Raw genomic sequence first — 57,671 nt, 5'->3', positions numbered from 1 at the left:
AGAGCACCGGGTAGCGCTTGTCCGTCAGCTCGTAGTCGTTAGGCGTATAAATCCGGACCGTCCGCTCGCGCTCGAACGGGGTAATCGTCACTTGTCTCGTCTCAATCATAATTATCCTCCTCTAATGTTCTTCTTCAATACCATACCCAACTTTGAGCCCGATTATGACGATACCCAAAAAAACGAGCATATGGTACGATGGGGTTGTTGATTTTTAGACATTCAGAGGGGGTTTCAACATGGTAAACACGACGAAGTTGAAAGTGCAGGATGCGGAATTGTTTGAAGCGATGCAACACGAGCTCGCCCGTCAACGGGAGAACATCGAACTAATCGCCTCGGAGAACTTTGTCTCAGAAGCGGTCATGGAAGCGCAAGGCGGGGTTCTCACGAACAAATACGCCGAAGGTTACCCAGGTCGCCGTTACTACGGTGGTTGTGAGTTCGTCGACGTGGCCGAAAACTTGGCACGCGACCGGGCGAAGGAACTGTTCGGTGCAGAACACGCCAACGTCCAGCCGCATTCGGGTGCGCAAGCGAACATGGCCGTCTACTTCACGGTGCTTGAAGCGGGCGACACGGTGCTCGGCATGAACTTGTCGCACGGTGGCCATTTGACGCACGGAAGTCCGGTCAACTTCTCGGGCGTCCAGTACAACTTCGTCGAGTACGGTGTGGACAAAGACACAGAACACATCGACTATGACGTCGTCGCAGCCCTCGCGAAAGAACATAAACCAAAACTGATCGTCGCCGGAGCGTCAGCATACCCGCGGACGATCGATTTCGCCAAGTTCCGTGAAATCGCCGACAGCGTCGACGCCTATCTCATGGTCGATATGGCCCACATCGCCGGACTCGTCGCGGCCGGACTCCATCCGAACCCAGTCGAGCACGCGCACTTCGTGACGACGACGACGCACAAGACGCTTCGCGGCCCGCGCGGCGGGATGATCCTTTGTAAAGAAGAGTTCGCCAAAGCAATCGATAAGTCAATTTTCCCTGGTATTCAAGGCGGCCCGCTCATGCACGTCATCGCCGCGAAAGCGGTGGCGTTCGGAGAGGCGCTCCAACCGGAGTTTAAAGACTATCAGGCGCAAGTCATCAAAAACGCACAAGTGCTCGCGCAAGGTTTAGAAGAAGAAGGGCTCCGCATCGTATCGGGCGGTACGGACAACCATCTCCTCCTCGTCGACCTCCGTGGCATCGATATTACCGGTAAAGCGGCCGAGCATGCGCTCGATGCAGCCGGTATCACGGTCAACAAGAACACGATCCCGTTCGACCCGGCATCACCGTTCGTCACGAGCGGGATCCGTCTCGGGACGGCAGCGATGACGACACGCGGTTTGAAAGAAGACGACATGCGTGAAGTCGCTCGTCTGATCGGTCGTGTCCTGACAAACCATGAAGATGAAGCAGTGCTCGCCGAGGCGCACGAAGACGTACGTGCCTTGACGGCGAAATTCTCGCTCTATCCTGAACGAGGCTGACGAATGGACGCACGGACACTAGCAGAACGGGAACTTGCAGAACTGCCGCTCATCGATATGACGGAATGGCTCATCCGAAAAGGAGAGCATGACCCGACGTTCCGTCTCGTCGCGAACGAGTTTGGCGTCGTGATGACGCTCCTTGACCACGGCTATTACGTCGAGGCGAGCGAACGGATTGTGCCGCTTCTCGGGATGAAAGTGCCGGCAGCGTTCCATCGGCTCGGACTCGCGCTCGAAATGAAAGCGAACGGAAAGAAGGCGGCCAAGCGCCGCTTTCGTTCGTTGTCGCCAGCCGTCATGCAGCATGCGGACCTCTCGCCATGGCGTACCGCCTTTAAATGGGACAAGAAGTGGCTCGGACTACCGGCTGTCGTCGCGTTGGCGCTTGTCGCCCTCGCATTTTGGCCTGAAGCGACTCCACCCGCCGTACCGGTGACTGAAGACGCGCCACGGGTCGAGACGGTGACCGAGGACGAGGCGCTCGCCAAACGGCTAGAAGAGCTCGAGCAAGAAGTCGCCCGTCTCGAGGAAGCGAACGAGGCGTTGCAGACGGAAGAAGCGCCGGTCGAAGAGGAAGCGCCGGCGACACCGGCACAACAAGTCATTCCGCTTGCGGATGTCGAGACGCTCGTCCAAGACAAGCGCTATAAAGAGGCGGACGCCCTCCTCGAAGGCACGCCGAAAGCCGGGCAAGAACAGGCCGTCGGCTTCTATCGCCTCCTCGTAGACAACAAGCTCGGAGAAGCAGAAGTGTCGGACTATGCGGCGTACGTCGAAACGTACCCGGAATCGGGCTACAAGACAGACGTCCTGTGGATGAAGGGCATCGCTGAGAAGAAGGCCGGGGACGAAGCGTACCGGACGACGCTCGCCGAAGTCGCCGCGATGGAAGGCACATATTGGGCACCGATTGCGAAATCGGTACTAGAAGACGAATGAGGTTGCGGCCATGCCGCAACCTTTTTCTCATCAAATTCTAATCTGGTTCACCAACGTTTCTCAACCCGCTCCCGTACAGTAAAGAAAAAGAAGTAGGGGGAGAGGCACATGCAACGCAGTACAACAGGTAAAGTCGCCCGATTCATGAAAGGCGCAATCATCGGGGCGCTCGCGCTCACATTGATGGCAGCAGGAGTGGCAGGATTTTTAATTTTCACGCTGACCGGGAACGCCTGGCTCGATCAAATCGTTCAATTCGGGACTGACGTGTCGTTCCAAGCGGAGGGAATCGAATCCTCGTTTGAACGCTTCAGCGACTCGATCGAGCTTCGCGTCGAACAAGCGATTCCAGAAGCGGTTCGTCCGTTTTTCGACTGATGAATCCGGGAACAGAATAAGGATGCGTCGGGCGGACTGCTCGGCGCTTTTTTTCAAGAAAGGATGAACTATATGCCGACAATCCTCGTCGTAGAAGACGATGCTAAAATTGCCAGACTGCTTGAACTTGAACTGATGCACGCCGGCTATCAAGTCGAGGTCACCCACGACGGACGCAGCGGGCTTGAACGAGCGCTCGCCGGGGGGATCGACTTGATGCTTTTAGACGTGATGCTTCCGCAAATGAGCGGGCTCGAGGTCGTCCGTCGGGTGAAGGAAGAACAACCGTTGCTCCCGGTCTTGATGGTGACGGCGCGGGGCGACCGGTACGATAAAGTGAGCGGGCTCGACCTTGGGGCGGATGATTACATCACAAAGCCGTTCGAGATGGAGGAACTGCTTGCCCGGATCCGTGCATTTTTGCGGATGCGCCAGCACGTCCATGTCGATGCGACTGAACGTGTTTTGTCCTATGAGGGACTCACGGTCGACGTTAACCGGCATGAGGTGACGTGCGAGGGACAGAAAGTCGAGTTGACTCGTCGTGAATTCGATTTGATCGTCTATTTGCTCGAGCATCCGGAACGCGTGCTCACGCGCGACCAACTCGTCGAGCACGTCTGGGGTTTCGACTATTATGGGGACACGAACGTCGTCGACGTATACGTGCGTTACTTACGGAAGAAACTCGGAGGTTCTTGGATTCAGACTGTACGAGGCGTCGGCTACATGCTGAAGCGTGGTGAGTGAGTATGAAATTACGGACGAAAATCGCCCTCGGGATGGCCGGGTTCATGCTGTTTTTACTCATCACCTCGTTCGGGGTCGCCTGGGTCGTCTCGCGTCAGCAAATCGTCGACGCCCGCTATGACGTGCTCCGTCAAGCGCTCAGTCTGCTCGAAGAGGATGAGCGGAACCGTCAGGCCGTGCTGTCGCTGCATGAGGACAGTGTCGTTCTCGAGCGACAGAGCAATGGCGATTGGGGCATCACCGGCGGGCAGGCAGCAGAAGGTTTGAGTTTTCCCATCAATTTTGGGGAGCCGGCACTGATTGATGACTGGTTCGTCATCGCCACGTCGAACGGTCTCGGTTTCGCCTTTCAAGACGCGGCGGTAAGTGAGACGCTACAGACGCTCGCGACGATTTTCCTCGTCATTTTCTTGATTGCGGTGGCGATGACGTTCGTCGGAAGTTTATGGATTGTGCGCCAAGGACTCGATCCGCTCCGGCGGCTCGAGTCGACGATGGGCCGGATCACAGAATCAGGGACGCTCGAGACGATTGACGTCGGGCCGAATCAAGATGAGGTGTCGACGCTCGCGACAGGGTTCAATCAGATGATTGCCCGTGTCGAAGGGTCGATGGAGCAACAACGCCGTTTCGTCGCGGATGTTTCACATGAACTCAAAACCCCGCTCACCGTTATTGAAGGGTACGCCAAGTTGCTCAGACGTTGGGGTCAACATGACCCCGTCGTACGCGACGAGGCGATTGATCATATTTTGACCGAGTCGAGACAGATGCGGGAGGACTTGATTGAACCGATGCTTGAACTGAGTCGCTTCGCCGCTTTAGAGGACATCGAAGTCGAACAGATCGATTTGAGCGATTTCGCGCTCCAACTTGAAGAACGGTTCGAACGGTCGCACGGAAAACACGTCCCGATCGACGCGGCAGGGAGTTGGGCTGGACATCGTGACTCGTTGCAGCGATTGATTGTCATCTTCATTGATAACAGCTTGAAGTACGCGACCGACACGAGCGTAACGATGACATCAAATCGGATTGAGGTGCGTGACCATGGGACAACTCTGACCGAGGAGGCGCGTGCGCGGTTGTTCGACCGGTTCTATCGGCTTGATGAAGCGCGCGACCGGAGCGGCAGCGGTCTCGGGCTTGCCATCGCCAAAGAAGTCGCCGACTTGAACGGTTGGAAGGTTGGGAGTTACGCGAACGCGCCGGACGGGAGCATTTTCTTCGTCACCAAATGAGGAAAGTTTCTCAGGCACTCATCATTTTCTAATGAAATCCTCGTGGTGCTCTAACGTCAACGTTCTATGATGAAGGTGTAGAGAAGGAACAGCACATGGAACGAGGAGGAAACATCATGAAATTACTTGGGTGGATTTTAGGGGTCGGCCTGGCCGTACTCGCTGTCGCAGGGATCGGATTGTATGTCGCGAACGACAAGACGGATACGGTCATCATCCCACGCGCCATCGATAGTGCCAATAGTGGAACCGACGACGCGAAAGACGACGCTGCGAAGGAAGCTGCCGCTACTTCCGAATCGAACGCATCTTCAAGTGACGTGCCCGTCCGTTCGGTCGACGATGACGACTATGAACTATACGGGACGCTCGTCAGCTTGTCAGATCAGGACGTGACGATCAGCTTTAGCGGAAAAGAATCGACGTACCCACTTGCTTCTCGCCACGAGATCGATGACGACACCCCGAAAGCCGGTGACCGTGTCAAACTCGAGTTCAATCAAAACAATGAAGTGAAAGAAGTCGACCGGGAGAGCGACGACTTCGACATTTACGGTAGTTTCGTCAGCCTCTCGGATCGAGACGTCGTCATTGAGCGTGACGGGAAGCAAGTGACGTACCCACTCGCCGCTCGCTATGAAATCGATGATGAGATGCCAACAGCCGGTGATCGCGTCAAACTTGAATTGAACATGCAAGAGCAAGTCAAAGAGATCGAACGTGATGATGACCGTAGCAGCGCAGATGATCGCGATGACGCTAGCGATGATAGTGATGACGGTCGGGATGACGATCAAGATGATCAAGATGACGACCAAGATGATGACAATTGATGAACAAACGGGTGCCCGCTGAAGGCACCCGTTTTTGATTCGTAATATTTCTGCAAACATAATCGATTCGTATCTTATGATATGATGGAGAGGGAATTTATGCCAACATAACATAATACATATAACGACGATGTAGGGAGAGGGGAGACGAGTGATGAGACTGAGTTGGACTGCCCTGCTCGCCCTCTGTTGCCTCAGCGGTTGTGGTTCGAAAGAAGAGATTAACGCCCTCGCGTTACGCCCGCTCGAAGCGTACGTGACGAATCAGGATGAGCAGGAACATATTTTACCGGAAACAGAGAAGCGACTGCTCGCTTATTGTCGACAACAAACTACGGAACGGCTCCCGTCACGCCGGGGCGAGGTGGCTGAAGTGACGTTTCGCCATCCGCTGTATGCAGAGCTCGGCAGTCAGACGATTAAGTATTGGGTGAGCGGTGACGACCGTTATTTGTCTTGTGCGAACAGCCACGAACAAATCGAGCGGACGTTCCGGATTGACCCCGTCAACGAATTCGAGTCGCTCATCTCGAGTGAACTAGTCGAGACCGACGTCGGAGAGGCGGTCTCGTTTTATCCGGAACCCGATGTCGCAAAAATCGTCAACTTGTTCCGGGTGAATCAAGCGCATGAAACAATCGTCCCGGGATCGACATTCCGCTACCAGACGCCGGACAGCGGTTCGTTGTACGTGACGTATGAGGTGATGCGGAACGGCCGGACGCTCGACCGGACGATTGAACCGGAGCTGTTCGTATTCAAGAGCGGAAAGAATGACGGATACGCTTTCCTCACGAAGTTAGCGGATGGCAGGGTAGCGCTACAGATGGGTACGGAATCGTCGTGGGAACGCACCGTTCTTCCAAGCGCCTTCACCGGAAAGTATGTATATACCGATTCGACAACTGATGTGTTCACGCTCGATCATTCAAAACGCCAACTGTTGAAACGAGTCGTGCTTGCTGAACAGCCGATTGGAGACGTAAGCGACGCCACCTCGCTCACATTGTCTAAACAATATGATGCGGTCATCGAAGTTTGGGGCAGTGTCAGACGGCCGATGACCACGAAGCTGATGAGTTCGTCCGCTCGTTCGGTGAAGACGAAGCTCGCCACGTACGAGACGAAGGGGAAGACGTCATATCTAGATGGACCGAATACGCAAGAGCTGTTCGAACTCCTGACGCATGTGACAGGCGGAGACAAGTCAGAAGCAGCCGTCCAACACGGGATACTCTCCTTGTACGAACACTTACAAGAGCAACATTTCGAGGTTTGGGTCGAACCTGGGGATCAACGGGTCTACCTCATCGACCTGACGACGAAACAAACGTACGCAATCGACCTGATGCGGCTCGAGGAATTGTTGAATCGATCGATTCGATATAATAGCTGAACTAGATATATTACCCGCTTTATGACAAGACTATGTCATGAAGCGGTTTTTTTGTCGTTAAATTGACACTATATTTTGCTGGAAAACTATCCTATAATTTTTTTTGCGAAGGTTCAACATTACATACATGAATCCGATACAACTATAAAACACACAGCACTAACCTTCTCGTCATCAATTTATGAAGAAAAGGGGGAACGGAGAGACACATCTCAATTCAACCATCATTGTCCGTCACCAAGTTTTGTCAGTCATCAGGAGAGGAATAGGTATTGAAATTGAAAAAGATTATTATGTCTCTAACGGTAGTGTTGTTAATTGTTAGTCTGAACATGTCAAAAACGGGAGCGCAAACGATGAACCCACTCGACGGTGTGAAGAACTATCAAGTGTATTATGGTCATCCGACCGAAAGGATCATCAAAGATATGCAAAACTATGATCTCGTCATCATCGAGCCGCTTCATTATACAAAAGCTCAAGTTGAACAGATCAAGTCACGCGGTACGAAAGTACTCGGTTATATTAGTGTCATGGAAGTCGCGACGTGGAACACCGGTCTCATGTCAAAACTTCAGTCAGGTGATTTCTTCACGCGTAACGGACAACGTGTCCACTACCCGGAATGGGATTCTTACTTGACGAACATCGCTTCACCGCACTTCCAAGGGCTCTTGCTCACGGAAATCCAAAACCAAGTCATCGCTAAAGGGATCGATGGCGTGTTCATGGATACGGTCGGCGATATCGACAACGAACATTTGAACAACCCGACCGTGCTCAAGCAGCAACGTGACGGTCTCGTCAACTTCTTGAAAGAAGCGCGTGCCCGTTACGGCAACATCGCTATGGTCCAAAACTGGGGCTTTGACACACTCGAAACGTCGACAGCACCTTACGTCGATGGCATCATGTGGGAGAGCTTCAACGCCGACACGATCAAAAGCGACGCCTGGTCACAAAACATGATCAAAAAACTTCAAGCAGTCGACACGAAACATTCGGTCAAAACGCTCACGATCTCGACGCGTCAAAGTGCGGAGAGCCACAAGCTTGCCGCTGACTCGAAGTTTATCCACTTCCACGAAGCAGACGCTTATGTGAACTGGAACGCAGGTCTTGTGACACGGACGAAAGATATGGCACCGACTCCGGCACCTGTCGTGGTAGCACCAACGACAGAGACGTCAACAGCAACAAAACCGGAAGCGACGAAGCCAGCGACGGAAACATCGACTGCACCAAAACCGGAAGCAACGAAGCCAGCGACGGAAACATCGACTGCACCAAAGCCGGAAGCGACGAAACCAGCGACGGAAACATCGACTGCACCAAAACCGGAAGCAACGAAGCCAGCGACGGAAACGTCAACAGCAACAAAGCCGGTAGCGACGAAACCGACGACGGAAACATCGACTGCGCCAAAACCGGTAGCAACAAAACCGGCGACAGAGACGTCGACTGCGTCAAAACCGACAACAGCGCCGACGAAGCCTACTGCATCGACGAGCACGACAACGAAGCCAGTCGAGCAAAAAGATTCGAAGCAAGCTGAGCCGAAGCAGAAAACAGAAAAAGAACTGAAAAAAGACAAAAAGAAAGCGAAGAAGCACGCGAAAAAACATGCTGCTAAGCATGCCAAGTTCGTGGAGCACGAAAAAGCCAAAGGCAACATGTGTGCAAAAGCCAAGCACAAGACAGCCGGCTTTTTAAACTTCTTCAAATTCTAATCTAGAAGGTAGATCAACCCCAAGGTGTCAAACTGGCCCTTGGGGTTTCGTCTGACCTCTTCAAAAACGGAAGTTGACCCTACCTTTCTAAGAGAAGTTGGGGTACAATGCTCGAGAGAGATTTAGAGAGGAGTGAAGCAAAATGGGAAAAGTACACGTTTATGATCACCCATTGATTCAGCACAAGATGACGATTATGCGCAAAGTAGAGACGGGGACGAAGCAGTTCCGCGAACTCGTAGAAGAGGTTTCTTCACTCATGGCATATGAAATTACACGCGACCTTCCGCTTACTGATGTGGAGATTGAGACACCGGTCTCGGTATCGACACAAAAGATGATTGCCGGCAAGAAATTGGGAATCGTCCCAATTTTACGGGCAGGCCTCGGCATGGTGGATGGCTTCCTCAAAATGATGCCGAACGTCAAAGTCGGTCACATCGGTCTTTACCGTGACCCGGAGACGCTCGAGCCGCACGAATACTATCTCAAGTTGCCGACAGATATTACCGAGCGTGACTTCATCGTCGTCGACCCGATGCTTGCGACCGGCGGATCTGCAGCTGATGCGATCGCAGCCCTTAAAAAACACGGCGCGAAGTCGATCAAGCTTGCTTGTCTCTGCGCAGCGCCAGAAGGCGTCGAACGCGTTCAAGCCGAGCACCCAGACGTTGAAATCTATCTCGCCGCACTCGACGAGAAGTTGAACGAACATGGCTACATCGTGCCAGGACTCGGTGACGCAGGTGACCGTTTGTTCGGAACAAAATAAGCAAAACGAAAGGAGGCTCCAGTCGGATCCTCCTTTTTTGTGCACTCAATCTGTCAAAACCAATCCATAATAGTTGAGAAAACCGAAGCAACAACCGATAGTGAAGACAGAAGCGAATGTCATCTGTTGAAATGAGGAAGAGAACGACCATGAGGCCAAAACTGTCACTTTTGCAAGCCTATCTGTTGATTGCGTTATTAGCGCTGTTTTTGACGAGTCTATGGAGCTACAGCGCCTTCCAAAACATCGAACGGCAGAACGAGCGTATCGTCGAAGAGGCGATTCCGATCGCGAACGCGGCGTCTGAACTGTTCGCGCTCCTGCTCGATCAAGAGTTATCGGTCCGTGGCTATACATATAATCAAGATATGTTGTCGCTCCGACAATATAATGAGACGAAGTATGCTCTTGCTGAGACGATTCAAGTCATCCACGAGCTTGACCATCGCCATCCGATTATGCAGGAAATCATTCAAGGAGAGGCGCTTCCGCTCATCAATGAGATGGAGCTGTTTTATGAGTCACAGCTTGCCCTCGTCGATGCGGGCAAAATTGTGGAAGCGAATGCGCGGCGCTATAGTGGGATTGATTACATCAATCAATTTCGAGACGTTGACGCCGACATCCGGGAGGACATCGACAAAATCATTCAAGAGGCGTCACAGCGAAGTGTCAGTGCCTCGAATTCGGCGACGTGGGTGATCGTCATCGTCGTCGCGATCGCCATCCTCTTGTTGCTCGCATTCGTGCACACGTTCCGGCTCGAGCGCAGCAAGCAGGCGCTGATCCATCGGTCGCTTCATGACGCTTTGACCGGCGTTTGGAATCGTCGTGCCTTCGATGAAAAGCTCGAGCGACTTTGGGATGAGACGGAAGAAACAAGTACGGATGTCGCGCTCCTCCTGCTCGACATCGATGCGTTCAAACTGTATAACGATACGTACGGTCATTTGGCGGGGGACGCCTGTCTCGAACGGGTCGCACACGCCGTTTATAAAGCGGTCGGGGAAGATGGCATGGTCGCCCGCTATGGCGGCGAGGAGTTCGCGGTGTTACTTCGGCCGCACCATGCCCGTCAGTCAAAAGAAGTCGCTGAACGGATTCGCCAAGCGGTTCTTAAGCTGAACATTTTGCATGAAGCGTATCAGCCGCTCCGCAAAGTGAGCGTCAGCATCGGTGTCGCAGAACACATCCCCGGACTAGACGTCGAGAAGTCTGATTTGATCGAAGCGGCTGACCGAGCGCTCTATCAGGCGAAGCAAAGCGGACGCAACCGCGTTTCGATGGGGAAAGCGATGTAGGTCGTTCGATTCGAGGCGCCGAAAACGACCAACGTGGTCAACAAGCGGACAGACAAAATCCCGCCCTTTTCAAGGGGCGGGATTTCTGTCTTTATTCTTCGATCAAACCTTCAGAGACGAGGAAGTCGTGAGCCACTTTCTCGGGACGTTGTTTTTCGACGTCGGCGAGGTAGTTCAACTCTTGCATGATTTCGTCCGTGATTTTGCCGTTGAGCAAGTTCAACACGTCTGCGAGCTCGGGATGCTCGGTGAGTGTCTCTTCATTGACGATCGGGACGGCGTAGTAAGGCGGGAAGAACTGTTGATCGTCTTCGAGGACGACGAGTTCGAACCGCTTCAATAGGCCATCGGTTGAGAAACCATCGATTGCCTGGCTCTCGCCGTTCATGAGCGCCGTGTAACGAAGGCCGCCATCGACCGGTTTCACGTCTGCGAAGTTGAACGGATACACTTCTTTCAAGCCGAGATAGCCGTCTTCCCGGTTCGAGAATTCGATTGTCGGGCCGAAGACGAGCTCGTCACTCACCGCGGCAAGGTCAGAGACGGTCTTCAAGTTATACTTGTCGGCGTCTTCTTGTTTGACGGCGATAGCGAACGTATTGTTAAATCCAATCGGGTCGAGTGTCCGGATATCGAACCGCTCTTGCATTTGCGACCGGACCTGTTCGTAGACAGCGTCCGGGTCGTTATCGACTTCTTGCTTCAAGACGTCGACGAAGAGTGTTCCGGTGTACTCGACATAGGCATCGATTTCACCGGTCCGGAGTGCGCTGAACGCGACTTGCGTACCGCCGAGGTTAAGTTGACGCTTCACCTCGAGGTCGGTCTTGTCTTCGATCAAATCGGCAACCATGTTCCCGAGGATCGCCTGCTCCGTATAGTTTTTCGAGCCGATGACAATCGTATCGTCTTCACGGGTGAAGGCGTAGATCGAACCGGCGAGGAGCAAGGCGAACGCTGTCGCGATCACGATGAGCGGTTTCGCCACTTTTCTAGCGGGACGGTGTTTTTTCTTCTTCATCCGTCCGTCGGCGAGGACAATCCCGTTCGGAGCGACTTTATACTCGATACGGCTGACGATGAAGTCGATCAAGAGTGCGAGTAGACCGGCCGGAATCGCACCTGCTAAGATCTGGTTGTTGTCGACTGTCTGGATACCGGCGAAGACGAGGTAACCGAGACCACCTGCTCCGACGAACGCTGAAATCGTCATGAGACCGACAGCTGTGACGGCTGATATGCGAATCCCGGCCATGATGATCGGCAAGGCGAGCGGCAATTGGATCTTGCTTAAAATTTGGCGATCGGTGAGGCCGATCCCTTTAGCGGATTCAAGCGTGTCACCTGGAATGCTCGACAGACCCGTGTACGTGTTCTTCACGATCGGAAGCAGTGAATACAGGACGACCATGATGATGGCCGGTGTCGAACCGATCCCGATGAACGGGATGAGGAAACCGAGCAAGGCAAGACTTGGCACAGCCTGAACGACGCTCGTCAGACCGAGGATCGGTTTGGCGAGGCGTGGCATCCGGAGAATCAAAATACCGAGCGGGACACCGATCAGTACTGCGAGCGAGACGGCGAAGACGGTCAGTTGCAAGTGTTCAAGCAAGAGCGTACCGATTTGGTCGGTGTTGCCCGCGACGTAATTGAAAAAAGATTGAATCGTATTCATATTGTTTCCTCCTCTTGCATGAATTGCTCACTGAGGACGGAAAGCAAACTGCTGCGTGTGATGAGTCCGTTAAGGATAGGTCCGGTCACGACCGGCAGATAGCCTTGGTCGCTCGTGTTCATGACGTCTAAAATATCGAGGAGCGAGTCCTCGCTCGAGACGAAAGCGTAGTTCACGTTCATGACTTCCTCGAGTCGTCTCGTCTTATCTTGGATCCCGTGGACGTCTTTCAATTTGATGAGTCCTTGAAGAACGCGATCGCGGTCCGTGATCAGGAGACTGTCGACTTTGCGTGAACGCATGATTTCAATCGCTTGCAACACCGTGCGTTTGCCGCTGATCGAGACAGGGTCCGTGATCATGATATCTTTCGCTTTAATGTATTCAGGGCTGTTCCAAATTCGATTTTTACCGATGAACGCTTCGACGTACTCGTCTTTCGGGTTACGGAGAATCTGTTCCGGTGTATCGAACTGAACGATTTCCCCGTCACGCATGATACAAATACGATCAGCCAGCTTGATCGCCTCATCCATATCGTGGGTGACGAATACAATCGTTTTCTTGACTTCCTCTTGCAGGTTGAACAGTTCTTCTTGGAGGTCGTTCCGTGTCACAGGATCAAGGGCGCTGAACGGCTCGTCCATCAAGATGACTTCCGGGTCGTTCATGAGGGCGCGGGCGAAGCCGATGCGCTGCTGTTGACCGCCGCTCAGTTCACTCGGATAGCGATCGATGAATTGATCCGGATCGAGGCCGACCATGCGGAGCAAGTGCTCGGTCCGGGCGTCCATATCCTGTTCGGCGTGTCCTTCGAGACCGGCGATCAATTGGATATTCTCGCGGATCGTCATATGAGGGAAGAGGCCAGTCTGTTGAATGACGTAACCCATTTGGCGTCTCAGTTCGATTGGATCCATCTTACGTGTGTCTTGACCGTTGACGATGATCGTCCCGGACGTCGGTTCGATCAAACGGTTGATCATTTTAAGCGACGTCGTCTTACCGCAGCCGGACGGGCCGATAAAGACGACGAGTTCGCCTTTGTTAATCGTCAAGTTCATTTCCTTCAGTACAGTCGTACTTTTGAAGGTCTTCTCTACATTTTTAAACTCAATCATTGACTCAACTCTTTTCAAAAATTATTTTCACATAACCTTATTTGCCCGTTGTCGAAGGATTGTAAACATTATTTTCGAAAAAAGTGTTTAACAGGTTGTAAAAGGGGGGATTATTACTTGCTGTTTAAACAGTGCGAAGAGCCGCTCATGGCAAGAGAGACGCGATTATCAGTTTTGAAGTCACAAAATAGACACAAATATAGATGACGCTTACATCTTAATTGCAGACTTCCGACAAAGGTTGGCATCGGTTCCGGCTTGATGGCGTTGGGTTTTCAGCCGATTCATGCTTAGAAATGATGATGTGAGATTCGTCACTACAAATTTGTCAGAATCGCTCGACACGGCAAAAAGATAATCGGTATACTGATAGAGGATAATGAAAACGATTTCAATGCGAAATCAGCGTCCGTTTTAAAACCTTTTGTGAACGTGGGGAGGTTTACGTTGTATTTTCCAATACGCGGATGTATAACTGAACTATTCCTCATCTGATTCGGTTTGTGAAATATTATAAAGTCAACATTTTTATTTCACCGTTTCTTCACACTTCTTTAAAATTTAGTGATTTTAATTTAGTTTGTGAAGTGCGTAAAAGCCTTGATACGACTTGGTTTAAAGCGCTTTTATAATTGTGAAATCAATTGACTTCTTATGCTATTTCCATTACTCTGAACTTGTGTGACTTTTGATGGTCACGCGAGTGTGAATCGAAGAAGATGAAGAGCTGGCTGCCAGTTAGAAAGGGGGACTAGGATGACGAAAAAAGACAATCGTTACCTATCCTACGCCTCGCTCGCCTCACAAATCTCGACCGCGCTCGCCGGACCGATCGTCATCGGTTATCTCGTCGGCCAATATGGGGCGAGACGTGAATTTTGGGGCACGTTTGGTTGGAATGTGTCGGTGTTTCTCGGAATGTTTATCGGGATCACCGCGCTCGTACTCACCCTTCGAAGTTTAATGACAGGAGAGGACGAATGAAGCTAGAACAAACGGAACTACAACAAGTGCAAGCAGACAGAAAAGCACAACAAGAGTTGATGAAACGCTATACGAAGTGGTTTGTCGGATGGTTCGCCATTCTCCTCGTCGGAGCGCTCATCGTCCCTGTGTACAAACCGGTATTTCTCGGCTTGTTCCTGGGTGGGGTCGCCAGTCTGATCATTCTACATATGCAGAATCGCAGCGTCATTCGGATGTTTGACGTGATCGAACATGGGCGACGCCCGAAATCGCACGGGACTGTTTCAAGAATGGCAGTCGGTGCGTTAGCCGTGATAGTCGGTCTCTTCTATGAAGATCGAGTATCGCTGATTGCGGTGGTAACTGGTCTAATCGCCGGCCACATCATACAATTTGGCGAGTTCACACTTGCCCAGCTCAGCAGGAAAAGAGGTGAATACTAATGGGTCATGAGTTTCCCACATATTCTCTACAACTTGGAGACTATACGTTATATGGGAGCTGGACGAACGTCATTACGGTGCTAATCGCATCACTGCTCGTCTTTGCGTTCGCCGTTTGGGGAACACGACGCTTGGCCATGAAGCCGACAGGTAAGCAGAACTTGATGGAATTCTTCGCGGAATTCGTACGCGGGATCATCTCGAGTGCGATGGATTGGAAGACAGGAGGCCGCTTTATCGGGTTTGGGATGACGTTGATTTTGTTCATTCTGATTTCGAACTTGATGGGTCTGCCGTTCAACGTCATTTCCGGTCACTATCTATGGTTCAACTCACCGACGGCCGATCCTTACGTCACATTGGCGTTGTCGACACTCGTCGTTGCAATGTCACACTATTACGGCGTGAAGCTACACGGTTTCAAGCACTATTCGGCGGAATTCGTGAAGCCGGTCTGGTTCTTATTGCCGATCAAGCTTATCGAGGAGTTCGCGAACACCTTGACGCTCGGTCTGCGTCTTTACGGTAACATCTTTGCCGGTGAAATCATGATTACCATCATCTTGGGACTCGCAATTACCGCACAAGGGGCACTTAACCCGCTTGGTGCTGTGTTCGCAATCCTGCCGATGATTTTATGGCAAGGTTTCTCAATCTTTATCGGGGTTATCCAATCCTACATTTTCCTGACGCTTGCAATGGTGTACATCGGGCATAAAGCTTCAGCCGAGCATTGATTCGGATAAGCTGGCCTCGCCAAAGCGTTGAACAAAAAAACTATTTACTTACTTTTAGGAGGAACATACACAATGGAACAAATGAATCTTCTCGCAACAGCAATCGTTATCGGTCTCGGAGCACTCGCGGCTGGTATCGGTAACGGTCTCATCGTATACGGAACAGTACAAGGACAAGCACGTCAGCCAGAACTTAAAAACGAACTTCGTCAAACGATGTTCATCGGTATCGGTTTGGTTGAGGCCCTCCCGATCATCGGTGTGGCTGTCGGTTTCCTTCTCCTCAACTCTTGATTACGAGTTAACGAGAACAACAAACGAGGGAGCAAGCCTCCCTCACTTATTTAGTCAAGAGGAGGGTATGCATGGATACGATGATGATTGCAGCTGGTGCCGGTGGCGAAGGCCTCCGCATCCTGGATATGATCTTTACACTTTTCACATTCCTCGTACTCTTGGCCCTGTTGAAGAAATTTGCTTGGGGACCACTCCTTGGAATGATGAGACAGCGTGAAGAGTATGTAGCGAACGAAATCGAGCTTGCTGAAAAGAGCCGCAAAGACGCGGAGACATATGTCGTCGAACAACGTGACGCTTTAAGCGCCGCACGTACAGAATCAAAAGAGATGCTTGACTCAAGCCGTCGTCAAGCTGAAGCCGAACAAGCACGCTTGGTGGAGCAGGCGCGTTTGGAAGCCGAAAAAATCAAGATCGAGGCTGGAAAAGCGATCGAGCGTGAGCGCGAGCTCGCGAAACAGTCGCTTCAAACCGAAGTCGTCACACAGGCGCTCTCGGCAGCACGCCACGTCCTTCAGTCAGACCTTAAGGGCGACGAAGTGAAACAACGTGCCCTCGTCACAGACTTCCTGTCTAAAGCGAAAGGTGCTAACTGATGAACACATCGTTAGCAAAACGCTATGCCAAAGCGCTCTTCGACTTAGCGCGGGAACAAGGCACGCTCGACCAAGTCGAAGCGGAAGTGCGTCTGCTCGATGAAGTGCTCCACGCGACGCCTGAATTGATGGACATTTTAACGAATCCAGCAGTCAGCGACAGCGAGCTTGTACAGCTTTTAACACACAGCTTTGGTGATATGACAGATATCGTGCTTAACACACTTCTCGTCATGGTCGAGAACGACCGTGCGAGCGAAGTTCGCGGGCTGCCGCGTTACGTCTTAGATTACATCAACGACTTCCGCGGCATCGCTGAAGGGTTCGTCACAAGTGCTTACCCGTTGTCGGCAGCAGAGTTGAAAGAAGTCGAACTCGTCTTCGGTCAGAAGATGAACAAGACGCTTCAATTGAAGAACGTCGTCGATGAACAGGTTATCGGTGGACTTCGTGTCCAGATCGGTTACACGACGTATGATGACACAATCGAAACTAAACTAACACGCCTTGAGCGTGAATTGTTGAATGCGTAAGAAATAGGGGTGAATTCAATGACGATCAAAGCTGAAGAAATCAGCGCCCTGCTAAAAGAGCGAATCGCTTCGTACGGTTCTGAAATCGAAGTTAGTGAGACAGGTACAGTCATTCAAGTAGGTGACGGTATCGCTCGTGCATTCGGACTCGATAACGTTATGGCAGGAGAACTCGTAGAGTTCTCAAACGGCATAATGGGCTTGGCGCAAAACTTAGAAGAAGGCAACGTCGGGATTATCATCCTCGGCGACTACAAAGGTATCAAAGAAGGCGACTCGGTTAAACGTACGGGCCGCATCATGGAAGTACCAGTCGGTGATGCGCTCCTCGGACGCGTCGTCAACCCGCTCGGACAACCAATCGACGGTCTTGGACCGATCGTGACGGACACATACAACCCGATCGAACGTAAAGCTTACGGCGTTATGGCCCGTAAGTCAGTTCACGAACCGCTCCAAACTGGGATCAAGGCGATTGACGCCCTCGTACCAATCGGTCGCGGTCAGCGTGAGCTCATCATCGGTGACCGTCAAACTGGTAAGACATCGGTCGCAATCGATGCGATCATCAACCAAAAAGAAGAAAACATGGTTTGTATCTACGTCGCAATCGGTCAGAAAGAATCAACTGTCCGTGGCGTAGTTGAGACGCTCCGTAAAAATGGTGCCCTCGATTACACAATCATCGTTTCGGCTTCGGCTTCACAGCCAGCCCCACTTCTTTACCTCGCGCCGTTTGCAGGGGTATCGATGGGTGAGTACTTCATGGACCGCGGACAACACGTCCTCGTCGTGTATGATGATCTCTCGAAACAAGCGGCAGCTTATCGTGAGCTCTCGCTTCTTCTCCGTCGTCCTCCAGGCCGCGAAGCCTACCCAGGTGACGTCTTCTACCTCCACTCACGCCTTCTTGAGCGTGCGGCGAAGTTGAACGACGAACTCGGTGGCGGCTCGCTGACAGCTCTTCCGTTCATCGAGACACAAGCGTCGGATATCTCGGCTTACATCCCGACGAACGTTATCTCGATCACAGACGGTCAAATCTTCCTTCAGTCAGACCTCTTCTTCTCAGGGGTACGTCCCGCGATCAACGCCGGTCTCTCGGTATCGCGTGTAGGTGGTGCGGCTCAAGTGAAAGCGATGAAGAAAGTTGCCGGTACGCTCCGTCTTGACCTCGCGTCATACCGTGAGCTCGAGGCGTTCGCCCAGTTCGGGTCAGACCTCGATAAAGCGACACAAGCGAAGTTGAACCGTGGACAACGGACGGTTGAAGTCTTGAAGCAAGAATTGAACGCACCGCTCTCGGTCGACAAGCAAGTGTTCATCATCTACGCTCTCACGAAAGGTCATCTCGATGACGTCCCAGTCGAAGACATCCGTCGTTTCGAAAAAGACATGAACGCATGGCTCGACCAAAACCGTGCGGACCTTTGCCGTGAAATCCGTCAAACAGGAAACCTTCCTGCTGACGAGGCGATGGTCGATGCAATTGCGGAATTCAAAAAGACATTCTCGCCATCGGTTTAATCCGGTGACGAGCGTCTATTAAGGTGGTGAATCGAAATGGCATCATTACGTGAGATCCAGATGCGGATCACCTCGACCCAAAGCACGAAGCAAATCACGAAAGCGATGAACATGGTGTCGGCCTCGAAGTTGAACCGCGCTCAAGGGAGCAACGCCAACTTCAAGCCGTACATGACCAAGTTGCAAGAAGTCATCTCGTCGATTGCCGGCGGTACTTCAGGCGCAACACACCCGATGCTTCAAGTCCGTCCCGTCAAACGGACCGGCTACATCGTCATCACGTCGGACCGCGGACTTGCTGGTGGATACAACGCCAGCGTCCTTCGCGACGTGTACCGCGAGTTGAAAGCCAAACACGATTCGACAGACGAGTACCGTCTGTACGTGATCGGGAAGGTCGGCGTTCAGTTCTTCAAGACACGTAACATTCCGGTGTACAGTGCGATGACAGGACTTAACGACCAGCCAACATTCGTTGAAGTCGCGGAGATCGTCAAACAGACGGTCGGCGCGTTCAGTGAAGGCGAGATCGATGAATTGAAGCTCTGCTTCAACTCGTTCATCTCTGTCATCAGCCAAGAAGTGAAGATGGATCGATTGCTTCCGCTTGGGGATATCGAACAGACCGCATCTAATGTGATGTATGAATACGAACCAGAAGAAGAAACGATCTTAGCAGCGCTCCTCCCGCGTTACGCGGAAGGGCTCATCTATGGCGCGCTTCTCGATGCGAAAGTATCGGAGCACGCGGCTCGGATGACGGCGATGGCGAACGCGACAGATAATGCGGATGATCTCATCCGCGGACTCAAGCTCAAGTTCAACCGCGCGCGCCAAGCGGCGATCACACAAGAAATCACAGAGATTGTCGGAGGTGCGGCTGCGCTTGAATAAGCGCACGCCCTCTAGATTGTAGGAGGCTAACACGATGAACGAATACGGCATAAAAGGCCGCGTAGTCGCAGTCATGGGCCCAGTTATCGACGTTAAGTTCGAGAACCACTTACCGAACATCTACAACGCCCTCAAAGTCACGTACGTGGCAGAGACGGCGCAAGATGTCAGTGTCGACTTGACGCTCGAGGTGGCGATTCACCTTGGGGATGACACGGTCCGTACGATTGCGATGGACTCAACGGACGGCGTTCGCCGCGGCATGGAAGTACTTGACTTAGGTTCACCGATTTCAGTACCAGTCGGAGAAGAGACGCTCGGTCGTGTCTTCAACGTACTCGGTAACCCAATCGACGATAAAGAAGTTTCACCGACTGTACGTCGGGCACCGATTCACCGTCTCGCACCTACGTTTGATGAATTGTCGACAAATGTTGAGATCTTGGAAACAGGGATCAAAGTCGTCGACCTTCTCGCACCGTACATCAAAGGTGGTAAAATCGGCCTCTTCGGTGGTGCCGGTGTAGGTAAAACTGTCCTCATCCAGGAACTCATCAACAACATCGCGCAAGAGCACAGCGGGATTTCTGTATTCGCAGGAGTCGGCGAGCGTACGCGTGAAGGAAATGACTTGTTCCACGAGATGACGGAATCAGGCGTTATCAAGCAGACAGCGATGGTATTCGGTCAGATGAACGAGCCGCCGGGCGCGCGTCTACGCGTTGCCTTGACGGGTCTCACGATGGCAGAATACTTCCGCGATGAGCAAGGACAAGACGTTCTTCTCTTCGTCGATAACATCTTCCGTTTCACACAGGCAGGTTCTGAAGTATCGGCCCTTCTCGGTCGGATGCCATCTGCCGTAGGTTACCAACCGACACTCGCGACGGAAATGGGTATGCTTCAAGAGCGGATCACGTCGACAGCTAAAGGATCGGTCACATCGATCCAAGCGGTTTACGTACCAGCCGATGACTATACTGACCCGGCTCCAGCGACAACGTTCGCCCACCTTGATGCAACGACCAACCTTGAGCGTCGTCTCTCGGAGATGGGAATCTACCCAGCCGTTGACCCGCTCGCATCGACTTCACGTGCCCTCTCGCCTGACATCGTCGGACCTGAGCACTATGAAATCGCGCGTAACGTCCAGCAGACGCTTCAGCGTTACAAAGAGCTTCAAGATATCATCGCAATCCTCGGTATGGACGAGTTGTCTGAAGACGATAAGCTCACGGTTCACCGTGCCCGTCGGATTCAGTTCTTCTTGTCACAAAACTTCCACGTGGCTGAGCAGTTCACTGGCCAACAAGGTTCGTACGTACCAGTTAAAGAGACAGTCCGTGGCTTTAAAGAGATCCTCGATGGTAAACACGATGATCTCCCAGAAGACGCATTCCGTCTCGTTGGTCCAATCGAAGACGTCATCGAAAAAGCGAAGACGTTGGTCTAAGACCTACACGGAAGGGGGAAACTAGACGATGAATACTCTTCACGTCAACGTCGTCACCCCGGATGGTGCAGCTTACGAGGGCGAGGCACGAATGGTCGTCGCCAAATCGGTGACAGGTGAACTCGGTATCTTACCGAAACACATCCCGATGGTGACGCCACTCGACGTCTCGGTCCTTAAACTGCGCCACGAAGATGGTGGACGCACGCTGATCGCACTCAGCGGCGGTTTCATGGAAGTTCGTCCCGATATGGTGACGATCTTAGCTGAAACGGCCGAAATGGCGGATAAGATCGACTACGACCGCGCCTCTGCGGCGAAATTCCGCGCTGAACGTCGCCTTCAAGATTCGAAGATTTCGGATACTGAATTCCGACGTGCGGAGTTAGCGCTCAAGAAAGCGGTCAACCGCTTGAGCATTCGCGATATTAAAGAATGATGAACATCCTCTCTCACGTTTCGTGAGAGAGGATTTTTTTGTTCCTCCATTTTGAATCAGACGATTGAACCAGCTTCCTTCATTTAAGTGTAGGTCAAAAGAATCAGGTTTTTCGCATTTAAATAGTGGAACGAAAGATCGGGTCGTCCGATAATATAGGTGGGAACTATAGTAAAGGAGCTAAAGGGATGAAAGTTTACGTTGCGCGTCAACCGATCTTTGACCAAAAACTACGTGTCTGCGGCTACGAACTGTTGTATCGCCGCAGCGAGAAAAATATGTTCGAACATGTCGACGATGCGCTTGCGACCGCCGACGTGATCCATAACGCCTACCTCGTCTTTAATTTTCGGGAATTGACCGAAGGGACGCGGGCGTTCATCAACTTTCCACAGAACTTGATCGAAGGGGAAGTGCCTTCATTATTGCCGCGGCAATCTCTCGTCATCGAAGTGCTTGAACACGTCGAACCGACCGAGAAAGTACTTGCCGCCCTGCGATCACTTCGGCGGAAAGGTTATACGATCGCCTTAGACGATTTCGTCTTCGAAGAGAAATACCGCCCGTTGATCGGGCTTGCGGATATTATTAAAATCGATTATCAGGCGACGCCGGTCGACCAACAGAAACGCTTGATCGATGCGCTCGGACACCGGATCGAATTTCTTGCGGAAAAGATAGAGACGAAGCTTGAATATGATATCGCGAAAGAGCTTGGCTATAAAATGTTCCAAGGTTATTTCTTCAGTCGTCCGACAGTCATTCATGGGGCGGAAGTCCATCCGCTCCGTAATACGCTCGTCGAGGTGCTGAAGGAGCTTGATAAACCAGAACCGAACTTCCGCCGCATCGCCGGGCAAATTGAACGAAGTGTCGATCTGTCCTACAAGATGCTCCGGTCGGTGAACACGGTCTATCAAAAGGGCCGTACGACGATTCAATCGATCGAACAAGCCGTTGCCCGCATCGGACTTGACGAGATGCGGCGTTGGTCGTATTTGATGTTGCTTCGGGAGATGCAGACGTCTGAATCGAAAGAATTGATCAAGCAAAGCGTTATCCGTGGGAAGATGATGGAGTTGATTGCCGATGAGACAATTCCGGGGGTAGCTCCGTTTGATGCGTTCATCACCGGGATTTTCTCTTCACTCGACGTCATTTTGGACGAGACGATGCAAACGCTGATCGCCGAGCTCCCAGTCGAACCGGTTGTCAAAGAGGCACTTCTCGGTAAGCCGAACAAGTTGCATGAACTGCTCGAATCGGTGAAGGCATATGAGCAGTTAACTGTGCCAGTCGACGAGACGGCTCTAGATTGGTCTCGTTACTATATCGAAGCGATCCGCTGGGCGCTCGCACAGGACGAAAAAAAGGAATAATGTTTGAAAATTTGGTGGGACGTCAATTACTGTAGTAAAGGCTATGCGTCGATGACGTCCCTTTTATATGCGGTTTATGTAAAGAGAGTGAGCTGATAGGATGAGACGATTCGATTGATCATCATCATGCTAAGTCTTTTTTTCTCTGTCGCAACGTGCTATGATTAAAAATGGTACAAAATTTCGAAAAGAGGGGAATCGAGGATGTTAAACACCGTCTTATCGCTCGTCATCTATGTCGTAGCGATCTACGTCGCTTGGTGGGCACTCATGCCAGTTAAGTGGGAGAGCGTGCTCAACCAAGTGAGAAGTCCGCAAGCCGCTGTCTTGCGTGTCCTCGTGGCCGTCGTCTTCGGTTCTCTGATCGCCCAGTTCTTTTTGGAGTATATCCGATTGGCTCAGGCGCTCGTACCATTACAGTCGATTTTCCAAATCATTAACAAACTGTAATCCTGTTGTAACGACTCCTATATGTATATCATGTAGGATAAACTCGTCTGACATGACGACCAATCATCAGGACAGATTATGATTTTATTTTTATTTTTTTCTGATGAGGCGTCACGTTAAAAAAACATCATAGTAATCGACATAACCACATCCGGAAACGGATATCGACGCATAAAATAAAAAAACAACGAAGCTGGAGGACAAAGAGAGATATGAAGGATTTGATTGTAGTCCGTGGAGGACGTAAATTGTCAGGTATTGTGCGTGTTGAAGGAGCTAAAAACGCCGTACTGAAAACATTGGTTGCCACTCTTTTAGCAGGCGAAGGAAAATCGGTACTTCAAAACGTGCCACGTCTTGCTGATGTTTACACGATTAATAAAGTGCTTCGCCATCTCGGTGCAGAGGTCGCGTTCGATGAAGCAAACAACGAAGTCACTGTCGATGCCTCGGGCACAATCAAAGACGAGGCACCGCTTGAGTACGTTCGCAAAATGCGTGCCTCGATCCTTGTCATGGGTCCTCTCCTTGCTCGTCTTGGCCATGCGCGTGTCGCAATGCCAGGCGGATGTTCGATTGGATCACGTCCGATCGATCTCCATTTAAAAGGATTTGAAGCAATGGGCGCGAAGACAGTGATCGGAAACGGTTTCGTCGAAGCATCAGTTGAAGGTCGCTTGAAAGGTGCGAAGATCTATCTTGACTTCCCATCGGTCGGTGCGACAGAAAACATCATGATGGCGGCGGTTCTCGCTGAAGGAACGACTGTTATCGAGAACGTTGCGAAAGAACCGGAAATCGTCGACCTCGCGAACTTCTTGAACGGTATGGGCGCTCACGTCCGCGGTGCTGGAACGGAAACGATCCGCATCGAAGGCGTAGACAAGTTGCATGGTGCTGAGCATTCGATCATCCCGGACCGTATCGAAGCCGGCACGTTCCTCGTCGCTGCTGCGATCACAGCTAGCGATATTGAAGTCATCGGAGCTGAGCGCGAACATCTACGTCCACTTATCTCGAAGATGGAAGAGATGGGCGTCAAGTTCGAAGAGACGACGGAAGGTATGCGTGTCATTGGACCAGAAGTATTGAAACCAATCGACTTGAAGACGATGCCACACCCTGGCTTCCCGACAGATATGCAAGCGCAAATGATGGCCCTCGTTTTAAAAGCGGGTGGCACGTCAGTTATTACGGAGACTGTGTTTGAAAACCGCTTCATGCATGTCGAAGAATTCCGTCGCATGAACGCGGATATTAAGATTGAAGGTCGTTCAGCAATCATTAAAGGTGGCGTTCGCCTCCAAGGTGCCGAAGTCGTTTCGACAGACCTTCGTGCCGGGGCAGCGCTCGTCCTCGCAGGACTCATCGCCGACGAGGAGACTCGTGTCGGTGACTTATACCATATCGACCGCGGATACGTCGATTTCCACAAGAAACTTAAAGCACTCGGTGCCGACATCGAGCGAATTGAAGGAACTGTCGAAATCGCTGAAGAACTGGTCAACAACTAATTAATAGACTCATAGGAGCGAGGAGATTCTTCTCGCTCTTTTCAATGAAGTAACGAACGGAGGAACCTACACACCATGTTTTCAAAAGATATCGGGATTGATTTAGGAACAGCAAACGTCGTCATCCACGTGAAAGGCCGAGGCATCGTCCTCGACGAGCCTTCAGTCGTGGCCATCAAGCGTTCGACAGGGAAAGTACTCGCCGTTGGTTCGGAAGCGTATCAGATGGTCGGGCGTACGCCTGGCGACATCGTTGCCATCCGTCCACTCCGTGACGGGGTCATCGCCGACTTCGCGACGACAGAAGCGATGCTTCGCCACTTCGTCGAGAAGATTCAAGTCCGTGGCTTCTTCGGTGGCATCCGGATGCTGATCTGTACACCGGCCAACGTGACACCGGTCGAGGCGAAAGCCATTCGTGAGGCCGCTGAGAAAGCTGGCGCCAAAGAAGTCTTCCTCGCCGTGGAACCAAAAGCAGCGGCCGTCGGCTCGGGCATGGACATCTGGAAGCCAGCTGGACATATGATCGTCGATATCGGGGGCGGGACGACCGACGTCGCCATCCTCTCGATGGGCGACATCGTCTGCGGTGAAACGATCAAGATTGCCGGAGACCGGTTCGATACGGACATTCTCCGTGCCATCAAAGACAAGCACAAGCTCATCATCGGTGAGCGTACGGCCGAACAGATCAAAAAAGAGATCGCGACCGTATTCCCGGGTGGGCGCAACGAGACGATGGATATCCGAGGCCGAGACATGGTGCGTGGGCTTCCGCGTACAGTAACGATCACGTCAGAAGAACTCCGTGAAGCGATGGCTGAGTCGGCGAACGAGATCGTCGAAGCGACGAAGCGCGTCCTCGAGCAGACGCCGCCAGAACTCGCGGCCGACATCATCGACCGCGGCATCATCATGACAGGTGGTGGATCGCTCCTTCACGGCATCGACCAGCTCGTTGCTGAACGAGTCGGTTTGCCAGTCATGATCGCCGACGAGCCGACGCTTAGCGTCGCGCACGGTACAGGCATCATGCTTGAGAACTTAGATCGATTGAAATAAGAGGAAAACTCGGTACACGGCGTCTAAGCTTCCTAGAGAAGACGGGACGCCTGGACCGAGTTTTTTTGTTCGTCCTTTTGTTGACTAGCCTTACACTAGTTTTTTGCTCCCCTAAACATCGGACGATAAAAAACTTCTTCCCCGGGCGGGAAGAAGTTTTTTAGTGCCACTTGTAATCTTTGTCGACGAACAGGCGCGTGTTTGCTTCCGTCTGACCGGTATTCAACCAGTCGTGGTAGTCACACGAACAAACGTCGTCTAAGTGAAGCGAATAACCGTTGTTGATCGTTTGGACCGTGATGCTCAAGTCATGATCGGCGAGCGTCTTCTTTAAGCGATAGATGAGGTTGTAGACGTTATGGAGTGCCCGTTGCGGATCATCGATATCGGGATAGAGCGTCTCGGCGATGAGCCATTTATTGACGACCTTGTCACGATGATAGATCAAGTAGGCGAACAGCTCTTCGGTCTTTTGGGTCGGCCATTTGACGAGGTCGCCGTCTTGCGTCTTGACGGAGAAATTGTCGAAACATTGGATCGTACACGTCCGATGATGCTTGGACTGAAGCGATTCTGTATACCGTTTCGAGACGCGCGGGACGAGGTCGTGAATCATTTCTTCGGTAATCGGTTTGAGCAGATAGTGGGTCGCCTGTAACCCGAACGCCTCGACCGCATATTGGCTGTGTGCCGTTGTAAAAACGACTTGTGTCGTCTCAGGGAGGCGCTTAGCGAGGTCAAGTCCGTTCATCTTTGGCATTTCGACGTCAAGAAAGACGAGATCGACTTCTTGCGTCGTTAAAAATTCGAGTGCCTGGACGGGGTCGTGGAACGAGCCCATCCATTTCAAATTCGGCTCTGCTTGGATGAATCGTTCCATCATCCTCAAAATATGGGGCTCGTCTTCAATTAGGATTGTCCGCATGTGTTACTGTCATCCTCTCTCGTTTCGGAAGCCGAATGTGCACGTTCGTGCCGACCCCGTGTTCAGAATTCAATTTAAACGTGGCGTCAGGAAGGTAACCGATTCGGCTTTTGACGTTCGGGATACCGATACCGCTCAATTCGTGAAGCACTGCCTTCGGGTCAAAGCCGACCCCGTTATCCGAGATGCGAATATCAATCATATCGCCGGCGTCTTGGACGGATAACAGGAGCCGTTTGACGCCGTCTTGTTTCATCAACCCATGTTGGACCGCGTTCTCAACAAGCGGTTGGATCAAGAGTGGAGGGATGAGAGCGTCGAGAACGGTCTCGTCAATCTCTTTGATGATGGTGAAGGCGCCGTCGAACCGCGTCTGCTCGATCATCAAATAAGAATCGATCACCCCGAGTTCTTGGCGGAGTGAAATATCTGTCTCCGTGCGTCCGTTCTCGAAGATGAAGCGGACGTACGTGCTCAAATGGCTAAGAAGTCGTGCGGCTTCGTTCGGTGCGGTGTAGCAGAGTGCGATCACGTTCCCGAACGTATTGTACAAGAAATGCGGCTTGATTTGAGAGTTGAAGAATGAGATCTCGCTTTGTGTGGCGAACGTTTGCACTTCTCGCTTTTGCTTTTTGTCGGTCGATAAATGAACCGGCAGCAACATGAACATGAGTAAAAAGTAGATGAGCGATAGGACGCTCGAATACAATACTTGGTTCGGATGCGTGATGAACACGTTGATGAGCTGGCCGATATAGCCGATGACCAACGCGAGCGTAAAGATTAGAAATTCAAACGGATACCCATCGTCTTTTCGTTCGAACAGCCAATGGATATTGAGTCCTGTCCAAAAAAAGGCGATTACGAGTATATAAATCCAGGCAACATAATCAAACGTCGCGTGTACACTATACGGAATGATGAGTGCGATCAAGCTGAACGCGTAAAGTGGGTAAGATGCGATGGAGAGGAAACGGCTGAACGGGACTTGCTCGAGCCGGAGTGCGAATCCGATCAGCATGGTCAGGCTAAGGAATCCTGTGATCAAGCTGAACTTATGGGCAACGACGTAGGTCATGGCCGGGATGAATTCGAATACGATCATTTGATCACGTGTCAACAGCGACAAGCCGATCAAGAAAAAGAAGGCGGCACCGTATAGATAGAGCGACTCTTTTCGGTGGAACATAAAGACGATCGCATAGAATGAAAAAATTAAAAGTGAAATCAAAATAATAATAAAATCGTAGCTGAAAAATTTATTTTGGAGGGCCATGATACTGCTCGTCGGACCGATGAGCAGACTATCTTGGATACCGGGTGAGCGTTCGTCCGATCCGGTCACTTGCATCGTCAAGCGAAAGTTGGGCGTATGCGTATCGAGTAAGACGAGATAGGCGTTCCGTGAATCGGGTGTCGACGAATAGACGGGAGACACCGCTTCACCATCGATTGCGAGACGGATGTGCGGGTGGTTTCTCGGGACGCGTAACGCGTACTGGCCAGGCGGGAGAGAGACGTCGACTTCGTACGTTGCCACTTGATGTGGGGTTACGTGCGGGACGTTGCGATACGTCTGACGATCGACTTGGTCGAGCAAGCTCGATTGAAAACGCCAAGTCCCGTCAAGACGTATGATCGTGTCGGTCACTTCGGAAGCGCTCAAGTCGGCAGTTCCTTGGATGACGGTAGCTGTACTGTCAATCGATTGCCCACGTGTGAACGTGAGTCCACCTGTCAATGCCAGGAGGAGGATTAACAGCGTCAGCCCGATATATTTAGGGGTCATCAGCATGTTCCCTTCGCTATTTGTGAGTTTCTTGTGAGAAGTCATCGCTATACTGTTACTATGTCAGGAAAAAAACTACATTTTTTAGAATAATAGTGACTAACATCTAATTATAGTACACGAATCTGCCTTATGTGAATAGCGAACTTAAATAAATGAAATATAACTGATACGGAAAGAAGGCCATATATGAAACGCTGGATCGCACAACGAATTAGCCGGCAAGTCCTCACGGTGTTCTACGTTCTCATCGCTTTAATTATCGTCACCTCGCTCGGGACTTATTTTTATACGCAACAGGCGATCGGTGAGACGACGGTTGAACTCGAACGAATCAGTGAACAACGCGCGCGCGCGACCGATTTGTTCGAGACGTGGCAATCGATGCAGTATGAGATGCGCGGGCACGTCCTGCTCGGTGAGGAGTCACTGCTAGATGAAGCACGAGCGGCACAAGTCCGGATCGACGAACAGACGACGTGGTTCGAACAAAGCGCCGCGAGCGCAGAGGAAGTGACGTTCGCGACTGACGCCCGTCTCCTGTTCACAATCTATACGTCCCGGGTCATGCCCGGACTCGAGCGTTACGTGATTGCCAAGGCGAGCGGGGAGGTCGATGAGCCATTCTTGCAGATGGCGACCGTTGGCCAACTCATGCCGCAAAACGCGAGCTCGGACCAGACACGATTCAAATTGAAGCCGACTAACGCGGCCGATATGAGCGCGAGCATCGTCGACATGGAATCGGTGTTCACCGATTATCGGTCCGAACTTGACTTCCAAGAGACCGGACTGCGTGAGTCGTTATCTGAACAGCTCGCCAAAGCCCAATGGAGTTGGCTCATCATCTTACTCGGTGCGCTGTTTGCACTCTTTATCAGTCTGCAACCGTATATCGTCCGGTTGACGAACCAGCTCCAGGCACTCATCACGAACAGCGAACGGTTGGCGGTCGATCCGCACGCATTGCTCGTCCCGGTCGATCCGCTTCAAAATGAGGTGGGGCAGCTTTCAAGATCGTTCAATGCGATGTCGAGCTCGCTCATCCAACAGCATGATGAATTGGAGCGGGAACGAGAGAAAACGGCTCGCATCGTGCATACGATGCGGGACGCGATCGTATTCGTCGAGACGGGGACCGAGCAACGGTTCGCCAATGCGGCGTTGTTTGATCTGTACGAACAACCGATCCCGTTTGATGATCGCCAAAGTCTCTATCCGATTGAAGAGTTTTACCGACCGTTCATGGATCAAATCGACGATCAGGAAGGTCTCAACCGGTTCACAAATCGAGCGAAGCATGAAGGGATATTCGATGAGACGTTTACGTACTCGATGCAGGAGGGGACACGTATCATACGGATGTACGCCGAACCGATCGAACTGCAGGACGAACGCGCTGGTGTAATCTTTGTGTCGCGAGACGTGACGAAAGAGATTGAGATCGACCGCTTGAAAACCGAATTGGTCGCGACCGTATCTCACGAACTACGGACGCCTTTGACATCCATCCTCGGCTTCACGGAGCTCCTCGAGCACCGTCACGTCGATGAACTGAAACGCAAGCGTTACCTGGGGATGATCAGCAGCGAGACGAGACGGCTCGAACGGCTCGTCAGCGACCTGCTTGACGTTCAAAAGATGGAAGCGGGAAAAGTCGAGCAAGACTTTAAAGTCGAGAGTCTGTTCGAGCTCCTCTCGGACGTCCTTGAGGTTCATGCGGGGTCGACTGAGCTGCACGCGTTCCATTTCGAGTGTGACGAGGAGATTCGCGTCTCAGGGGACCCGGCCCAACTACGCCAAGTGTTCTCGAACATCTTGAATAACGCCATCAAATATTCACCCGACGGCGGGAATATTGCCGTCAATGTATCGTGTGAAGGGGACGTCATCCGCGTCGCCATCGAAGACGAGGGCATCGGGGTGACGGCAGAAGACGCCGAGCGACTATTCGAAAAGTTTTATCGCGTACAGAATGAACAGAGCCGCAACATTGGAGGCACCGGCCTCGGGCTCGCCATCTGTAAAGAAATCATCGAATCACACGGCGGAACGATTTCAGTCCGTTCTAAACCAGAACAAGGGACGACGATCATCGTCGAATTGCCGATTGTTGAATGATTGCATAGACAAAGCCCACTTCAGTCAAACTGAAGTGGGCTTTGTCTCGTATTGACGACTAAGAAGTTTTTATGCATTTTTTCGAAAAAGGGTGAATGATTCCTTCCTTTGGTACGATATAAGAAGTAGAAACTTTAAGGATGAAGGGAAGACGAACATGTTACGTGGACTTTATACGGCGGCGGGTGCGATGAACGCGCTTCAGCGGCAACAAGAGATATTGAGCAACAACCTTGGAAACGTTCGGACTCCGGGCTTCAAGGCATCAAACGGTGTCGTCCGGTCGTTCCCTGAACTATTGCTCGCCGAGGTGAGCCATCCTGGTAACGACCGTTCGCGCGTCCAAGGCGAGGTCGGCACGCTCTCGACCGGCGTGTATTTGCAGGAAACGATGCCACGCTTCTCTGCTGGCAGCGTCACGGCGACGGATAGCCCGACCGACGTATATTTGAAAGTTCCGGCTGACTTCACAGGCGCCGCCATGTTCGCGGTCGAACAGAACGGGGAGGCGCTCTATACGACGAACGGCCGCTTCTCGGTCGACGATGAGCGGTTCCTCCGCTCGGCAGATGGTGGGTACATCTTGTCGGATACGGGTGAACGCATCCAGTTGCCGTCTAGTGACTTCGAATTGTCAGGCGACGGTCAAATCACGTCGCTCGGTCAGGACGTAGCGACGCTCGGGGCGGTTCAAATCGATGATTTAGCCACGCTCGAACAAGTCGGGAACGACTATCGCGTCAACGGGGGAGCAAATCCCGCTGCGAACGTCCAGTTCCAACAAGGCTATATCGAAGAAGCAAACGTTGACCTCGACCGGACGATGGCTGACCTCATGGTGACGTACCGTCAGTTCGAGGCAAACCAAAAAGTCGTCCAGGCGTATGACAAGAGTGCCGAGCGGGCCATCGAAATCGCTCGGATTCGATAAGGAGGAAACCCATGCAGTCCATTTATAACTCGGTCTCGTCACTAGCCCAGCTTCAACGTCAGCTCGATGTGACCGGCCACAACATCGCGAACGTCGACACGGTCGGCTTTAAACGCCAGCAAGGTCACTTCGCCTCGCTCCTTTCGCAAGCGTATGACAATCAGCCTCGGGCCGAACTTGAAGTCGGCCGCGATACACCGAACGGGATCCGCATCGGTGTCGGCGGTCATGTCGGTGACATCTCCCAACAGTTCAACATCGGCCAAATCAAGAAGACGGACCGAGGTCTTGATGTCTTCTTGCAGGCAAGCCGCCAGTTTTTCGTCGTCGAGACGGAAGACGGGATCGGTGTGACCCGGAGCGGCAACATGCAGCTCTCGGTTGGCAATGACGGGACGACACTTTCTGACGTGAACGGCAACGCACTTCTCGGTGCAGATGGCAATCGCATCGTCACACCGAACGAAGCGACGAATCATCGCGTCCGTCAAGACGGGGTCCTCGTCGCCAGCGTGAACGGCGTCGAAGAAGAGTTCGGGCGCCTCGACATCGTCGAGGTGCGCAACACGTCGGAACTTCGTCCGCTTGGGAACAACGTCTATTCGGCTGATCTTGACATCGAAGTCGACCGTCCAGTCGGGAATCTCTTATTAGAAGGAACGCTCGAATCATCGAATGTCGACTTGATGAAAGAGATGACCGATATGACGATCACACAGCGTGCCTACCAGATGAACTCCCGGGCGCTGTCGATGAGCGACCAGATGATGGGGCTCGTGACGTCACTTCGCCCATAACATTGACCGCTTCTCTTCGGAGGAGCGGTTTTTATTTTATAATGAGGTGAAGGAGGGAACGGTATGAGAATTGTTGTGGCGATGGATTCATTCAAAGGCTCGCTGACGAGTCAGGAAGCGAATCGGGCGGGGCGACGGGCGCTTGCGGAACATGACGTCGTAGAGATCCCCGTATCGGACGGGGGCGAAGGGTTTCTCGACGCCTGGCTGGCGACACATCCGGAAGCGAAGGCGGTCGAACAGGAAGTGACTGCGCTCGACGGACGGGTCCGTCAGGCGCGCTACGGATGGCATGAAGCAACACGAGAAGCGGTCGTCGAAGTGGCGGAAGCGTCCGGATTGACGCTCGTCGATCGGTTCGACCCGTGGCGGTACAGTTCTTACGGGACGGGGATGCAACTCAGACAAGCGATCGAACGCGGAGCGGGGCGCATCACGATCGGTCTCGGCGGCAGTGCGACCGTCGATGGTGGCAAGGGCGTGCTCGAAGCGCTAGGCGTCCGTTTCCTCGATGAGTCCGGACGAGTGCTCGGACCGTTCCCACACGGACTCGAGCGCGTGAAGCGCGTCGACTGGTCCAGTCTGATGCCGGAGGCGAAGCACGTCACGTGGCGAATCGCCTCGGACGTGACGAACCCGCTCCTCGGACATGCGGGCGCGGCGGCCGTGTTCGGTCCACAAAAAGGTCTGGCACCAAGTGACATCGCCCGCTATGACGACTTGATGAGCGCTTACGCTGCTTGTTTCGATCGCGCCGATACGACGGTCGCCGGGGCGGGAGCTGCTGGTGGCATCGGTTTTGCGATGTACCAACTCGGGGCGACGTACGTGAATGGCATCGAGGAAGTGATGCGTTGGTCATCGTTTGACGAGCAACTGCATGGGGCCGATTGGCTGATCACAGGAGAAGGTCGCTTCGATGAACAATCGCTTCATGGGAAAGCCCCGTATGGTTTGGCTCGTTTTGCGCACGAACATGGCGTCCCGACACTCGTCTTCACCGGCCAGACCGACATGACGGTACTCCCGGAAGTCGGGATTGAAGCCATTTTCCCGATCATTTCCCGGGTCATGCCGCTTGAGACGGCGATGTTGGAAGCGGCACCGCTCTTGACGAACGCGGTCAGTCGTGTGTTTCGACTAATTGAAAAAACGTCTAAACCGTGACGGTTCAGACGAATGACTCATAGCGGACGGTTTTTAAGCAGATCGCGAATCTCGGAGAGCAGCTGTTCTTCGCGCGACAACTCTGGCTCTGGCGTCTCTTCGATCGCTTGCTCGCGCTTTAGGCGATTGATCCCTTTGACCATCATGAATAAGGCGAAGGCGATCAGGAAAAACTTGACGATCTCTTGCAAGAAGTTGCCGTATGTAACGCTGACGCCGAGCACGGTGACGGCGAGCGTCGAGAAATCGATGCCGCCAATGAGGATACCGAGGAACGGCATGAAAATATCGTTGACGAGCGACGTGACGATGGCCGTGAAGGCGGCCCCGAGGATGAAGGCGACAGCAAGATCGATAATATTGCCTTTGATGGCAAAGTCTTTGAATTCTTTCCACATGAGTATGATACCTCCTAAAAAATGAATACTCTAACGGTAGCATATATATGGCGGGTGAGTGACGTTTTTTTGCTGAAGGCCTGAATGCTATAGGACGGGGCGCTTGTTCGACATTTCTAGATACGTTACACTTATAAAGAACTTATGAAACGATTTTAATACCTGGTGCTAATATGTTATAATCAGATCAGCTGAAAGGATGAATGGACGTGACGAACGAAGAACAGAAGGGCTCTGAAGAAAAAGAGCCTAAAGAGCGGACGGAGCGAAAGCGCTTGTCGAACAACCGCCGTTTCCCGATCTTGTTACGCATCATCGTTGTCTTGATCTTGGCCGCCGCGATGCTCGCGATCGGTGCCATTATCGGGTACAGCGTGATTGGCGGAGGCGAGTGGAGAGACGTGTTCAACATCGACACGTGGCGCCATATCACCGATTTCTGGCTAACATCATAAGGGTGGTGGAACCATGTACACGATTGAACAGATTAAAGAAGTGATCCCGCATCGGTACCCGTTCTTGCTCATCGACCGGATTCTCGAGGTCGAAGAAGGCGAACGGGCCGTCGGTTTAAAAAATGTGACGGCGAACGAAGAATTCTTCAACGGACATTTCCCAGACTATAACGTCATGCCGGGCGTTTTGATCGTCGAAGCACTGGCCCAAGTCGGTGCGTTCGCGATGCTCAAACAAGAGTCGAACCGAGGTAAGCTCGCGTTCTTCGCCGGCATCGACAACTGTCGCTTCAAACGCCAAGTCGTCCCGGGCGACCAGTTGCGCCTCGAGGTCGAGATCTTGAAGGTGCGTGGTCCGATCGGTAAAGGACGTGCCGTAGCGACGGTCGACGGAGAAGTGGCGTGTGTTGCAGAACTGACTTTCGCCTTGAAGTGAGGGGAAACGAGATGCGTGTATTAGTGATTGCCTTGATGCTTGGATTAGCGACAATCGTCGGATGCCAACAGATGCAGACGAAAGAAGCGACAGAAGAGAACGTCGTCTTTGAACAGACGGCGGGCGATTCGATGATCGACAAGCGGGCCGGACAGTCTGAGTCGATCGCCGTGTCGCTCGAGCGGACGAACAGCTCGACGATGCTGTTCACGATCCGAATGCTCGAAGACCGTCGGCTCGACCCGACGACGGTGATCAGCTACGAAGTCGATGGCACGCGCGTACCGATCCCGTTCGGTGAAATCGTCGCCGAGCGTGAAGGTGACGTGCGGACATACGTCTATCAAGCCGACATGAACCCAGAATTGTTCGTGCCGACGACACTCCCATTGTTCCACATCGGAGAAGAAGGTGAGGCGGAAGTCTCGATGCCGCTCGAAGCCGTTAATTCGACAAATGAATAAAAAAAACGGATGATTTTGTCGAAAATCATCCGTTTTTTGTTTACTCTTTTTTAGTTTCCTCCGATATAAACAATAAGGAACTAGGAGGGGAATTTATGAAACAAAATAAACCACAGTCACTACAGAATCGGATTCTTGCGGCGATGCTTGCCTTTGTGACGCTACTCATCGTCATATTCGGGGTCACTCAATACGTGAGTACGAAACATACGGTGCTCAGTTCGATGCAGGCCGTCTTGCTAGAAGACGCCGCCCGAATCAGTGAGGCGATAGATGCGGACGCGTATGGGGCGTTTTTACAAAATCCGGAGAAGAATGAACAATTCGAGCAGTTTCGGGAACAACTCGATACGTACCGCACGCAAATCGGGGCGATGTACGTCTACACGCTTGCATTGGAGGGTGAGGAGCTACAAATTATTGTAGATGGAATGAGTGGGACAGACGCGTCCGAGATTGGGGAACCGGTGTCTGCAACTTCGCTCGAAGACGCACAGCCGGCGTTTGAAGGCGGGACCGGCACGACACCGATTGTCGAAGACCCGGAGTTTGGGACCTATATGACGGTGCTCGTCCCAATCAAGCAAGGGGATGAAGTCATCGGTGTCATCGGCATCGACAAAAGCGCGGCCGATGTTGCGGCGGTCACGACTGACGTATTACGTGAAAGTCTGCCCCCGGTACTCATCGGACTCGTCATCTTGCTCGGTCTCGCCTCGGTCATCATCTGGCGTTACCTCGGTTGGAAATTACGTCCGCTTCGTGACCTCGAACGCGTCGCAACGCACATCGCCGGTGGCGACTTGGCGACGGCGTCGATTGAGATGGATAACATTCAATTGCGCGCCAACGATGAGATCAAGCGTCTCACCGCGTCGATGGACCAAATGACGAAGATGTTGAAAGGATTGATCTCAAACCTACAGACGTCAGCACAGACGGTCCGGGATGAGAGTGGCAACGTCGCGAGCATCTCAGAGGAAGTGAACGACGCATCGCGACAGATTGCGTTCACAATGGAAGAAATCGCTGGGGGGGTCGAGAATCAGAGTGTGCTCACGATGAAGCTGTACGGACATATGAACGAGTTCTCGGGACTCGTCGAACAGACGGCGACGGACGGGCACGGCGTGAGCACGCAAGCGGAAGTCGTCAGTCGAGTGACAGCAGAAGGGCTGCAACTCATGGAAGACGCGGTCGGGAAGATGACGAACATCCACGCGCAAGTGAATGAGTCGCAAGGCCAAGTGAAAGACTTTGAGCAACAGGCGGACGAAGTGACGGAGCTCGTCACGATCATCCGACAGATCTCGCAACAGACGAACTTGCTCGCCTTGAACGCGGCCATCGAGGCGAGCACGGGAAAGGGTTCGCCGTCGTCGCCTCCGAGATTCGCGGTCTGTCGAACAGCGTCGCCCAATCGGTCAGTGAGATCTCAGAGATCGTCGGCAGCGTTAAACGGAACTCGATCGCGCTCGGCGAGACGTTCACTGACAGTATGCACGCCGCCGAAGACGGCAGACGGACGCTCGAGGCGACGAAGCAGGCGTTCAATGAGATCGAGGCGAGTGTCCGTGAGATGCAGCGGCTGACCGGGTCGATGCAAGGACAGCTCGGTCGCGTCAAGACGAACCAAGAAGACATCAAGCGCGGCCTTTCAGACATTGCCTCGATCTCTGAAGAGAGCACGGCCGGTAACGAGGAAGTGGCCGCCTCGACCGAACAGATGTCGGCGACGAGCGAGACGATGAACCGTCTTGTCAAAGACTTGTCGCTCACCGCGGAAGACATGCAACAGATGAGCCGCCAGTTTAAACTATGAACAGCTTCAAGTCAGACATCCCTCCCGCACGTCCGCTATAATGGGCGCAAGGGAGGTTTTTTCATGCAACGTGTCTCAAGCGAACTTACACAATTCCGCGGCAGTCATTATGACTTTGGCCGCTTTCAAGGTGAATATATCAAGCGCAGCAAGCTGCTCGAGAACCGGACCGATCAGTGGAAGCTGCGCGTCCCCCGGTTTGAGATCGACGAGCGCGAGGCGAAACAAGCGTTCGACCGGTTCGCCCCGAGGATTTGGGAAGAACTGCTCGGCCTGCAGGATGAGCTCGAACTGACGCTCGGCGATACGCTCCTTCATTTCGGTCATTTCCGGGTCAATAACCCGATCAGCGGCTGCTCGATTTTGACAGGGGACAACTTCCTCGTCCGCAACTACGACTATCATCCGATGACATATGACGGGCGCTACAACGTGTTCCAACCGGACGAGGGCTACGCCGTCATCGGACCCGTCTCGCGCGTCACCGGGCGGATGGACGGGATGAACGAACGCGGCCTCGCCATGGGCTACAACTTCATCAACCGCCGCCGTCCCGGGGACGGTTTCGTCTGCCAGATGATCGGACGGATGATCCTCGAGACGTGCGCGACGGTCGAAGAAGCGGTCGATCTGTTGAAAGACATTCCGCACCGCGGCTCGTTCACGTACGTCGTCCATGACAAGTCATCAAATACACGTGTCATCGAAGCGACCCCGCGCGACATCCGCGTCCGCGAGTCGAACATTTGCACGAACCACTTCGAGCTGTTGCAGCACGAGAACCGTTACCATCTCGACGACTCGACGCGGCGGATGATGGAGATCAAGATGTATCAACATATCGTCCAAGACGCCGAGAGCGCGTTCCGGCTCATGAACGACTCGGATAAAGGTGTCTTTTCGGAGCTGTATAAAAGTTGGGCCGGGACGATCCATACGGCCGCCTATTTCCCGGAGACGCTCGAGACGTGGTTCGCCCTCGGCGGCGACCGCGACCCGGTCATCTTTGATTTTCAGACGTGGCTCGACGGGGAGGATTTCGACTTGCACGCCCTCGACGGTGAGATCGCGACCGATATCGAGTTCGCGAACACGGTCCAGCTTTGGCGCTGACTTCGGTCAGTGCTTTTTTGACGAAAACGGGGAATAGGAATACGAGGAGGGATTCAAATGAAACGAATCGGATTATTGGCCATCATGCTCGGGTTGGTTGTCGCCCTCGGCGGCTGCGTACCGGGTGACGGCTCCTACACGACGGACCCGGCCGGCTTCTTTTGGGGTGTCTGGCACGGCTGGATCGCACCGGTGTCACTGATTTTAGGGTTGTTCAATGACACGTATCGCGTCTATGAAGTGAACAACACCGGTTGGTTTTATGATTTAGGATTCTATATCGCGATCATCAGCGGTTTCGGCGGGGTCGCTGTGACACGGAGGAGCCGGGGATAAGACAAACGGGTTGGCCATTTATGGTCAACCTTTTTGTCACGACATCGCCATAACAAAAACATAAAAAACCCGATGGAATATCTAAAAAAAGCATAAACCGTGCTACTCTTTTTTTATAGGTGGTGATAGGAAATGCTACACCGGATTCGGGTGATGCGAGAGACATTTCGAGGAAGACTTTTGTTTGATTTCATATTACTTATACTCGTTTCGGGCCTATTCTCACTTGTGATTTATTTGGCGGACACGGTCCAAAACGTGAAAGATGAATTTACTCAACAAGAAGTTGCGACGAAACAGATGCAATCGATTGTGTTCGATTATATTGAACAAAGCCGTCAAGTCATTCAAACGGCTGCGGTCAATATCCGTTTATCTCGTGCGACTGCTCGATCGGGAGAATGGGAGCAAGCGATGCTCGACAATATTAAACGACACAATCCACGCTTCGAAAATCTCTATATTGCTGATTCGGAAGGGGAGACGACCTCATTTTCGCCGATGAACAATGAGGACGGTGTCTCGAACATCGGATTGGATTTTAGCAGTCGCTTTTACTTTGAACGCATTCAATCGAGTAAAACGACTTACGTGTCACATGTGTTTCAAGGAAGAGGCGGAAGTCGAAAACCACTGATTGTGATTGCGACACCGATTTTCAATGAACGAGAGGACATGGAAGGTTATGTGCTAGGTGCACTCAATTTGGACGGGATTGGCGAAACGCTCATTGCTAACAATTTTAACGAACAGCAATACCCGGTCATCGTCGATGATCGTAATCAAGTCGTGTTTCATCCGGACGAATACCCATCGACTGAAGTGAAAACGATTTCAACGAACCCGAATGAGACGGGTACATTACTGTGGGGAAATGTATGGCGTGTTTATGATGAAGAAAAGAAAGAATCACAGCTCGCTACTTATGCGGAAGTCCCGAAGTATGAGTGGACGGTTTGGATCGCGCGTCCGGTCGGCAGTATTTTAGCTGCAACAGTCAACACGTTACTACCAAATACGATTCTGTTTTTAATCGTCGCGGCAATCATGCTCGTGCTCGGATTGGTCCTATCCCGAAAACTGAATCAATCGCTCGCCGATTTTGTCAATCAGACCGAGTTGATGGTCGAGCGTGCCGAGGCACCGGATGTAGTCGCTCATTTAAAATCAATTCATGCCCCAAAAGAAATCATTGGATTGGCCAGACAGTTTGCTGTGATGGCGGATGATGTCCGGTCCGGACAAGAAAACTTGAGGCAGTTGAACGACGCGCTTGAAGAAAAAGTTAAGTTGCGGACGCATGAACTCGAACAAAACAATCTTGAGTTACAGGCACTCAATCAATTTATGACATCGTTTCGTCATGCGCCAGACACGATTGCGCTCGTGCAGAGTACGTTGCACGAGGTATCAGCAATCTTGCCTTATCCGTTATTTGTATCGTTACCGAACCAAGTCATATCAAAAGACGCGATTTTATCCCAAGAAAGCTTATATGAATTCATCGAAACGCAACAAGACGCCTATCGCTTCCAAGTCAATGCGCTCTACTATGGCGGGCAAGCCAGCGGGATGTTACTCGTTGGATTAACGATGAATCAGACGATTTCGAAACGGGAGGATATTTTTCTGCATACGCTAGCGGATGCTTTCTCCATGTTGTTGGACAATAAGCTCCTCGTGGATGAAACGACGAAACAAAATGCGTTGTGGCATGCGACGTTAAGCAGCATGTCAGAAGGTGTCATCGTATTGAATGAAGACGGTGAGATTGAATATGTGAATCGTTTTATGGAAGTCTATTTCGACCTCCACGCATCGAGCCGGGCTGAAGACTGGGAGAAGCTCATGGACGAGTACAGGATGGAGAGAGAACCCCTGCGGTTATTAGTGGACGAGCAGATCTTTCAAATTCAGCCGTTCTCTGTAGTCGATGCAGCTAACTCGATCGGACAAGGGTATATCGTCCGAAATGTGACGCGTGAAGTCGAGATTGACCAGTTAAAAGATAATCTGATCTCGCTCGCCTCACACGAGTTCAAAACACCGCTCACAAACATCCGTGGCAGTGTCGAGACACTGATGCGAAAAGACGTGACGTGGGAAGCGCCTTTCCGTCATGAATTGCTGCAAGGGATTCAAGAAGATTCTCAACGGATTCGTCAGCTGATTGATGATTGGCTCGACATCACGAAGCTTGAATCGGGCAACTTTCCGGTCGAGATTGAGGCGGTCCTCTTGAAGCCTTACGTGGAAAAAATCATTCATGAGCTACAAATTGATGCGCATACGACTTATGACTGGCAAGGTCCGCCCGTCGTTGAAGTCGATTTTCATCGATTCCGTCAAGTGCTCGTCAACTTGTTGACCAATTCGGTTCGTTATAGTGACGGCCCACCAACCATTCACATCCAATCTTATGAATCAGATACGGATTGGACGCTCGTCATTGAAGATCAAGGGATTGGCATTCGCCATGATCATTTGGAACGGATTTTCGACCGGTTTTATCAAGTCGAAATGAAGTCGACACGGCGAAAAGGAGGAACCGGGCTCGGATTGGCGATATGCCAAGGCATCATTGAAGCCCATGGCGGAAAGATTTGGGCTGAGAGTGAACTCGGGCGGGGGACTCGATTCTTTCTTGAACTACCGAAAGGAGAAGATTGAAGCATGCAGACGATTGCGATTGTAGAGGATGAGAAGAAAATTGCACGATTCGTGGCGGCCAATTTATCGTCGCTCGGGTACTCGGTCTATGACTATCCAGACGGTTCCTCTTTTTTGGAGGATGTCGATCGCCGTCAAGTCGATTTAGTACTGCTCGATATTATGATGCCTAATATGGACGGATTTGAAGTGTTACGCCGTCTCCGGACAGTCTCGGACGTTCCGGTCATTTTGTTGACTGCTCGGAGTCAGGCAAAAGATAAGGTGGATGGACTAAATTTAGGAGCGGATGATTATTTAACAAAACCATTTGCGCTTGACGAGCTGTTCGCCCGGGTGAAAGCCGTATTGAGACGGACGAAGGTGAGTGAGGCGCTAGAGAATACGGTCGAGATAAAAGGCTTGGAAATCGATCGTCTGCGCAACCGAGTGTTTCATCAAGGGCAAGAAGTCAAATTGACCCAAAATGAGTTCTCGCTCCTGTCAGAACTCGTAAAGCATTTAGATCAAGTAGTCCAACATCGTGAGCTACTTCAAGCTGTTTGGGGACCGGAATATGGCGGGGAAGTCGAGTATTTGCGTGTCACGATTGGACGCATCCGAAAGAAATTTAAAGCAGCCGGGGCTCTAGAGGCTGCCGATCAACTAAAAACGTATCCCGGTATCGGATACGCGTTACTCTCTTAAGCGCCTTAGGGTGCTTTTTTTTATGGAATTGTTACGGCAAGACCCGTTCTGTTTATGCGTTTCTTATGGGCTGACACGTAAAGTGGGGTTGTAAGCGATACCAAAATACAGAAAGGAAGTAACCCCATGAGTACATCCCCAGTGTCTCAACCTTCGTTTGAAGCGAAGAAGGAACGAATCCCGTATTGGTGGAAAGTCATCGCGGTATTTTTCTTAGGTTGGATGTTTATGTACGCCGACCGAACAATTTTAAACCCGGTCATGCCGAACCTGGCCCAAGAGTTCGGGTTGAACAACGCCCAGCTCGGATTGGTCAACAGTGTATTCTTCCTCACTTATGCCATCGCCCAAATTCCTTCGGGCTCACTTGGTGATAAGTTTGGACGCAAACGAATTTTAGTTCCTGGATTTATTTTGTTCGGACTATTCACCGGGATCACCGGACTGGCTTCGACATTTCTCTTATTCATGATCGCCCGAGCGATCACAGGACTCGGAGAAGGAACGTATTACGGTCCTCAATACGCGTTGTCGTCTGAGGCGATTCCGAAGCAGTTTCTAACGATCGGGACTGCCATCATCAACAGTGGTATGGCGCTCGGTATCTCACTCGGCTATATCTCATCGAGTTATTTGACACTCGAGCTCGGTATGAGCTGGCGAACGCCATTTTACTTCATGACGATCCCGACGATTTTAACAGGGATTTTGATTTGGTACGTCGTCAAAGAGAAGCGACCAGAACGTGTCGCGAACACGGTCGAAAAATCAGATTTCTCAATCATGAGCCTGTTCAAAAACCGTAACTTGCTCGCGACATTTGTCATGGTGTTCTGCTCACTTTATGGATTCTTCATGATTCTCACTTGGCTCCCGCAATACTTACAAGTAGAGCGTGGCTTCCAAGGCAGTGATGTCGGCTTCATCTCGTCACTCGTCCCATGGGCGTCTATTCCGGGGGCACTATTGATCGGTTATCTATCAGACAAGATGGGCAAGAAAAAACCACTCGTATTCGTTCTCGTCCCATTGTCCATCGCCTCCATCTTGGCGGTCGTCTTCGTTGAGAGCACGCCACTGCTCTTCGCGGCGCTCATCCTGTATGGATTGACTGGAAAGTTAGCGCTTGACCCGGTCCTGCTCTCATTCGTGGCGAACAACGCTCCGAAAAAAGTGTACGGAACCGTCTTCGGTGTCTATAACTTTGTCGGGATGACGTCGTCGATTCTGGCGCCTTATCTTACTGGATATTTAGTCGATCAATCGGGATCGATGCAAACCGGATTTTACTTGGCAGCCGTCTTACTCGTCATCGGAATGATCGCCATGTTATTCACAAAAGAAACCGTCAAACCGGCGGAAGCATAAGGAGAGAAACGTATGTTGACAACAATCATTCAAGCGAACACGTATCAAGACTCCGTCACGTTGATGGTGTTATCGAACCACGTCTCGAGTCTCGAAGGCATCAATAAAGTCTCGATCATGATGGGGACACCGGCCAACCTCGACATCTTTAAAAGTACAGGATTCTATACAGAAGAGTTAGAGGCGGCGACGCCACAAGACATGTGTATCGTCGTCGATGCGGAAACCGATCAGACCGAACCACTTTTGAAAGCAATCCATGACTTCCTGAACAACCAAACGAAACAAGCAGGTGCGGATAAGACAGAAGTCCGGTCGTGGAAAGCGGCGCTCGAAGAACTGCCGGGAGCGAACTTGGCGCTGTTGTCGATTCCTGGACAATACGTCGAATACGAGACACGAAAAGCACTGAACCAAGGCTTGAACGTTCATATCTTTAGTGACAATGTCCCTGTCGAAGTGGAACGTGAACTGAAACAGCTCGCCGATGACAAAGGACTGCTAGTCATGGGTCCTGACTGTGGTACCGCATCACTCGCAGGTATTCCGCTCGCCTTCACCAACGTGGTCCGGGAGGGACGTGTCGGAATCGTCGGAGCCTCAGGGACAGGAATTCAAGAAGTGGCAACGTTGATTGATCGTCTCGGTGGCGGGGTCTCCCATGCGATCGGAACGGGCGGACGTGACTTGTCGACCGAAATCGGCGGGATCTCGATGAAAGCCGGCATTCGGGCACTTGCGGAGGACGTGACAACGGACACGATCGTCGTCATCTCAAAACCACCTGCGAAAGAAGTGCGCGAAGAGATTGAGCAGTTGCTTCAACAAGTCAACAAACCGGTCGTGGCCTTCTTCGTCGGGGACCACGGACTCGCGCCTGTCAACCACGTCGTCTATGCGGACACATCGGAAGAAGCGGCATTGCTTGCGCTTGGAAAGTCGACGCAGGAACGGCACCGGACCGATGTCACCTCGAATGGGGCGTCACGAATCATCGGCCTGTTCTCAGGTGGAACGTTGGCCGCGGAGACGGCTGACTTGATGGGCCTCTCGTTCGGCGTGGAGGCAGACCGTGAGCATCGGGACGGCTTCTCGTTTGACTATGACGGGAACGTCGTCATCGATTTAGGGGATGACGTCTACACGCAAGGGAAGCCGCATCCGATGATCGATCCGTCGACACGAATCGACTTCATCAATCGCTATTGTGACACAGATGATTCAATCGTGCTCCTGTTGGATAACGTCCTCGGATATGGTTCGCATGAGAACATGGCCGGTGCACTGCTCCCGACGTTAACTGAACTACAGGCAACTCGTCCGAACGTAGAGGTGATCGTCAACGTTTGTGGTACCGAACAGGATCCACAGCGTTACAGTGCCCAAAAGCAACTCTTTGAAGCAGCTGGTATCCTCGTCGCCGAGAGTAACGTGGCAGCTGTCGAATATGCACTTCGAATGATTGGGAAAGAAGTTCCACAGTTCAAGCAGAAAACAGTTCCATCTGTAGAACCGAGCACACATAAAATTGAGTCGTCAGAAGCAATCCAGCAGTTGCTGCGCGCACCTAAAGTCGTCAACTTAGGACTTCGTTCGTTCGCAGACGCCGTAATTAGCGAAGGTGGTCACAGCGTTCAGTACAACTGGCAACCGACAGCCGGCGGAAAACCACATCTTCAGCGCTTGTTAGCGCTCATGTCTTGAGGAGGAAATAAAATGAGTATCGGAGCGATGATTCAAGAAGCAAATGACAAGGTGATTCAAACGATTATCGGAGGACAACCGTTTTTGACGGACGTCGTCCCAGCTCACACGGTCATTCCAGAATTGAAAGAAAAAGTACTTCTCCATGCTGGCCCACCGATCGCGTACGAAGACATGACGGGGCCGATGAAAGGAGCGGCCATAGGGGCGATCATCTTTGAGCAGTGGACCGACGATTATGAAGAGGCGGAAGCGATGCTCGAGCGCGGAGACGTGACGTTCATCCCGTGTCATCATGTGAAAGCGGTCGGACCGATGGGCGGGATCACGTCTGGACATATGCCGGTCCTCGTTGTCGAAAACCGAAACGGAAGTGCGAAAGCGTACTGCACGATGAACGAAGGAATCGGAAAAGTGATGCGGTTTGGTGCCAACGATGCAGAAGTCATCGCACGCCTCCACTGGATGAAAGACGTTCTGGGGCCGGTCCTCTCACAAACGTTGAAACAAGCAGGAGACGGGATCAACTTGAACGTCATCATCTCGAAAGCCATTACGATGGGGGATGAGTTCCACCAACGAAATATCGCGGCCTCGGTGTTGCTGCTAAAAGAATTGGCACCTTACCTTATGTTGGCGGACGTCGATGAAACGGAACGACGTGACGTCTTGCAGTTCTTGGCCGATACCGATCAGTTCTTTTTAAACGTCATGATGGCGACCGGAAAAGCAATCCTAGACGAGGCTCGACGGCACGAAGCGGGCACGATCGTGACGGCTATGACCCGGAACGGGAAAGATTTTGGAATTCGAATCAGCGGTATGGGGGACGAATGGTTCACGGCACCCGTCAACATGCCAGAAGGCTTGTTCTTCACAGGCTACAGCCAAGACGATGCGAACCCGGACATCGGTGACAGTGCGATTGCGGAAACGTATGGCGTCGGTGGGATGGCGATGGTCGCTGCGCCAGGTGTTACGCGGTTCCTCGGCCGGGCAGGATCGAGCGAAGCGCTCGCGATCAGTGAAGAGATGAACGAAATTTGCGATCGACATAACCCGAACTTGAGTATTCCATCATGGGATTTCCAAGGTGCCTGCGTCGGTATTGATATCCGGAAAGTCGTCGAGACCGGGATCACACCGATCATCAATACAGGAATCGCACACCGGGAGCCAGGTATCGGCCAAGTCGGTGCGGGAACGGTTCGTGCTCCACTGGCCTGCTTCGAGAAGGCGCTCGAAGCATACGCTGAAAAATTAGGACTGGTGCAACACGCATGAGACAAATCGGGGCGGCGTACAGTACGTATGCTGCCTCTCTCCTTCAAGAATTCCCCCAAGCGTTACAAGTCGAGGCCGTCTTTCGAAACGGTTATAACCTGCGAATGGGGGGACACTTGATTTACATCGGTACGACGAAGAACGGACATACGCCTTTTGGAATTCATGTGAAGACGGTCGATCGATTGGAGTGGAGAGTAGGAGATTGTCTATTGGCGGGTATCGGTGCGACGATTCACCACGTACCGAGCGGGATAACGATCTATCCAGACCAGGTGTTGAAAATGAACATGGAACGTATCGAGCCAAAGCGCTATGAACTGGCCTTAAACCTCAGGCAGATGGAGGCACGATTACGCGAACTCGGTCACGACTGGAGTTACGCCTATGAAGAGAGACGAGAACCGCTGTACGAATATTTGACGAACATCGGTCAAGCAGAAGGGAAACGTCTGATCGGCTACGGCAAAGGACTGACGCCGAGTGGCGATGACGTCTTAATTGGCTATATGGCCGTATGTGAGGTATTGGGACGGCCAATGAAGTGGCAGAACGATTACGTGATGACAGCTAAATATCGAACGACACGAAGTTCTGTCGCTTTTTATGAGGCGGCACTGCGGGGAGAGTATACGAGCGAATTAAAAAGGCTGATTACAGTGCTGTTGACCGAATCGTTCTCAAATTGTGAGGTTGAATGGGAACGTCTCATCACGTTTGGGAGTTCATCAGGACAGGATACTGCGCTCGGAATATATTTGGCATTGAAACAAGAAATGGAGGAACTAGACAGATGAAAAAACGAATTGTCATTGCTCTCGGAGGGAATGCGATTTTAACGGACGATGGGACGGCAGAAGCACAACGACACGCCATCATGGAAACGGCGCGTCACATCGCCGACTTGGTCGAGGCAGGACATGAAGTCGTACTCAGTCATGGGAACGGCCCCCAAATCGGTGCGATTTTGATTCAGCAACAAATGGCGAATTCGGAGAAGACGCCGGCGATGGATTTAGGGACGTGCGGAGCGATGTCGCAAGGCATGATCGGATATTGGTTCCAACAGCTATTGAAGAACGAACTCGCCCGTCGAGGCATGGAGCGACAAGTCGTCGCGATGATCACGCAATCGGAAGTCGCCTTATCAGACCCTGCATTCGATCATCCGACAAAGCCGATTGGCCCGTTTTATACTGAGAAGGAAGCAATCGAGATGCGTATGAAAGGCGATGTGATGGTCGAGGATGCGGGACGCGGATATCGAAAAGTCGTCGCCAGTCCGAAGCCGATCCGTATCGTCGAGGCACCGGTCATTCAAGACTTGCTAGATGCAGGCCATCTCGTCATCGCTGCAGGTGGGGGCGGCGTTCCTGTCGTCCGTGAGCAATACACGCTTCGAGGCGTGGAAGCTGTTATCGACAAGGACTTTGCCGCCGCGCAGCTGGCCCGGTCGATTGAAGCAACGCATTTGATGATCATCACGGGAGTATCTAACGTCTACATCCACTTCAATCAACCGAACCAAGAGAAATTGGAGACCGTCTCGACGTCTCGTCTTGAACAGTTGATTGAGGAGAATCATTTTATGGCCGGCAGTATGTTGCCTAAAGTAGAGGCGGCCCTCCAGTTTGTTGAAGTCGATTCGAATCGAGAAGCCGTAATCACAGACGTCGCTTCGTTAAAAGGGGCGATTGCGGAAACAGAAGGGACGCGGATCCGGTACGACATCGCTTCTGCGGATGTTGTCTATTGACCGATTGTATCTATATACGAACAGCCCCTTTCTTTATAACGAATAAAGAAAGGGACTGTTGTTGTGAGATGGGTTGCTCAATTAGGATTGCGTTTTGCGTCCACTCACCGCGACCGTACGATAATCGCGAGAATCAGGTCCGCGCTGATCAGAGACGTCTGTCATACCGAGCGTCTTGGCGGCCGGGATAAATTGCTCCTGGACAATCGCCGCGATGCCGTCCCAGGTCACGTCACCTTTCCCGTCACAGTACGTGATGACGAACGACCCGCCTGGCGTTAAGACGCGTTCAATCTCGGCAAGTACCTTGGACATGTCGTCCCAGAAGTAGAGCGTATGGATGCTGAAGACGTGATTGAAACTTCCTTCCGGAAACGGGAGTGTCTCGAGGTCGCCTTCGACGACCTCGGCTCGCCCTGCTCGTAAGGCCGCTCGATTTCGTTTTGAGGCCGAGCGTACGATGGTCGGGGAACGGTCGAGCCCGGTCACGTGCACCTCATCAAAGCTACGAAGCATTTGCGCGATCGCGTCACCGGCTCCACAACCGAGGTCGAGGATGCGGTCGCCCGGCTGAACCGCCAACTGTTCAATCGTCCAGTCGACTTCGACCCGGTGTTGGCGAACCATCTTCTCGCCGATGTACGTCCCGACGATACCGCGCGGGTTCTCGTATTGGCTGTCGAACCATGCTTGCAGACGTTTCGGGCGCATCGAACCATTCCTTTCTAAATGAAGCAGATGTAAATTGAGTGTAGCACAATGTAAATTTAGAGAGGGGATGAATCTGTGCGCTCATTTTGGATCTTCGGCAATCAACTATCACACGACCTTGAGATGCTCGACCACGTCAAAGCTGACGACGTCATCGTCATGATCGAAGCGACGTCACGGGCGATGTGGCGGAAGTATCATAAACAAAAACTCGTCCTCATCTTCTCGGCGATGCGACACTTCGCCGCTGAGTTACGCGAGCGCGGCTTCACCGTCGACTATCACGAGGCCGACTCGTTCCAAGACGCGTGGGACGATCACTTCAGCCGCTTCAATCCCGATGCGATTCACTACACGGCCGTCACCGATGAGCCGATGGAGCGGAAGCTGAAGCAGTTCGGAGACCAGCACGAGCTCATCGAACATACGGACGTACCGCTCTTCTATTTAACGAAGCAAGAGGCCTTCGACACGCTCGGCAGCGAGCCGTGGCGGATGGACCGGTTTTACCGTCATATGCGCAAACGGTTTGACGTGTTGCTCGAAGACGGGAAAGCAAAAGGCGGCAAATGGTCGTTCGACGCGGACAATCGCCAGCCGCCAAAGTCCGGGCTCACGTTCCCACCGGCCATCCACTTCCGACCTGACGCCATCACGACAGACGTCATCCGAAAAGTCGAGACGACGTTTTCCGACCACCCCGGACAAATCGAACCGTTCGCTTGGCCGGTGACGCGGGACGAGGCAAGGCGAGCACTCAAGCGTTTCGTCGACGAGCGGCTCGAGACGTTCGGTCCGTATCAGGATGCGATGTTGACCGAAAACCCGGAGATGTCGCACAGTCTGTTGTCGGCGGCGATCAATGTCGGACTGCTGACCCCGCACGAAGTCATCGAGGCGGCATGCGCGACCGACGCGCCCCTTGCTTCAGTCGAAGGGTTCGTCCGCCAAATTCTCGGCTGGCGGGAATACATGCGCGCCGTCTATGTGGCGTTGATGCCCGACTATCGAGACGTGAACACGTTCAACCACGAGCGTGACTTACCTGGCTTGTTTTGGGACGCGGACACGGACCTGAACTGTATGCACGAGAGCTTGAAGCCGGTCGTCGAGCGAGCGCACAACCACCACATCCAGCGGCTGATGGTGCTCGGTAACTATGCGACGCTGTTCGAAATCTCGCCGCAACAGACGAGCGACTGGTTCAACGAGATGTATATCGACGCCTACGACTGGGTCGTGTTGCCGAACGTGCTCGGGATGGCGCTCCATGCGGACGGGGGACGTCTTGCGACGAAGCCGTACATCGCCTCGGGCAAATACATCGACCGGATGAGCGACTATTGCAAAGGCTGCAAATATAACCCAAAACAGACGACCGAGGCTGACGCCTGTCCGTTCAACGCCCTGTACTGGAACTTCATCGACAAGCACGAGGAACGCTTCTCGAACAACCAACGTATGAAGATGATGGTCCGCAACTGGCAAGGGCGTGACGACGACGTCAAAGCCGACATCTTGGCGAAGGCGCGACAAACATTGACCGATTCCCCGTGAATCGGTTTTTTTACGTTTCCTTAATGAAATTTTGCAGAGCGTTCACGGACATTTTACAATCGTTCGGTACGATATGACTTGTGAGACCCCTCAATTCAAAGTGAATAGCATTCGGTAGAACATTCGAGAGACCAACAGAAGCCCATACGTCCGTGACGTCATGTTTCTGTTGGTCCTTTTTTCTTAAGAGAGGATGATTCAAGTGAATCCAACAATTCGCACGATTGGACGAGAGAAGATGATCGCATCGATCAAGTCGCCAAAACAGCTCGAGAAGTTCCTGCAATCGGACGTCACGACGACGTTCCTTATGATGGGCACGCTCAGCACGCTCGACCGTTATGTAACCCATTTAAAGCGGGAGAACCGGACCGTGTTCCTGCACGCGGAACGAATCAACGGCATTAGTCTCGATCGGGAAGGCATCGATTATTTGGCGAAACGGGTCGGCGCTGACGGCATCGTTACGACGAAAGCGTCGGTCATCCAACACGCCAAACGGGCTGGCCTGATGACGGTGCAACGTCTGTTCCTCGTCGATTCGGACGCCGTCACATCAGGCATCAAGATGGCGAACGATCAACAGCCGGACGCACTCGAACTCATGCCCGGTCTCATCCCGAGCGTAATCGAACATGTCGCCGGTAGCGTCTCACTCCCAATCGTGACGGGCGGGATGATTCGCAAACCGATCGAAGTCCACCAAGCGTTGTCACATGGGGCGTTCGCCGTCTCGACAGGGGACGAGCGGCTATGGGCGTCACACGCGACGAAGGAGGAAATGGCATGAAGTCGATCCAACTGCAAGACCTCAAAAAATCATACGGGGACACCGAGGTCATCCGCGGCATCGACGTCACGATTGAGCCGGGCGAATTTTTCGCGCTCGTCGGACCGTCGGGTTGCGGCAAGAGCACGATGCTCCGGATGATCGCCGGTCTCGAGTCGATCACGAGCGGGACGCTCCGGATTGACGGCGTCGCTGCGAACGAGCTGAAGCCAAGCGAGCGGCAACTGTCGATGGTATTCCAAAACTATGCGCTCTATCCGCATATGACGGTCGAGAAAAATATTACGTTCGGACTACATACGAAAGGGCTCACGAAGCTCGAACAGCGCGAACGGTGCGATGCGGCGGCCGAGACACTCGGTCTGACCGACTATTTGAAGCGTAAGCCCCGCCAATTATCAGGTGGTCAGCGGCAACGGGTCGCACTGGCCCGGGCTATCGTCACCGAGGCGCCAATCTGCCTCATGGACGAGCCGCTCTCGAACCTTGACGCCAAGCTCCGGGCCAAAATGCGTTCGGAGATCCGCCAACTGCAACGCAAGCTGAATTTGACGATGATTTACGTGACGCACGACCAAGTCGAGGCGATGACGATGGCCGATCGGATGATGTTATTGAACGACGGGGAAGTTCAGCAAGTCGGCAAGCCGCTCGATTTGTACAACAAACCGGCGAATACGTTCGTCGCCTCGTTCATCGGCTCGCCTCCGATGAACTTGACCGAGGTAAAACGGGCGGAGAAAGGCTGGATTGCCGCGGATGGACGTCTCTTCCATCCGAATACGGTGACGAAACACGATGTGGCAACGCTCGGTATTCGGCCGGAACAAATCACACCGGCCGGGGAGACGGTGACGTTTTATGCCGAACTGAAGAACATCGAGGTGCTCGGCACCGAAACGATTCTTGCGTTCGATATGGGCGGGACCGAATGGCTCGCCAAATGGCCTGGACAGTGGCCGCTCTCGATCGGGGAGAAGATCGCTTGTTACGTCGATCCGAAACAAATGTCGCTGTTTGATACGGCCGGCGATCGCATCGAGCCACGGCAACCGAAACTGTTCGAGGCGCTGGAGGTGTTCCAATGACGGTCGCGTTGCCGAAACAGAGAGTCCGGGCACGCCTCTCGGACGCAGCGGCCGGGATCTTATATTTATCGCCCTCGATTGCGCTGTTTGGCATCTTCCTCGTCTATCCGTTGTTCCGGACGATCTACTTGAGCTTTTTTCGGACCGATACGCAAGGGACGCCGCTCAGCTTCGTCGGGGGTGAGCACTACGCGAAACTGTTCACGAGCGCCTCGTTTTGGCAAAGCATCCAAGCGACGGTCGGCTTCGTTCTGTTGACCGTTCCGCTCACAATCATCATCGCGCTAGGGTTAGCGCTGCTCGCTAATGAGAAACTACGCGGTATCGGTTTCTTCCGGACGGCGTTCTCGGCGACGATGGGGATGAGCGTCGCGGCATCATCGGTCATTTGGATGTTTATGTACAATCCGTCGATCGGCATCTTCAACCGTTTCTTAGAAGCGGTCGGGGCGAGTGGGGTACAGTGGCTACTTGACCCGCAGTATGCACTCCTGTCCGTATCGCTCGCGACCGTCTGGATGAACATCGGTTTCACATTTTTGATCATTCTCGGGGGACTGCAAAATATCGACCGGACGCTGTACGAGAGCGCGGACATCGCTGGGACGAGTTACGGGACGCAGCTTCGGTCAATCACGATTCCGATGCTGTCACCGACGCTCTTCTTCGTCGGTATCATTTCGCTCATCAACGCGTTCCAGACGTTCGGACAGATTGATCTACTGACGAAAGGCGGTCCGACGAATTCGACGAACGTCATCGTCTACGCCATCTACAAGGACGCGTTCATCAACTATAACGTCGGTGGGGCGAGCGCCCAGGCGGTGCTCTTGTTCGTCACGGTGCTGCTCTTGACGTGGCTCCAGTTCAAGCTCGTCGAAAGGAAGGTGCATTACCAATGACGCTTCGGAAAGCAGTCACGTATACGCTCCTCGTCTTGAGTACGCTCGTCATGTTGTTCCCAATCGCCTACGCGTTCTCGATCAGTTTGATGGACGGAAGTGAAGTGCTGAAAGGGAACCTCATCCCGCGCGACGTGACGTTCGACAACTATGTCGCCGCGTTCGAGCGCCTGCCGCTGTTGACGTACTTGTGGAACAGCCTCGTCGTCGCACTCCTCGTCATGGTCGGACAAGTCGCCTTGTCGAGCCTTGCCGCGTTCGCATTCGTCTTCATCGACTTCAAGGGGAAAGGGATTATCTTCATGCTCTTCCTAGCGACGATGATGGTGCCGTGGGAAGCGACGATGGTGCCGAACTTCTTGACTATCCAGTCACTCGGTTGGTTGAACTCGGTATGGGGGCTGTCGGTCCCATTCTTCGCGCTCGCGTTCGGGACGTTCCTGCTTCGGCAACAGTTCAAGACAATCCCGCACGAGATGTATGAGGCGTCACAAATCGCGGGGGTCAGCCGCTTCCGTTTCTTTTGGAATATCGTCTTACCGGTCTCGAAGACGCCGCTCGTCACGTTGTCCGTCTACAGTTTTTTGACGACGTGGAACATGTACTTATGGCCGCTCCTCGTCACGAACACGGAGCAGGCGCGCACGGTACAGATCGGGATTAAACAGATGCAGTCAAATGAGGTCGCCTCGGATTGGGGTGTCGTCATGGCGGCGGTCATCATGATCATCATCCCGACGCTGATGCTGTTATTCGCCGGACAAAAACAGTTGCAAGAAGGTTTGACGCAAGGCGCGATTAAATAAAAGGGGGAATATAGGATGAAAAAGAAAGCATTATTCGCAGGGTTGGCCAGTTCGGTATTGTTGCTCGGGGCATGTGGTAGCGAGGAGGCGGAGCCGGCCGCTTCGGCGACGGAGGACGGGAAGACGGAAGTCGTATTTTGGCACGCGATGAGCGGGGACTTAGAGACCGCGCTCAACAACCAAGTCGACGCCTTCAACGAGTCGCAGGAGGAGTATGAAGTAAAACCGGTGTTCCAAGGTACGTATGAAGAAGCGCTCACGAAGTTCAACGCCGTCGCAGGGTCACCGGACGCGCCGGCCATCATGCAGACGTTCGAGGTCGGAACGAAATATATGATCGACACGAACAAGATCACGCCGGTCCAAGAGTTCATCGACAAAGAGGACTTCGACACGAATGTCTGGGAAGAGAACATCTTGAGTTATTACCAAGTCGACGGCAAGCAGTACTCGATGCCGTTCAACTCGTCGACACCGGTACTGATCTACAACAAGGACGCGTTTGAAAAAGCGGGACTCGACCCAGAGAAGGCGCCGCGGACATACGACGAATTGAAGCAAGCGGCGAAGGCGCTCACGACCGACGGGCAGACCGGCTTCACGATGCTCAACTACGGCTGGTTCTTCGAACAGCTCGTCGCCGCACAAGGCGGGTTATATGTCGACAACGATAACGGGCGCAGCGGAGCGCCGACAAAAGCGGTATTTGACGGAGATGAAGGACAGAACGCCTTCAATTTGATCAAAGACATGTACGACGAGAAGACGTTCATGAACGTCGGCCAAAACTGGGACGATATGCGTGCCGCCTTCCAATCAGGGAAAGTCGCGATGTATCTCGACTCGTCAGCCGGCATTCGCACCGTCGCGGACAACGCTGACTTCGAGGTCGGGGCGTCATACTTGCCGGTCCCGAACGAAGCCGAGCGGGAAGGTGTCATCATCGGTGGCGCCTCGCTCTGGATGGGTGACGGCATCGCCGACGAGACGAAACAAGGCGCATGGGAGTTCATGAAGTACGCGGCCTCAAAAGAAGCACAGGCCAAGTGGCACGTCGAGACGGGTTACTTCGCCATCAACCCAGAAGCGTATAACGAACCAATCGTCAAAGAGATGTGGGCCGAGTATCCGCAACTGAAAGTGACGGTCGATCAATTGAGTGAGACGAAAGCTTCGCCGGCAACACAAGGGGCGCTCATCTCGACGTTCCCGCAATCCCGTCAGAGCGTCGTCAACGCGATGGAGAGCCTGTACCAAGGCGTATCGGTCGAGGAGGCGTTGAAGCGAGCAGCTGACGAGACGACTTCCACCTTGGGGCAGTGACATGTTGATTTACGCGCATCGCGGCTATAGCGCCAAGTATCCAGAAAATACGTTGTCGGCGTTTCGAGCGGCGTTACCTTTCACCGACGGGATCGAGCTCGATGTCCAATTGACGCGCGACGGTCGTCTCGTCGGAGACGGTCGACCGGACGACGGACGGGAGTGGATACGTCAAAGATATGACGCTCCGCCAACTTCGTTTGCTCCGCACCGAGAGCGGGGAACGAATCCCGACGCTCGAAGAAGTACTCTTATTGATTGAATCGTCCGATGTCACGCTCAATATCGAACTGAAGACGGATCGATTCGATTATGACGGGATTGAATATCTCACATGGCTCGCTGTCACCGAGTTCAAGCTCGAGCAACGTGTCGTCTTCTCGTCATTCAATCCGGATACGCTCATCCGGTTACGAGATATCGCCCGAGAAGCGAGGATCGCCGTTTTGACCGGGGAGGGACATCCAAAACTGGTCGATTTCGTCGAGCGGATTGGGGCCGAGGCTGTCCATGCTCAACCGGAGTTTATCGGGACGAGAGACTGGATGACGCTTCGGGAACAGAATCGCTTGATTCGACTATATACGATCAACGACCCGAGCGAGCTGCCGGACATGACCGGTGTCGATGCCATCATGACGGATGAGGTCGAGCGATTCCAATCGATGTCGCATCACTGAAGGATACACTTCAGTCGATTTATGAGAAGAGGCCAGCTGGCGCGACGTGTTCGCATCAGCTGGCCTCTTCTCATGGCAATTCTCTAAATTTAGTATCCTGCGTTCAAAGTGGTGAATTCATCTTCTCTCAAAGGTGAATCGCCTTTGGAGTTATGTCCGTAATAGGTGACGACATACTCATTGTCCGGATTGGTTTTGACGAAAAATTCATATTCGACTCTCTTTTCGTCTTCAAATTTCAAACGATATAAGTATCCAAATTGATTAATGCTGAACTCGACGTCATAGGCGTTCTTCTCGATCGAAAAATGGTCATGTAACGTTTCATTCAAAAAAAATTCTCGCTGATATACCTCATGTAGAAGAAAAAGTACTCCTCCCAAAATCAGTAAAGCAAAAGCGATTTGAAACTTGGGCAATGTTTTTTTAGATGTCATCTACATCGGCCTTTCTTAATGAAATCGATTCACTGTTACCGCACGAGGCACGGATAAACATGACAAAGCCCGCTCAATGAGGCGGTCTTTGTCATGTTTTCTTTGGTGAATCGCTAAATGCAAAATACAGACCGACCCCGAGGGCAAGCCCGAGAAGATAGTTGTCGAGAGCAATCGCAAACGTGACGCCGACGCCGAGTGCAAGCGGAAAGGCATAGCTGCCCGTCGTCTGTTTGTTGGACATGGAGAACTCCTCCTTTGCCCAGTTTCTACGAGTGTCGCCTCAAAAAGTTTCAGGCTTTCTTCTTCGTTCCTTTAAAAGCGAAGAACATCGCGATGCCGATGCCGATACCGAGCCACCAATTGTCGAACAACAATCCGAAGATGACGATAAAGGCGACGGCGACCGGTAGTGCTAAATATCCACGTTGTTGTTTCATTTTATTCATCCTTTCCCTACGTCTTTCTTTGACTGTTCCCGGAAGCAGAATAATTCATTCGAAAAGTAACCGTTTTCATAAAAATGGCTCAACAGCAACGTTTGTCTAAAAAATGAACATTGTTATTTTCATGTGAAATAGTGATCAATCACATCTATCCACCCGTAAGAAAGCCTGTTATATTTTAATTGTGATAAACTTCACAATAAGAAATCATACATGGGTCATATTATAGGAGGAAGAAAAGATGATTACATTTTTTATTGCACTAGGATTATTATTGGTCGGGTACCTCGTCTACGGCCGTTACGTCGAGAAGACGTTCGGCATCAAGGAGGAACGGACGACACCCGCCTATGCGTCTCAGGACGGTGTCGACTATGTACCGATGGGGAAAAAACGTAACTCGATGATCCAACTGTTGAACATCGCCGGTGTCGGTCCGATCTTCGGTCCAATCATGGGAGCACTCTACGGTCCGGTCGCATTCCTATGGATCGTCTTCGGGTCAATCTTTGCCGGGGCAGTGCACGACTACTTGACCGGGATGATCTCGCTCCGTAACAACGGCGCACACTTGCCGCAGCTCGCCGAGAAGTTCCTCGGTCGCTCGCTCCGCCACGTCGTCAACGGGTTCGCCCTGTTACTGCTACTGCTTGTCGGGACGGTGTTCGTCACGTCACCGGCCAACATGATCAACAACTTGTTCGACGGTAATGCGTCGACGCTCGCCTGGGTGCTCCTCGCCATCTTCGGCTACTACATTTTGGCGACGCTCTTACCTGTCGA

General features: G+C 52.4%; 56 protein-coding genes and 2 pseudogenes (2 of these 58 running past the window's edge). 49 read left to right on the top strand and 9 right to left on the bottom strand.

The window, feature by feature from the left end; all coding sequences use genetic code 11:
- Positions 1-109: the beginning of an alpha/beta hydrolase gene (locus EVJ29_RS07600; protein ID WP_131504941.1), read on the bottom strand. 677 nt of this gene lie to the left of the window's left edge; the window shows 109 of its 786 coding nt (coding positions 1-109); the start codon lies at positions 107-109; its stop codon lies beyond the left edge, outside the window.
- Between the two features lie 130 nt (positions 110-239).
- Between EVJ29_RS07600 and glyA the strand changes: the two genes are divergently transcribed.
- From glyA to EVJ29_RS07550, 10 genes are all read left to right on the top strand, one after another.
- Positions 240-1,493, top strand: a complete 1,254-nt coding sequence (gene glyA, locus EVJ29_RS07595) for a serine hydroxymethyltransferase (protein WP_070328192.1) — start codon at positions 240-242, stop codon at positions 1,491-1,493.
- 3 nt (positions 1,494-1,496) lie between these two features.
- The gene (locus EVJ29_RS07590) at positions 1,497-2,435 is read left to right on the top strand and encodes a hypothetical protein (protein WP_131464602.1); all 939 of its coding nucleotides are present in this window, start codon (positions 1,497-1,499) and stop codon (positions 2,433-2,435) included.
- 108 nt (positions 2,436-2,543) lie between these two features.
- Positions 2,544-2,813, top strand: a complete 270-nt coding sequence (locus tag EVJ29_RS07585; RefSeq protein ID WP_131464600.1) for a hypothetical protein — start codon at positions 2,544-2,546, stop codon at positions 2,811-2,813.
- 72 nt (positions 2,814-2,885) lie between these two features.
- On the top strand, positions 2,886-3,563 hold the full coding sequence (locus tag EVJ29_RS07580; protein WP_070328189.1) for a response regulator transcription factor: 678 nt from the start codon (positions 2,886-2,888) through the stop codon (positions 3,561-3,563).
- Between the two features lie 2 nt (positions 3,564-3,565).
- Complete coding sequence (locus EVJ29_RS07575; RefSeq protein ID WP_131504994.1) at positions 3,566-4,804, top strand: sensor histidine kinase; 1,239 nt, start codon at positions 3,566-3,568, stop codon at positions 4,802-4,804.
- 116 nt (positions 4,805-4,920) lie between these two features.
- Positions 4,921-5,637 carry a hypothetical protein gene (locus EVJ29_RS07570; protein ID WP_236633440.1) on the top strand — a complete coding sequence of 239 codons (717 nt, stop codon included), beginning with the start codon at positions 4,921-4,923 and terminating at the stop codon, positions 5,635-5,637.
- 154 nt (positions 5,638-5,791) lie between these two features.
- On the top strand, positions 5,792-7,033 hold the full coding sequence (locus EVJ29_RS07565; protein WP_131504939.1) for a hypothetical protein: 1,242 nt from the start codon (positions 5,792-5,794) through the stop codon (positions 7,031-7,033).
- 332 nt (positions 7,034-7,365) lie between these two features.
- Complete coding sequence (locus tag EVJ29_RS07560; protein ID WP_161567340.1) at positions 7,366-8,763, top strand: endo alpha-1,4 polygalactosaminidase; 1,398 nt, start codon at positions 7,366-7,368, stop codon at positions 8,761-8,763.
- 142 nt (positions 8,764-8,905) lie between these two features.
- On the top strand, positions 8,906-9,535 hold the full coding sequence (gene upp / locus EVJ29_RS07555; RefSeq protein ID WP_035386536.1) for a uracil phosphoribosyltransferase: 630 nt from the start codon (positions 8,906-8,908) through the stop codon (positions 9,533-9,535).
- A 149-nt stretch (positions 9,536-9,684) separates the two neighbouring features.
- A complete protein-coding gene (locus EVJ29_RS07550; RefSeq protein ID WP_070328184.1) occupies positions 9,685-10,836 on the top strand; it encodes a GGDEF domain-containing protein in 1,152 nt (383 codons plus the stop codon).
- A 91-nt stretch (positions 10,837-10,927) separates the two neighbouring features.
- Here EVJ29_RS07550 and EVJ29_RS07545 read toward each other — a convergent pair whose 3' ends face one another.
- Together EVJ29_RS07545 and EVJ29_RS07540 are read right to left on the bottom strand one after the other, a co-directional pair.
- Positions 10,928-12,514: an ABC transporter permease/substrate-binding protein gene (locus EVJ29_RS07545; RefSeq protein ID WP_131464590.1), complete on the bottom strand. Its 1,587-nt coding sequence runs from the start codon at positions 12,512-12,514 to the stop codon at positions 10,928-10,930.
- The gene (locus EVJ29_RS07540) at positions 12,511-13,635 is read right to left on the bottom strand and encodes an ABC transporter ATP-binding protein (protein ID WP_131464588.1); all 1,125 of its coding nucleotides are present in this window, start codon (positions 13,633-13,635) and stop codon (positions 12,511-12,513) included. Before EVJ29_RS07540 ends, EVJ29_RS07545 begins: the two co-directional genes overlap by 4 nt.
- Before the next feature lie 756 nt (positions 13,636-14,391).
- Between EVJ29_RS07540 and EVJ29_RS07535 the strand changes: the two genes are divergently transcribed.
- From EVJ29_RS07535 to mreB, 14 genes are all read left to right on the top strand, one after another.
- On the top strand, positions 14,392-14,619 hold the full coding sequence (locus EVJ29_RS07535; protein ID WP_071398354.1) for a hypothetical protein: 228 nt from the start codon (positions 14,392-14,394) through the stop codon (positions 14,617-14,619).
- Positions 14,616-15,044: an ATP synthase subunit I gene (locus tag EVJ29_RS07530; RefSeq protein ID WP_070328179.1), complete on the top strand. Its 429-nt coding sequence runs from the start codon at positions 14,616-14,618 to the stop codon at positions 15,042-15,044. The genes EVJ29_RS07535 and EVJ29_RS07530 overlap by 4 nt, the downstream gene beginning before the upstream one ends.
- Positions 15,044-15,781, top strand: a complete 738-nt coding sequence (gene atpB / locus EVJ29_RS07525; protein WP_016510243.1) for a F0F1 ATP synthase subunit A — start codon at positions 15,044-15,046, stop codon at positions 15,779-15,781. The genes EVJ29_RS07530 and atpB overlap by 1 nt, the downstream gene beginning before the upstream one ends.
- 81 nt (positions 15,782-15,862) lie before the next feature.
- Entirely contained in the window at positions 15,863-16,075 is a 213-nt protein-coding gene (gene atpE / locus EVJ29_RS07520; protein ID WP_035386543.1) for a F0F1 ATP synthase subunit C, read from the top strand.
- A 71-nt stretch (positions 16,076-16,146) separates the two neighbouring features.
- Positions 16,147-16,674, top strand: coding sequence for a F0F1 ATP synthase subunit B (gene atpF / locus EVJ29_RS07515; protein ID WP_016510248.1), 528 nt, complete (start codon positions 16,147-16,149; stop codon positions 16,672-16,674).
- On the top strand, positions 16,674-17,207 hold the full coding sequence (locus EVJ29_RS07510; protein WP_131457707.1) for a F0F1 ATP synthase subunit delta: 534 nt from the start codon (positions 16,674-16,676) through the stop codon (positions 17,205-17,207). Before atpF ends, EVJ29_RS07510 begins: the two co-directional genes overlap by 1 nt.
- An 18-nt stretch (positions 17,208-17,225) precedes the next feature.
- Positions 17,226-18,734, top strand: coding sequence for a F0F1 ATP synthase subunit alpha (atpA, locus tag EVJ29_RS07505; RefSeq protein WP_016510234.1), 1,509 nt, complete (start codon positions 17,226-17,228; stop codon positions 18,732-18,734).
- A 36-nt stretch (positions 18,735-18,770) separates the two neighbouring features.
- Positions 18,771-19,628 (top strand): ATP synthase F1 subunit gamma, encoded by an 858-nt coding sequence (gene atpG, locus EVJ29_RS07500; protein WP_131504937.1) that lies wholly within the window; start codon positions 18,771-18,773, stop codon positions 19,626-19,628.
- Between the two features lie 34 nt (positions 19,629-19,662).
- A complete protein-coding gene (gene atpD / locus EVJ29_RS07495; RefSeq protein WP_131464586.1) occupies positions 19,663-21,081 on the top strand; it encodes a F0F1 ATP synthase subunit beta in 1,419 nt (472 codons plus the stop codon).
- Between the two features lie 28 nt (positions 21,082-21,109).
- Positions 21,110-21,520, top strand: coding sequence for a F0F1 ATP synthase subunit epsilon (locus EVJ29_RS07490; protein WP_016510237.1), 411 nt, complete (start codon positions 21,110-21,112; stop codon positions 21,518-21,520).
- A gap of 188 nt (positions 21,521-21,708) precedes the next feature.
- Positions 21,709-22,899, top strand: coding sequence for an EAL and HDOD domain-containing protein (locus EVJ29_RS07485; protein ID WP_070328174.1), 1,191 nt, complete (start codon positions 21,709-21,711; stop codon positions 22,897-22,899).
- A gap of 204 nt (positions 22,900-23,103) precedes the next feature.
- Positions 23,104-23,349, top strand: coding sequence for a DUF1146 family protein (locus EVJ29_RS07480; protein WP_131459001.1), 246 nt, complete (start codon positions 23,104-23,106; stop codon positions 23,347-23,349).
- A 212-nt stretch (positions 23,350-23,561) separates the two neighbouring features.
- Positions 23,562-24,863, top strand: a complete 1,302-nt coding sequence (gene murA, locus EVJ29_RS07475; protein ID WP_131464584.1) for a UDP-N-acetylglucosamine 1-carboxyvinyltransferase — start codon at positions 23,562-23,564, stop codon at positions 24,861-24,863.
- A 75-nt stretch (positions 24,864-24,938) separates the two neighbouring features.
- Positions 24,939-25,925: a rod shape-determining protein MreB gene (gene mreB, locus EVJ29_RS07470; RefSeq protein WP_131464582.1), complete on the top strand. Its 987-nt coding sequence runs from the start codon at positions 24,939-24,941 to the stop codon at positions 25,923-25,925.
- Between the two features lie 160 nt (positions 25,926-26,085).
- Here the strand turns inward: mreB and EVJ29_RS07465 are convergent, their stop codons facing one another.
- Both EVJ29_RS07465 and EVJ29_RS07460 read right to left on the bottom strand, forming a co-directional pair.
- Positions 26,086-26,805, bottom strand: a complete 720-nt coding sequence (locus tag EVJ29_RS07465) for a response regulator (RefSeq protein ID WP_236633438.1) — start codon at positions 26,803-26,805, stop codon at positions 26,086-26,088.
- Between the two features lie 25 nt (positions 26,806-26,830).
- Positions 26,831-28,639, bottom strand: a complete 1,809-nt coding sequence (locus tag EVJ29_RS07460; protein WP_131504935.1) for a sensor histidine kinase — start codon at positions 28,637-28,639, stop codon at positions 26,831-26,833.
- A 189-nt stretch (positions 28,640-28,828) separates the two neighbouring features.
- Between EVJ29_RS07460 and EVJ29_RS07455 the strand changes: the two genes are divergently transcribed.
- From EVJ29_RS07455 to EVJ29_RS07440, 4 genes are all read left to right on the top strand, one after another.
- On the top strand, positions 28,829-30,760 hold the full coding sequence (locus EVJ29_RS07455) for a sensor histidine kinase (protein WP_131504934.1): 1,932 nt from the start codon (positions 28,829-28,831) through the stop codon (positions 30,758-30,760).
- Between the two features lie 157 nt (positions 30,761-30,917).
- Positions 30,918-31,691: a flagellar hook-basal body protein gene (locus tag EVJ29_RS07450; protein WP_070328167.1), complete on the top strand. Its 774-nt coding sequence runs from the start codon at positions 30,918-30,920 to the stop codon at positions 31,689-31,691.
- An 11-nt stretch (positions 31,692-31,702) separates the two neighbouring features.
- Complete coding sequence (locus EVJ29_RS07445) at positions 31,703-32,488, top strand: flagellar hook-basal body protein (protein ID WP_070328166.1); 786 nt, start codon at positions 31,703-31,705, stop codon at positions 32,486-32,488.
- A gap of 63 nt (positions 32,489-32,551) precedes the next feature.
- A complete protein-coding gene (locus EVJ29_RS07440; protein ID WP_236633436.1) occupies positions 32,552-33,655 on the top strand; it encodes a glycerate kinase in 1,104 nt (367 codons plus the stop codon).
- A gap of 17 nt (positions 33,656-33,672) precedes the next feature.
- Here EVJ29_RS07440 and mscL read toward each other — a convergent pair whose 3' ends face one another.
- Positions 33,673-34,053 (bottom strand): large-conductance mechanosensitive channel protein MscL, encoded by a 381-nt coding sequence (gene mscL / locus EVJ29_RS07435; RefSeq protein WP_131439136.1) that lies wholly within the window; start codon positions 34,051-34,053, stop codon positions 33,673-33,675.
- A gap of 203 nt (positions 34,054-34,256) precedes the next feature.
- Here mscL and EVJ29_RS07430 point away from each other — a divergent pair, with 203 nt between their 5' ends.
- The 13 genes and pseudogenes from EVJ29_RS07430 to arcC all read left to right on the top strand — a co-directional run bounded on the left by EVJ29_RS07430 (position 34,257) and on the right by arcC (position 48,148).
- Positions 34,257-34,508 (top strand): DNA-directed RNA polymerase subunit beta, encoded by a 252-nt coding sequence (locus EVJ29_RS07430; RefSeq protein ID WP_070328163.1) that lies wholly within the window; start codon positions 34,257-34,259, stop codon positions 34,506-34,508.
- 13 nt (positions 34,509-34,521) lie between these two features.
- A complete protein-coding gene (gene fabZ, locus EVJ29_RS07425) occupies positions 34,522-34,944 on the top strand; it encodes a 3-hydroxyacyl-ACP dehydratase FabZ (protein WP_070328162.1) in 423 nt (140 codons plus the stop codon).
- An 11-nt stretch (positions 34,945-34,955) separates the two neighbouring features.
- Positions 34,956-35,408: a hypothetical protein gene (locus tag EVJ29_RS07420; protein WP_131504933.1), complete on the top strand. Its 453-nt coding sequence runs from the start codon at positions 34,956-34,958 to the stop codon at positions 35,406-35,408.
- A 95-nt stretch (positions 35,409-35,503) separates the two neighbouring features.
- Positions 35,504-37,230 (top strand): annotated as a pseudogene (locus EVJ29_RS15660) (methyl-accepting chemotaxis protein).
- 63 nt (positions 37,231-37,293) lie between these two features.
- On the top strand, positions 37,294-38,343 hold the full coding sequence (locus tag EVJ29_RS07410; RefSeq protein ID WP_131439130.1) for a C45 family autoproteolytic acyltransferase/hydolase: 1,050 nt from the start codon (positions 37,294-37,296) through the stop codon (positions 38,341-38,343).
- A 57-nt stretch (positions 38,344-38,400) separates the two neighbouring features.
- Positions 38,401-38,679, top strand: coding sequence for a hypothetical protein (locus tag EVJ29_RS07405; RefSeq protein ID WP_131504932.1), 279 nt, complete (start codon positions 38,401-38,403; stop codon positions 38,677-38,679).
- Positions 38,680-38,859: 180 nt separating this feature from the next.
- Positions 38,860-41,349 (top strand): sensor histidine kinase, encoded by a 2,490-nt coding sequence (locus EVJ29_RS07400; RefSeq protein WP_161567339.1) that lies wholly within the window; start codon positions 38,860-38,862, stop codon positions 41,347-41,349.
- Positions 41,350-41,352: 3 nt separating this feature from the next.
- Positions 41,353-42,036, top strand: coding sequence for a response regulator transcription factor (locus tag EVJ29_RS07395; RefSeq protein WP_071398332.1), 684 nt, complete (start codon positions 41,353-41,355; stop codon positions 42,034-42,036).
- Between the two features lie 126 nt (positions 42,037-42,162).
- Positions 42,163-43,404, top strand: a complete 1,242-nt coding sequence (locus tag EVJ29_RS07390; RefSeq protein ID WP_051121426.1) for an MFS transporter — start codon at positions 42,163-42,165, stop codon at positions 43,402-43,404.
- A 12-nt stretch (positions 43,405-43,416) separates the two neighbouring features.
- Entirely contained in the window at positions 43,417-45,108 is a 1,692-nt protein-coding gene (gene fdrA, locus EVJ29_RS15480) for an acyl-CoA synthetase FdrA (RefSeq protein ID WP_201738998.1), read from the top strand.
- A gap of 12 nt (positions 45,109-45,120) precedes the next feature.
- Positions 45,121-46,392 carry a DUF1116 domain-containing protein gene (locus EVJ29_RS15475; RefSeq protein WP_236633435.1) on the top strand — a complete coding sequence of 424 codons (1,272 nt, stop codon included), beginning with the start codon at positions 45,121-45,123 and terminating at the stop codon, positions 46,390-46,392.
- The gene (locus EVJ29_RS07380) at positions 46,389-47,189 is read left to right on the top strand and encodes a DUF2877 domain-containing protein (protein ID WP_071398328.1); all 801 of its coding nucleotides are present in this window, start codon (positions 46,389-46,391) and stop codon (positions 47,187-47,189) included. The genes EVJ29_RS15475 and EVJ29_RS07380 overlap by 4 nt, the downstream gene beginning before the upstream one ends.
- Positions 47,186-48,148: a carbamate kinase gene (arcC, locus tag EVJ29_RS07375; protein ID WP_131504930.1), complete on the top strand. Its 963-nt coding sequence runs from the start codon at positions 47,186-47,188 to the stop codon at positions 48,146-48,148. The genes EVJ29_RS07380 and arcC overlap by 4 nt, the downstream gene beginning before the upstream one ends.
- 81 nt (positions 48,149-48,229) lie before the next feature.
- On the opposite strand, the gene EVJ29_RS07370 is transcribed toward arcC, so the two are convergent.
- Positions 48,230-48,859: a class I SAM-dependent methyltransferase gene (locus EVJ29_RS07370; RefSeq protein WP_131504929.1), complete on the bottom strand. Its 630-nt coding sequence runs from the start codon at positions 48,857-48,859 to the stop codon at positions 48,230-48,232.
- A gap of 75 nt (positions 48,860-48,934) precedes the next feature.
- Between EVJ29_RS07370 and EVJ29_RS07365 the strand changes: the two genes are divergently transcribed.
- The 7 genes and pseudogenes from EVJ29_RS07365 to EVJ29_RS07330 all read left to right on the top strand — a co-directional run bounded on the left by EVJ29_RS07365 (position 48,935) and on the right by EVJ29_RS07330 (position 56,005).
- A complete protein-coding gene (locus tag EVJ29_RS07365) occupies positions 48,935-50,416 on the top strand; it encodes a cryptochrome/photolyase family protein (RefSeq protein ID WP_131504928.1) in 1,482 nt (493 codons plus the stop codon).
- 202 nt (positions 50,417-50,618) lie between these two features.
- Complete coding sequence (locus tag EVJ29_RS07360) at positions 50,619-51,206, top strand: glycerol-3-phosphate responsive antiterminator (RefSeq protein WP_236633434.1); 588 nt, start codon at positions 50,619-50,621, stop codon at positions 51,204-51,206.
- A complete protein-coding gene (locus EVJ29_RS07355; RefSeq protein WP_131504926.1) occupies positions 51,203-52,294 on the top strand; it encodes an ABC transporter ATP-binding protein in 1,092 nt (363 codons plus the stop codon). The genes EVJ29_RS07360 and EVJ29_RS07355 overlap by 4 nt, the downstream gene beginning before the upstream one ends.
- A complete protein-coding gene (locus tag EVJ29_RS07350) occupies positions 52,291-53,196 on the top strand; it encodes a carbohydrate ABC transporter permease (RefSeq protein WP_070328148.1) in 906 nt (301 codons plus the stop codon). Before EVJ29_RS07355 ends, EVJ29_RS07350 begins: the two co-directional genes overlap by 4 nt.
- Positions 53,193-54,002, top strand: a complete 810-nt coding sequence (locus tag EVJ29_RS07345) for a carbohydrate ABC transporter permease (protein ID WP_131443566.1) — start codon at positions 53,193-53,195, stop codon at positions 54,000-54,002. Before EVJ29_RS07350 ends, EVJ29_RS07345 begins: the two co-directional genes overlap by 4 nt.
- A gap of 15 nt (positions 54,003-54,017) precedes the next feature.
- Positions 54,018-55,325 carry an ABC transporter substrate-binding protein gene (locus EVJ29_RS07340; protein ID WP_131504925.1) on the top strand — a complete coding sequence of 436 codons (1,308 nt, stop codon included), beginning with the start codon at positions 54,018-54,020 and terminating at the stop codon, positions 55,323-55,325.
- 1 nt (position 55,326) lies between these two features.
- Positions 55,327-56,005 (top strand): annotated as a pseudogene (locus tag EVJ29_RS07330) (glycerophosphodiester phosphodiesterase).
- Positions 56,006-56,533: 528 nt separating this feature from the next.
- On the opposite strand, the gene EVJ29_RS15410 reads toward EVJ29_RS07330, so the two are convergent.
- Both EVJ29_RS15410 and EVJ29_RS15470 read right to left on the bottom strand, forming a co-directional pair.
- The gene (locus EVJ29_RS15410) at positions 56,534-56,686 is read right to left on the bottom strand and encodes a hypothetical protein (RefSeq protein ID WP_161567338.1); all 153 of its coding nucleotides are present in this window, start codon (positions 56,684-56,686) and stop codon (positions 56,534-56,536) included.
- Between the two features lie 49 nt (positions 56,687-56,735).
- Positions 56,736-56,882 carry a hypothetical protein gene (locus EVJ29_RS15470; protein WP_201739005.1) on the bottom strand — a complete coding sequence of 49 codons (147 nt, stop codon included), beginning with the start codon at positions 56,880-56,882 and terminating at the stop codon, positions 56,736-56,738.
- A 247-nt stretch (positions 56,883-57,129) separates the two neighbouring features.
- Between EVJ29_RS15470 and EVJ29_RS07325 the strand changes: the two genes are divergently transcribed.
- A protein-coding gene (locus EVJ29_RS07325; protein WP_131504922.1) for a carbon starvation CstA family protein crosses the window boundary here: on the top strand, positions 57,130-57,671 show its 5' end (the start). The gene runs 901 nt beyond the window's last position; 542 of the gene's 1,443 nt are visible here — the first part of the coding sequence; the start codon lies at positions 57,130-57,132; its stop codon lies off the right edge, out of view.

It is taken from the genome of Exiguobacterium sp. SH4S7, assembly GCF_004336795.1.
Taxonomy (GTDB): Bacteria; Bacillota; Bacilli; order Exiguobacteriales; family Exiguobacteriaceae; genus Exiguobacterium; species Exiguobacterium aurantiacum_A.
The sequence above is the reverse complement of the archived record's forward strand: the minus strand, read 5'-3'. Positions and strand labels throughout refer to the sequence as shown.

What these genes read in the sequence shown, in the direction of transcription:
- murA (WP_131464584.1), top strand. Translation starts at nt 23,562, where the DNA reads ATGAAGGATTTGATTGTAGTCCGTGGAGGACGTAAATTGTCAGGTATT.
- atpD (WP_131464586.1), top strand. Translation starts at nt 19,663, where the DNA reads ATGAACGAATACGGCATAAAAGGCCGCGTAGTCGCAGTCATGGGCCCA.
- EVJ29_RS07380 (WP_071398328.1), top strand. Translation starts at nt 46,389, where the DNA reads ATGAGACAAATCGGGGCGGCGTACAGTACGTATGCTGCCTCTCTCCTT.
- EVJ29_RS15470 (WP_201739005.1), bottom strand. Translation starts at nt 56,882, where the DNA reads ATGAAACAACAACGTGGATATTTAGCACTACCGGTCGCCGTCGCCTTT.
- EVJ29_RS07420 (WP_131504933.1), top strand. Translation starts at nt 34,956, where the DNA reads ATGCGTGTATTAGTGATTGCCTTGATGCTTGGATTAGCGACAATCGTC.
- EVJ29_RS07570 (WP_236633440.1), top strand. Translation starts at nt 4,921, where the DNA reads ATGAAATTACTTGGGTGGATTTTAGGGGTCGGCCTGGCCGTACTCGCT.
- EVJ29_RS07540 (WP_131464588.1), bottom strand. Translation starts at nt 13,635, where the DNA reads ATGATTGAGTTTAAAAATGTAGAGAAGACCTTCAAAAGTACGACTGTA.
- EVJ29_RS07460 (WP_131504935.1), bottom strand. Translation starts at nt 28,639, where the DNA reads ATGACCCCTAAATATATCGGGCTGACGCTGTTAATCCTCCTCCTGGCA.
- EVJ29_RS07370 (WP_131504929.1), bottom strand. Translation starts at nt 48,859, where the DNA reads ATGCGCCCGAAACGTCTGCAAGCATGGTTCGACAGCCAATACGAGAAC.
- EVJ29_RS07560 (WP_161567340.1), top strand. Translation starts at nt 7,366, where the DNA reads ATGTCAAAAACGGGAGCGCAAACGATGAACCCACTCGACGGTGTGAAG.
- EVJ29_RS07585 (WP_131464600.1), top strand. Translation starts at nt 2,544, where the DNA reads ATGCAACGCAGTACAACAGGTAAAGTCGCCCGATTCATGAAAGGCGCA.
- EVJ29_RS07545 (WP_131464590.1), bottom strand. Translation starts at nt 12,514, where the DNA reads ATGAATACGATTCAATCTTTTTTCAATTACGTCGCGGGCAACACCGAC.
- EVJ29_RS07485 (WP_070328174.1), top strand. Translation starts at nt 21,709, where the DNA reads ATGAAAGTTTACGTTGCGCGTCAACCGATCTTTGACCAAAAACTACGT.
- fdrA (WP_201738998.1), top strand. Translation starts at nt 43,417, where the DNA reads ATGTTGACAACAATCATTCAAGCGAACACGTATCAAGACTCCGTCACG.
- EVJ29_RS07440 (WP_236633436.1), top strand. Translation starts at nt 32,552, where the DNA reads ATGAGAATTGTTGTGGCGATGGATTCATTCAAAGGCTCGCTGACGAGT.
- EVJ29_RS07395 (WP_071398332.1), top strand. Translation starts at nt 41,353, where the DNA reads ATGCAGACGATTGCGATTGTAGAGGATGAGAAGAAAATTGCACGATTC.
- EVJ29_RS07580 (WP_070328189.1), top strand. Translation starts at nt 2,886, where the DNA reads ATGCCGACAATCCTCGTCGTAGAAGACGATGCTAAAATTGCCAGACTG.
- EVJ29_RS07405 (WP_131504932.1), top strand. Translation starts at nt 38,401, where the DNA reads ATGAAACGAATCGGATTATTGGCCATCATGCTCGGGTTGGTTGTCGCC.
- mscL (WP_131439136.1), bottom strand. Translation starts at nt 34,053, where the DNA reads ATGTGGAAAGAATTCAAAGACTTTGCCATCAAAGGCAATATTATCGAT.
- EVJ29_RS07350 (WP_070328148.1), top strand. Translation starts at nt 52,291, where the DNA reads ATGACGGTCGCGTTGCCGAAACAGAGAGTCCGGGCACGCCTCTCGGAC.
- atpF (WP_016510248.1), top strand. Translation starts at nt 16,147, where the DNA reads ATGGATACGATGATGATTGCAGCTGGTGCCGGTGGCGAAGGCCTCCGC.
- EVJ29_RS15475 (WP_236633435.1), top strand. Translation starts at nt 45,121, where the DNA reads ATGAGTATCGGAGCGATGATTCAAGAAGCAAATGACAAGGTGATTCAA.
- EVJ29_RS07390 (WP_051121426.1), top strand. Translation starts at nt 42,163, where the DNA reads ATGAGTACATCCCCAGTGTCTCAACCTTCGTTTGAAGCGAAGAAGGAA.
- atpG (WP_131504937.1), top strand. Translation starts at nt 18,771, where the DNA reads ATGGCATCATTACGTGAGATCCAGATGCGGATCACCTCGACCCAAAGC.
- EVJ29_RS07410 (WP_131439130.1), top strand. Translation starts at nt 37,294, where the DNA reads ATGCAACGTGTCTCAAGCGAACTTACACAATTCCGCGGCAGTCATTAT.
- EVJ29_RS07565 (WP_131504939.1), top strand. Translation starts at nt 5,792, where the DNA reads ATGAGACTGAGTTGGACTGCCCTGCTCGCCCTCTGTTGCCTCAGCGGT.
- EVJ29_RS15410 (WP_161567338.1), bottom strand. Translation starts at nt 56,686, where the DNA reads ATGTCCAACAAACAGACGACGGGCAGCTATGCCTTTCCGCTTGCACTC.
- atpA (WP_016510234.1), top strand. Translation starts at nt 17,226, where the DNA reads ATGACGATCAAAGCTGAAGAAATCAGCGCCCTGCTAAAAGAGCGAATC.
- EVJ29_RS07530 (WP_070328179.1), top strand. Translation starts at nt 14,616, where the DNA reads ATGAAGCTAGAACAAACGGAACTACAACAAGTGCAAGCAGACAGAAAA.
- EVJ29_RS07465 (WP_236633438.1), bottom strand. Translation starts at nt 26,805, where the DNA reads ATGGAACGATTCATCCAAGCAGAGCCGAATTTGAAATGGATGGGCTCG.
- EVJ29_RS07355 (WP_131504926.1), top strand. Translation starts at nt 51,203, where the DNA reads ATGAAGTCGATCCAACTGCAAGACCTCAAAAAATCATACGGGGACACC.
- EVJ29_RS07510 (WP_131457707.1), top strand. Translation starts at nt 16,674, where the DNA reads ATGAACACATCGTTAGCAAAACGCTATGCCAAAGCGCTCTTCGACTTA.
- EVJ29_RS07590 (WP_131464602.1), top strand. Translation starts at nt 1,497, where the DNA reads ATGGACGCACGGACACTAGCAGAACGGGAACTTGCAGAACTGCCGCTC.
- mreB (WP_131464582.1), top strand. Translation starts at nt 24,939, where the DNA reads ATGTTTTCAAAAGATATCGGGATTGATTTAGGAACAGCAAACGTCGTC.
- EVJ29_RS07550 (WP_070328184.1), top strand. Translation starts at nt 9,685, where the DNA reads ATGAGGCCAAAACTGTCACTTTTGCAAGCCTATCTGTTGATTGCGTTA.
- EVJ29_RS07445 (WP_070328166.1), top strand. Translation starts at nt 31,703, where the DNA reads ATGCAGTCCATTTATAACTCGGTCTCGTCACTAGCCCAGCTTCAACGT.
- EVJ29_RS07450 (WP_070328167.1), top strand. Translation starts at nt 30,918, where the DNA reads ATGTTACGTGGACTTTATACGGCGGCGGGTGCGATGAACGCGCTTCAG.
- upp (WP_035386536.1), top strand. Translation starts at nt 8,906, where the DNA reads ATGGGAAAAGTACACGTTTATGATCACCCATTGATTCAGCACAAGATG.
- glyA (WP_070328192.1), top strand. Translation starts at nt 240, where the DNA reads ATGGTAAACACGACGAAGTTGAAAGTGCAGGATGCGGAATTGTTTGAA.
- EVJ29_RS07455 (WP_131504934.1), top strand. Translation starts at nt 28,829, where the DNA reads ATGAAACGCTGGATCGCACAACGAATTAGCCGGCAAGTCCTCACGGTG.
- EVJ29_RS07345 (WP_131443566.1), top strand. Translation starts at nt 53,193, where the DNA reads ATGACGCTTCGGAAAGCAGTCACGTATACGCTCCTCGTCTTGAGTACG.
- EVJ29_RS07490 (WP_016510237.1), top strand. Translation starts at nt 21,110, where the DNA reads ATGAATACTCTTCACGTCAACGTCGTCACCCCGGATGGTGCAGCTTAC.
- atpB (WP_016510243.1), top strand. Translation starts at nt 15,044, where the DNA reads ATGGGTCATGAGTTTCCCACATATTCTCTACAACTTGGAGACTATACG.
- EVJ29_RS07535 (WP_071398354.1), top strand. Translation starts at nt 14,392, where the DNA reads ATGACGAAAAAAGACAATCGTTACCTATCCTACGCCTCGCTCGCCTCA.
- EVJ29_RS07430 (WP_070328163.1), top strand. Translation starts at nt 34,257, where the DNA reads ATGGACGTGACGAACGAAGAACAGAAGGGCTCTGAAGAAAAAGAGCCT.
- EVJ29_RS07575 (WP_131504994.1), top strand. Translation starts at nt 3,566, where the DNA reads ATGAAATTACGGACGAAAATCGCCCTCGGGATGGCCGGGTTCATGCTG.
- EVJ29_RS07480 (WP_131459001.1), top strand. Translation starts at nt 23,104, where the DNA reads ATGTTAAACACCGTCTTATCGCTCGTCATCTATGTCGTAGCGATCTAC.
- atpE (WP_035386543.1), top strand. Translation starts at nt 15,863, where the DNA reads ATGAATCTTCTCGCAACAGCAATCGTTATCGGTCTCGGAGCACTCGCG.
- fabZ (WP_070328162.1), top strand. Translation starts at nt 34,522, where the DNA reads ATGTACACGATTGAACAGATTAAAGAAGTGATCCCGCATCGGTACCCG.
- arcC (WP_131504930.1), top strand. Translation starts at nt 47,186, where the DNA reads ATGAAAAAACGAATTGTCATTGCTCTCGGAGGGAATGCGATTTTAACG.
- EVJ29_RS07340 (WP_131504925.1), top strand. Translation starts at nt 54,018, where the DNA reads ATGAAAAAGAAAGCATTATTCGCAGGGTTGGCCAGTTCGGTATTGTTG.